Raw genomic sequence first — 57,671 nt, 5'->3', positions numbered from 1 at the left:
GCATCTGTCGCTGGCCAAGGAGTGGTTCCCGCACGAGTACGTGCCGTGGAGCGACGGGCGCACGTTCGACGGTCCGCTCGGCGGCGAGGCGTGGTCGGAGGCCGACTCGACGCTGCCCGAGGCCGCCCGCACCGCGCTGATCGTCAACCTGCTCACCGAGGACAACCTGCCCTCCTACCACCACGAGATCGCCAGCCTGTTCGGGCGGGACGGCGCGTGGGGCACCTGGGTGCACCGGTGGACCGCGGAGGAGGGGCGGCACGGCACCGCGATCCGCGACTACCTCACGGTGAGCCGGGCGGTCGACCCGGTGGCGCTGGAGCGGGCCCGGATGGTGCACATGTCCGCCGGTTACCGCAACGTCCACGACGACGAGGTGCTGCACTCGCTGGCGTACGTGTCGTTCCAGGAACTGGCCACCCGCATCTCGCACCGCAACACCGGCCGGGCCACCGGCGACCCGATCTGCGAGGCGCTGCTGTCCCGGGTGGCGGCGGACGAGAACCTGCACATGGTCTTCTACCGCAACCTGCTCGCGGCGGCGTTCGAGCTGGCGCCGAACCAGGCCATGCGGGCGGTCGCCGACGTGCTGGCCGACTTCCAGATGCCGGGGGTCGGCATCGACGGTTTCGCCCGCAAGTCGGTGGCGATCGCGCTGGCCGGCATCTACGACCTGCGCCAGCACCGCGACGAGGTGGTGGTGCCGGTGCTGCGCCAGTGGAACCTGTTCGAGGTCACCGGCCTGACCGGCGACGGCGAGGCCGCCCGCGAGCAGATCGCCGCCCACCTGGACATGCTGGAGACCCAGGCGGCCCGCTTCGAGGAGCGTCGCGCCGCCCGCGCCGCCCGCCTGACCCCCACCTCCTGACCCACCCCGCCCCCGCCTCCCTCCCCGCCCCCCGCGCGATCTTGCACTTTCTGCCCCGACAAAAGCCCTGATCCGGACATCTCGCGGGCCGAAAGTGCAAGATCGCGGGGAGGGGAGGGGAGGGAGGGGGCGGGGAGGGAGGGGGCGGGTTAGGGGGTTTCGAGGGGGAAGAGGAGGCAGGTGGAGGTGGCGTGGGCGACCAGGCGGTCCGTCGGGTCGGTCAGGCGGGCCTCGGCCAGCGCGGTGCGGCGGCCCCGTTGCAGCACGGTGCCCTCGCAGCGCAGCATGCCGCTGGTCACGGTGACCGGGCGGAGGAACTTCACGTTGAGGTCGAGCGAGGTGTAGCCGACGCCGGCCGGCAGCGTCGTGTGCACGGCGCAGCCGGCGGCGGTGTCGAGCAGGGTGGAGAGGACGCCACCGTGCACCGTGCCGAGCGGGTTGTAGTGGAACTCCTGCGGCAGCAGCTCGACGACGACGCGACCCTCGTCGGCCGTCATCCGCGCCATGTCGATCAGGTGCATGACCGGTGGCGCGGCCAACTCGCCGGCGATCATCGCGCGCAACAGGTCGAGGCCGCTGCGCCGGCCGACGTGGGCCGCCCCGGCGACCGGGTCGGACCAGGTGAACGTGCGGCTGCGCTCCTGCGTCTGGCTCATGGACCCAGCCTCGCAGCACGTTGCTGAGTCTGTCAATCAGACCTAGCCTGGTCGGCATGAGACCTGCGGCACTGGACTGGTCGGTGGAGAACTGCACCATCGCGCGCGCCATGGAGATTCTCGGCGAGCGGTGGACCGTGGTCGTGCTCCGCGAGGTCTTCAACGGCGTACGCCGCTTCGACGACATGCGGGTACGCACCGGCATTCCGCGTCAGGTGCTGACCAACCGGCTGTCCATGCTGGTGGAACGCGGCGTCCTGCGGCGGGAGCCGTACCGCGAGCCGGGCAGCCGGCCGCGGCACGAGTACCGGCTCACCGGGATGGGGCTGGACCTGTGGCCGGTGCTGGTGGCGGTGCTCGGGTGGGGTGACCGGTACCTGGCCGGCCCGGAGGGTCCGCCGCTGACCGTGACGCACCGCGACTGCGGCGCCGAGGTGCGGGTGGCGTTGCGCTGCGCCGAGGGGCACGACGTGGCCGAGCCGCGGGACGTCCTGCCCGCGCCCGGCCCGGGCGCGCGTCGTCGCGGCTGAGCAGGGCCGCGTCGGGTCTGACACCTGGTGACGATCTTGTTGCTCAGGTGTTACATCCGGCGGCGGTGCGAATCCGGTCAAACGCATGTCTTGTTTACGATCTTAAATGTGTGAATACTTTGGTCAGCCCGGACGGTTTCCCCAGGTCGCCCGGGTTGTCCTCGGGCGTTTCCCCATGACAGCGCCCGTTCACCCCCATTCGGAGGTTGTTACATGCGACCCACGAGGTCCACGCTCCGTCGCGCCGCCGCCGTCGCCGTCGCCGGTACCCTGGTCACCGGCTCGCTCCTCGGCGCACCCGCTCAGGCCGCCCCCTCGCCCGCCTCGCCCGACGCCGCCGCCTCCCTCGTCGCCAAGCTCGGCGACCGCGCCGCCGGCACGTACGCCGACGCCAGCGGCAAGATGGTCGTCACCGTGACCGACGCCGCCGCCGCCCGCCAGGTGCACGCCGCCGGCGCCGTGCCGAAGCTCGTCACCCGCGGCGCCAACCAGCTCAAGGCCGCCACCAGCGAGCTGGAGCGCTCCGCCAAGATCCCGGGCACCGCCTGGTGGACCGACGCGGCCACCAACCAGGTCGTCGTCTCCGTCGACAGCACCGTCACCGGCGCCAAGCTGGAGCGGGTCAAGGCCGCCGCCGCCCGCACCGGTGGCGCGGTCCGCATCGAGGCCGAGGCCGGCACGCTGACCACCCGGATCTCCGGCGGCCAGGCCATCTACACCGGTGGCTACCGCTGCTCGCTCGGCTTCAACGTGCGCAGCGGCTCGACGTACTACTTCCTGACCGCCGGGCACTGCACCAACCTGGGCTCGACCTGGTACTCGAACTCCGGCCAGACCAGCGTCCTCGGCACCCGGACCGGCACCAGCTTCCCGGGTAACGACTACGGCATCGTCCGGCACAGCAACTCGGCCAACGCGGCCGGCAACGTCTACCTCTACAACGGCAGCTACCAGGACATCACCTCGGCCGGCAACGCGTACGTCGGCCAGTCCGTCCGCCGTTCCGGCAGCACCACCGGCCTGCGCAGCGGCAGCGTCTCCGCCACCAACGCGACGGTCAACTACGCCGAGGGCAGCGTCTCCGGCCTGATCCGCACCAACGTCTGCGCCGAGGGTGGCGACAGCGGCGGCTCGCTCTTCGCCGGCAGCACCGCGCTCGGCCTCACCTCCGGCGGCAGCGGCAACTGCTCCTCCGGCGGCACCACCTACTTCCAGCCGGTCACCGAGCCGCTCAGCGTCTACGGCGTGAGCGTCTTCTGATCCGTACCGCGCGAACGGGCCGCCGGGTGACCGGCGGCCCGTTCCGTGTGCACCGGGTTCGGCCGTGTGCGCCGGGTTCGGCCGGTCGGCGGGGCGGGGAGTGCCGGGCCCCGCACCGGGTAGGTATCGGCCGGTGAGCGCCTCCCCGACCGACGTGACCGACGTGACCGACCGGCAGCCGTCCGCCTGGGCGCCGCTGCGGTCGGCCGCGTTCCGCAGCCTCTGGCTGGCGGTGCTGGCCAGCAACATCGGCACCTGGATGCAGACCGTGGGCGCGCAGTGGCTGCTGGTCGACGCCCCGGGCGCCGCGACCCTGGTCTCGCTGGTCCAGACCGCCAGCATGCTGCCGGTGCTGATGCTGGCGCTGCCGGCCGGCGCGCTCGCCGACACGTTCGACAGGCGGCGGCTGCTGATCGCCGTGCAGTGCTTCCTGGCCGCCGTCGGCGTGCTGCTCACCGTGCTGACCGCGGCCGGCCGGATGCCGCCGGCGTTGCTGCTCACGCTCACCTTCGGCCTCGGCGTCGGGCAGGCGCTCACGCTGCCCGCCTGGCAGGCGGTGATCCCGGAACTGGTGCCCCGCTCGCAGCTCGTCTCCGCCTCCGCGCTCGGCTCGATCAGCGTCAACCTGGCCCGTTCGGTCGGGCCGGCGGTCGCCGGCGTACTGGTGGCCCAGGCCGGCGTGGCGGTGGTCTTCGCGGTCAACGCGGTCTCGTTCGCGATCTTCGCGGTGACGCTGGTGCGGTGGCGTCCGGCACGCCGGGAGCAGGACGCCGTGCCGGAGCGGTTCACCGCGGCACTGCGCGCCGGCGGTCGGTACGTGCGGCACTCGCCGGTGGTCCGACGGATCCTGCTGCGCGCCGCCCTGTTCGTGGTCCCCGGCAGCGCGTTGTGGGCGCTGCTGCCGCTGGTCGCCAGCCGCCGGCTCGGCCTCGGCGCGGGCGGCTACGGCGTGCTGCTCGGCGCGCTCGGCGTCGGCGCGGTGGCCGGCGCGCTGGTGCTGCCCCGGGTACGCCGGGTGCTCTCCAGCAACCACCTGCTGCTCCTGGCCGGCCTGCTGTACGCGGTGGTGCTGGCGACGCTCGCGCTGGTGCCGGTACCGGCGGTGGCGGTGGTCGCGCTGGTGCCCGCCGGGCTGGCCTGGATGACGGTGCTGTCCAGCGTCAACGCCGCCATGCAGCTCTTCCTGCCCGGCTGGGTACGCGCCCGCGGCCTGTCGGTCTACCAGATGGTGTTCGCCGGCGGTCAGGCGCTCGGGGCGGTCGCCTGGGGCGCGCTCGGCGAGTTCACCGGCCTGGTCGGCGCGCTCACCGTGGCCGCCGCGTTGATGGCGGTCGGCGCGCTGAGCGTGCTGCTCTGGCCGTTGCGGGAGACCCGGGGCGTGGACCGCGACCCGGCCGTGTACTGGCCCGAGCCACACCTGACGCTGGAGCCGCCGGCGCGGGGCGGTCCGGTGCTGGTCACCGTCTCGTACACGGTCCGCCCCGAGCGGCAGGCCGAGTTCGTCGAGGCGATGCGCGCGGTCGGCCGGTCCCGCCGGCGTACCGGCGCGATGCGGTGGGGGCTGTTCCGGGCCGGGGAGCGGGCCGACGGTTTCGTCGAGGTGTACCAGGTGCCGACCTGGGAGGAGCACCTGCGCCAGCACGGCGGCCGGCTCACCGGCGCGGACCGGGTGGTCGAGGAACGGGCCCGGGCGCTGGCCGAGGACGACGTCCGGGTCAACCACCTGCTGCCGGCCGAGCCGGAGTGACAGCCGGGTGCCCGGGAGCCGGCCCGCCCGCCCTGACAGAATGCGGGAAGCAGTCGTGGACCAGATGAGGAGACGCCAGCCGTGATCCGTACCCACAATGCCGGAAGCCTGCGCGCCGCGGACGCCGGCTCGACGGTGACGCTCGCCGGGTGGGTGGCCCGCCGGCGCGACCACGGCGGGGTCATCTTCGTCGACCTGCGCGACGCCACCGGCGTCGTGCAGGTGGTGTTCCGCGAGGAGGACGCGCACGCGCTGCGCAACGAGTTCTGCGTCAAGGTCGTCGGCGAGGTGACCCGCCGTCCCGAGGGCAACGAGAACCCGGACCTGCCGACCGGCGAGGTCGAGGTGACCGCGACCGCGCTGGAGGTGCTCTCCGAGGCCGCGCCGCTGCCGCTGCCGGTGGACGACCAGGTCGAGGCCGGCGACGACATCCGGCTCAAGTACCGCTACCTCGACCTGCGTCGCGGCGGCCCGGCGAAGGCGATGCGGCTGCGCTCGAAGGCCAACCAACTCGCCCGCACGGTGCTGCACGAGCGGGACTTCCTGGAGATCGAGACGCCCACGCTGACCCGCTCCACGCCGGAGGGCGCGCGCGACTTCCTGGTCCCGGTGCGCCTCCAGCCGGGGAGCTGGTACGCGCTGCCGCAGTCGCCGCAGCTGTTCAAGCAGTTGCTCATGGTCGGCGGCATGGAGCGGTACTACCAGATCGCCCGCTGCTACCGCGACGAGGACTTCCGCGCCGACCGGCAGCCGGAGTTCACCCAGCTCGACATCGAGATGTCCTTCGTCACCGAGGACGACGTGATCGACCTCGGCGAGGCGATCGTGGCGAAGCTCTGGTCCGAGCTGGCCGGTCACGAGATCGCCCGGCCGATCCCGCGGATCACCTGGCACGACGCGATGGCCCGCTACGGTTCCGACAAGCCGGACCTGCGCTACGGCGTGGAGCTGACCGAGTTGACCGACTACCTGCGCGGCACCGCGTTCCGGGTGTTCGCCGGCGCGATCGACGCGGGCGGCTACGTCGGCGCGGTGGTCATGCCGGGCGGCGCGAGCCAGACCCGTAAGGAGCTGGACGGCTGGCAGGACTGGGCCAAGGCGCGCGGCGCGCGCGGCCTGGCGTACGTGGTGCTGGACGCGGAGACCGGCGAGGCGCGCGGCCCGGTGGCGAAGAACCTGTCCGAGGCGCACCTGTCCGGCCTGGCCGACGCGGTCGGCGCGAAGCCCGGCGACGCGATCTTCTTCGCCGCGAGCACGGAGACCCGCGAGGCCCAGGAACTGCTCGGCGCCGCCCGGATCGAGATCGCCAAGCGGACCGGCCTGGTCGACGAGAGCGCCTGGGCGTTCTGCTGGGTGGTCGACGCGCCGATGTTCGAGAAGACGGACGACGGCGGCTGGACCGCCGTGCACCACCCGTTCACCTCGCCGAACGCGGAGTGGGTGGACCGCTTCGAGCAGGCGCCGGACCGGGCGCTGGCGTACGCGTACGACATCGTCTGCAACGGCAACGAGATCGGCGGCGGCTCGATCCGTATCCACCGCGGCGACGTGCAGCAGCGGGTGTTCGACCTGCTCGGCATCACCGCCGAGGAGGCACAGGACAAGTTCGGCTTCCTGCTGGAGGCGTTCAAGTACGGCGCCCCGCCGCACGGCGGCATCGCGTTCGGCTGGGACCGGGTCTGCATGCTGCTGGCCGGCGCGGACTCGATCCGTGAGGTGATCGCGTTCCCGAAGACGCGCGGCGGCTTCGACCCGCTGACCGGCGCGCCGACGCCGATCACCGGGCAGCAGCGCACCGAGGCCGGCATCGACGCCAAGCCGAAGGCGCCCGCCGCGCCGCACGCCGGCACCGCCGGTCCCGCCGCCCCGGTCGCCGACCCCACCTGAGCCCGGCCCTTCCGGCCGCCGGCCCGGCGTCCGAGCTGTTGATCACGAGGTTGGCGGGACGCCGTCGCGGCGGGTCGCCCCGCTAACCTCGTGATCGTGGCGCAACGGGGCGGGACGAGGTTGCTGCTGGTGGTGGGCGGCAGCGGATTTCTGGGCGGCGAGGTGTGCCGGCAGGCGGTCGCCGCCGGCTGGCGGGTGGTGGCGACCTGCCACGCGGGCGGCGTCCGGGTGCCGGGCGTCACGGTCCGCCGGCTCGACGTCACCGACCGGGCCGCGGTGCGCGCACTCCTGACCGAGGTACGCCCGGACGCCGTGGTCGGCACCCCGTACCGCGTCGACGACTGGGCGGTCACCGCCGACGGGGCGGCCCACGTGGCGTCCGCCGCCGCCGAGGTGGGCGCGCGGCTGGTGCACCTGTCCAGTGACGCGCTGCACGCCGGGCGTCCCGCGCCGTACGCCGACGACGAGCCGCCCACGCCGGTGTATCCGTACGGGGCGGCCAAGGCGGCGGCCGAGACGGCGGTGCGGGCGGTGGACCCGGGGGCGTTGCTGGTGCGGACCTCGCTGATCCTGGGGGAGGGGAGCAAGCAGCTCCAGCGCTGCCGGGACGCGCTCGCCGGCCGGGCCACGCTGTTCAGCGACGAGGTCCGCTGCCCGATCGACGTCACCGACCTTGCCGCGGCGGTGCTGGAGCTGCTCCCGACCGACCTGGCCGGCCCGCTGAACGTGGCCGGCCCGGACCAGGTCAGCCGCGCCGACGTCGGACGCCTGCTGGCCCGCCGGCTCGGCGTCGACCCGGCCGGGCTGCGGACCATCACCACGGCCGCCGCCGGTCTGCACCGCCCGATCGAGGTACGCCTCGACTCCGCCCGCGCCACCGGCCTGCTCCGGACCCGCCTGCGCGGCGTCGCCGAGCTGTTCGCCTGACCATCTCTTCAGATCCACACTTTCTTTGCATGAGTCTTGTGCACAGAAAGTGTGCACAGATATTGTGCATCTCATGGAGAGCGAACAGACCCGTCCCGAGCCGCGCCGGGTCCGGCTGGACCACCAGCAGGTGCGCGTGCTGGCCCACCCGCTGCGGATGCGCCTGGTCGGCGCGCTGCGGGTGAACGGGCCGGCCACCGCCACCCGGCTGGCCGAGCTGCTCGGCACCAACACCGGCGCGACCAGCTACCACCTGCGCCAGCTCGCCGAGGTGGGCATGGTGGTCGAGGACCCGGAGCTGGGCACCGGGCGGCAACGGTTCTGGCGGGCCGCGCACGACGTCACCCAGTGGGAGGCCAGCGACTACGACGACGACCCGGACGCCCGCGCCGCCATCGAGTGGATCGAGGCGGACTACATCCGCCTCTTCAGCCAGCACGCGGAGCAGTGGGCCGCCCGGCGGCACGAGTGGTCGCCGGCCTGGCGCGACGCGTTCGGCATGGGCGACTTCTTCATGCGTATCCCGGCCACCCGCCTGGAGGCGATCAAGGCGGAGGTGTTCGCCGTCTTCGAACGGCACCGCGACGAGACCGACCCCGACGACCCCGACGGCGAGCTGGTGCAGCTCTACCTCGCCGCGTTCCCGCTGAGCCCGGTCCTGCCACCCACCGAGGAGAAGCCGTGAGCACCCTGTCCGTACGCCAGGTCCGGTTCCGCTACCTCACGTTGTACGGGCTGCGCTGGCTGCCCAGCGGCCTGCTCATGACCGTGATGATCCTGCTGATGCAGGAGCGTGGGCTGTCGCTGTCCCAGATCGGCCTGGTCGCCACCGCGCAGGGCCTGGTGGTGCTGGCGCTGGAGTTGCCCACCGGCGGGTTCGCCGACGCGCTCGGCCGCAGACCGGTGCTGCTGGTCGCCTGGGTGGTCGCGCTGGCCTCCCTGGCGCTGATGGCGGTGGCCGACTCGTTCTGGATGTTCTTCCTGGTCTGGGCGTTGCAGGGCGTCTACCGGGCGCTCGACAGCGGCCCGCTGGAATCCTGGTACGTCGACGCCACGCTGGCCGCCGACCCGGACGCCGAGTACGAACGCGGCCTCGGCTGGGCCGGCACCGTCATCGGCGTCGCCATCGGCGCCGGCGCGCTGCTCGGCGGCGGCCTGGTCGCGCTCGGCCCGTTCGGGCCGGTCAGCGCGTTGACCGGCCCGGTGCTGGTCGCCGCCGCGCTCCAGGCCGTCTCGATCGTGGCGTTGCTGACGCTGATGCGGGAGCAGCGCCCCACGTCCGGCCCGGCCACGTTGCGGGCCTCGGTGGCGCAGGCGCCCCGGATGGTCGGTCAGGCCGTCGGCCTGCTGCGCCGCAACCGGGTGCTGCTGGCCCTGGTCTCCGTCGAGCTGTTCTGGGGCTTCGGCATGGTCACGTTCGAGTCGCTGCTGCCGATCCGGCTGTCCGAGGTGGTCGGTGGCGCCGACCGGGCGGCGGCGCTGCTCGGCCCCGCCGGCTCGGCCGCCTGGCTCGCCAACGCGGCCGGCGCCGCGCTCACCCCGATCCTGCTGCGTCGCCTCGGCGCCGCGCCGGCCGCCGCGCTGATGCGGGTGCTCCAGGGCGGGACCGTGGTCGGCATGGGCCTGCTCGCCGGCCCGGTCGGCGTGCTGATCGCCTACCTGGCCTGCTACACGGTGCACGGCGCGTCGAACCCGCTGCACATGGGGCTGCTGCACCGGCAGGTCGACGGGCCGTACCGGACCAGTGTGCTGTCGCTGAACTCCATGATGGCCCAGCCGGCCGGCGCGCTCGGCGCGGTGGCGCTCACCGCGCTGGCGGACGCCACCAGCGTCCGCGTCGCGATGCTTGTCGGCGCGGTGGTGCTGGCCGTGGCCGCCCCGCTCTACCTGCCGGCCTGGCGCGCCAACCGGGCCGCCGCGCGGTCCGGGGCCGCGCAGCCCCTGGTGGGCCCGGTCCCGGCGACCGGCCCCGACGGAAGTCCCGCCGGCCCCGGGCCGGCGGCCGTGCCGGTGTCGGCACCATCGGCCGATCCTCGACCAGTACGGAGCGGAGGGCGGATCAGGGGAGACCGCCCGAACCCGGGGCCGCGACCGTGGGCCGCTCCTAGCCCAGGTGGACCGTGGTACGCGGCGCGGCGCCGGTGAAGCCCAGCCGGCGGTAGAGTCGGAGCGCGCCGACGTTGACGGTGTAGACCCCGAGCGCCACGTGGTCGTAGCGGGTGAACAGGGCGCACGTCATGCCGGCGGTCAACGCCCCGCCCAGCCCTCGACCGCGATGCCCGGGCGCCACGGTCAGCCCGGCCAGGAAACCGATGTCGCCCCGGCTGCGGTCGGCGCCGCAGGCGATCAGGCGGTCCCCGTCCCGGATGCCGTACCAGTCGACGACGCCCGGGTCGCCCGGCCGGGACGTGGTGCTCGGAAAGGCCTCGTCGACGAGCGCCGCCAGCGCGGGGTGGTCGGCCTCGGTGAGCCGTACCACCCGCTCCTGCTCCGGCTGGTGCGGTGGCGGCCCGGTGGTCCAGAGGAAGTCCCAGTCGCTGGAGCGGGTCACCGGCAGGCACGCGCCCAGCGCGTCCGGCGCGACCCGGGGCAGGTTCACCGACTGGCCAGCCCGGAGCGTCCCGTCCGCCCGCTGGGCGGCGAGCACCTCCAGCGCCGAGCCGGGCGCGCCGATCGCGCCGCCGGCAGACCACTCGCCCGGCGGCAGCAGCCACCCGACCGTGTCCCCGCGTCGCCACCCCCGCGCGGGCTGGTCGCGGCGCAGCGCGTGCCGGGCGTACGGGTGGTGGCCGGTCGCGGCGAGCACCGCCTCCCGCCCGGTCAGCACCTCGTCGACCGTGATCATGTCGCCAGCCTACGAGAGGACCAGCCGTGACCCCCCTCCGCTCCGTCCGTACGGTTCGCCTGCCCGGTTCACGCTGCACGCTGCGCGAGTGGACCGACGCGGACGCGCCCGTCCTGCACGAGTTCCTGACCGAGCCCACCGTGGTCGACGGCGGGCTGGACGAGGAGATACCGACCCCGGAGGTGGTGCGCGAGGCAATACCGGCCTGGCGGGAGACCGCCGGCGGGGAGCCGCGCCCGGAGTACCGGCTCGCGGCGGTCGACGGTGACCTCCTGCTCGGGCTGGGAGTGCTCACGGTGACGTCGGTGGCGCACCGGCGCGGAGAGGTCGGCTACGCGGTGCGGACCGCGCACCGGGGCGCCGGGATCGGCACCGAGATCACCCGGTTGCTGCTGGACCTCGCGTTCGCGGGGGTGGGGCTGCACCGGGTGGAGGCGACCGTCCAGCCGGACCATGTCGCGTCCCGCCGTGTGCTGGAGAAAGCCGGCCTGCACGCGGAGGGGGTGAGCCGCGACCACCTGCTCGTCCGCGGCGTCTGGCGGGACTCCGCACGGTACGCGGTGCTCGCCACCGACCATCTCCACGGTGGAGATTGACGAACAGACCGATCGGGTACATCCGTCGCCGACCTACTGGGAACCCCCACCGGAGGAAACGACATGCTCGCCATTCTCGCGGCCATCGTGTTCGGCTTCGCGCTGCTTCTCGACTTCATGAACACCGACCTCGGCGCCCCCGACCTGTTCAGCACCTCGACGCTCATGCTGATCGGCTTCCTGCTGCTCTCGCTCTACCTGGCCGGGGTCGGCTCCGGCCCGCGCGGTGGCGGGGGCGGCCGGTGGTACCGGGGCCGGCGGCCGGGTCGCGGCTGACCGGAAAAGACCACAGGGTCGGGTCGGCGGCGCGATTCCGGCGCCGTCGGCCCGGCCCGGTACTGTTCTCGTGATGGAATCCGACGCCCTCTTCACCCTCGGCGAGCCTGCCGGAGCGCCCGGCGCACCCGCGGCCTCCGGCGGCGTCGACAGTTTCACCGACACCCGCGCGGATTCGCCGCTGCCGGTCCGGATGCGGCCGGCCGGCCTGGACGAGCTGATCGGGCAGGAGCATCTGCTCGCCCCCGGCGCGCCGCTGCGCCAGCTGGTCGAGGGGGCCGCGCCGATGTCGGTCATCCTCTGGGGTCCTCCCGGCAGCGGCAAGACCACGATCGCCCACCTGGTGGCCCGCACCACCGACCGGCGCTTCGTGGCGATGTCCGCGCTGACCGCCGGCGTGAAGGACGTCCGCGCCGTCATCGAGACCGCCCGCCGGCAACGCCGCTCCGGTGGCCCGCCGACCGTGCTCTTCATCGACGAGGTGCACCGGTTCAGCAAGACCCAGCAGGATTCGCTGCTCGCCGCCGTCGAGGACCGCACGGTCACGCTGCTCGCGGCGACCACGGAGAATCCGTACTTCTCAGTCATCTCGCCGCTGCTGTCCCGCTGCGTGCTGCTCACCCTCCAGGCGCTCGACGACGACGCCGTGCGCGGGCTGCTGCGCCGCGCGGTGGCCGACGAGCGCGGGCTCGGCGGCGCGCTGGTGCTGGCCGAGGACGCGGAGGACCATCTGGTCCGGCTCGCCGGCGGCGACGTGCGCAAGGCGCTCACCGCGCTGGAGGCGGCGGCGGCCACCGCGACCGCCACCGGCGCGGCGCGGATCGACCTCGCCGTCGCCGAGCAGGCGGTCGACGTGGCGGCCGTGCGCTACGACCGGGACGGCGACGCGCACTACGACGTGACAAGCGCCTTCATCAAGAGCATGCGGGGCTCGGACGTGGACGCGGCACTGCACTGGCTGGCCCGGATGCTGGTGGCCGGCGAGGACGCCCGGTTCATCGCCCGCCGGATGGTCATCTTCGCCAGCGAGGACGTCGGCATGGCCGATCCCACCGCGCTGACCGTGGCCACCGCCGCGGCGCACGCCGTGGAGTACGTCGGCCTGCCCGAAGCGCAGCTCAACCTCGCGCAGGCGGTCATCCACCTCGCCACCGCCCCGAAGTCGAACTCGGCCACGACCGCCATCGGGGCAGCCGTCGCCGACGTGCGCGCCGGTCGCGGCGGCTCGGTTCCGCGCGGGCTGCGGGACGCCCACTACTCCGGGGCACGCGGGCTCGGCCACGGGGCCGGCTACCGGTACCCGCACGACGACCACCGGGGGGTGGTCACCCAGCAGTACGCTCCGGACGACCTCGTCGGGACCGACTACTACCGACCCAGCGGGCACGGCGCGGAGCGGGCGGTGGCCACCCGGCTGCCGGTGCTGCGTCGGATCGTCCGCGGGTTGCCCGCACCGGTGACGCGGGGGGAGGCCGGTACGCCGGTCGCCGCGTCCGGGGTCCGGGCAGGTGGCACCGAGCAGGTCGGCGGGGCGAGTGAGGGCGGCGGCGACGCCACCGAGGGGGGTCAACAGTGATGGCGCGTGGTCCGGATCGGCCGGCGGACGGCCCTGACGAGCGGCGCGATCCGAAGGCCAAGGGCCGCCGGTGGGGGCGCGGCCGGTCCGCCGAGGCCGAGCCGGACCAGGCGGTCGCCGGCGAGGAGTTCGGCTGGATCGACGACCTGCGTAGCGCCAAGCAGCAGCGCGGCGAACTCGGCCCGGAGGGGGGGACGCCACCGGGCCCGGGTCCGCGACCCGGTGCCGCCCGCGTCCCCGAGCCGGATCGGCCGCCCCGCCCGGGCGCGGCACCTCCACCCGGTCCCGGCGGCCCCGGCCCCGGTGCGCCGTCGACGCCCGGCGGAGCGGCCCCGCAACCTCCGGCCCCCGGCCGGGCGACTCCACCGACTCCGCCAGCCGGCCGGTCGGCTCCGCCGCCTCCGGCACCCGGTCGGTCGGCTCCGCCGCCTCCGGCACCCGGTCGGTCGGCTCCGCCACCTCCCGTACCGGGACGACCGGGCGCGTACGCCCCGGGACCCGGTGGTCCGGCCGCGCCGCCGTCGGGCACCGGTGGACCCGGCCCGCAGCCCCCGATGCCCGGCCGTCCTGGCGGCCCGCCGCCGGCCCCCGGTCGTGCCGCCGCGCCGGCTCCCGAGCCCGGTCGCTCCGGCCCGCAGCCCCCGACGCCCGGTCGCTCCGGTCCGCCGCCTCCGTCACCCGGCCGGTCCGGTCCGCAGCCTCCGACGTCCGGTCGGCCCGGCCCGTCGCCGGCCGCCGGCCAGCCGGGTCGCGCCCCGCTGGCACCCGCTGCACCCCGCCCGACCGGCGCCGGCGCAGCCGATCGGACCGACGCGACGATGCCGCCGGTGACGAGTCGCTCCGGCGCGGTGGCGCCCCCGGGCCCCGGTGGTCCCGCCCCGGCGCCGCCGGTACCCGGCCGCTCCGGTCCGGACCGCCCCCCGGGCGCCGGCCGGCCGGGTCCGGCCCTGTCTCCGGGCGCCGGCCGGCCGGGGCCGGACTTGTCTCCGGGCGCCGGCCGTCCCGGGTCGGACCTGCCTCCGGGGGCCGTTCGTCCCGGCCCGGCAGCGCCCCCCGGCGGCCCCGGTCCCCGTCCGCAGGCGGCCCGGCGTGGTCCCGACACGACCGGGTCCGGGCCGGCTGCGCCGCCGGTCCGTCCCGCCGGCCCCGAGCCGGTCACGCCGCGCCGTCCGGTGGAGGGGCCCTGGCCCGGTGTGCCCGAGACGCCCCGGCCGGACGGCCCGCCGCACCGTCGCGGCCCGGACGGCCCCACCGGCCGGCAGCCGGCGGTCGCCGGCCGGCCGGCCGGTCCTCCGGTCGCACCCCCGACCGGCCCGCCGACCGGACGAACCGGACCCGACCGTGCCGCGGCCGAGCAAGGTCCGGCATGGCCGTCCCCCGGGGACGGCGGCGCCTCCCGGACGGCGACGCCTCCCACCCCGCTCGGCCGGCACGGCGTCGAGACGCCCGGCTCCCACGCCGCGGGCCCGGACACCGGAACCCGGCCCGCCGCCACCGGTCGCCGCGCGTCGCCCGACGACCCGGGCGCGGTCCGGCCGGTCTCCGGCGCGGGCCGCCGGGGGCGACCCGACGACGAGCCGACCGGCGCGACGCCGGCCCCCGGCGGTGGACGACGCTCCCGCCACGAGGCGAACCCGCCCGCCGGTGGTCACCGCTCGCCGGAGGGCGCGGTCGACCCCGCCGCCCGACCGGTCTCGGGTGCCGGCCGGCGGGCCGCCGCCGAGCCGGACCGGCCGACCGCCGTGCCCCGCAGCGGGAACGCCCCGGAGCTTCCCGGTGCCACCGCGCCCGTCTCCGGCGCCCCGGCGGAGGGGGCGGGCCCGCCCGCTTCCCGCCGTGCCCCCGCCCGTGGCCGGCGGGCCGCTCCCGACGCTCCCGGTGCCGCCAACGCCGCCGGTCCCGCAGGTGCCGCCGCTCCGCCGGGCCGGGCGCCGCGTCCGGCGGCCGACGAGGCGGGTGAGCCGCGCGCGCAGCGCCCGGAGCGGCCCGCCGACTGGCTGCGCCAGGCCGGCCGTGCGTCGCACACCGACCCCGCCATGCCGGCCGCCCGTCGGCCGCCCGGCCCGTCGGTCGACGAACCGGCCGGCGGCCCGGACCGCGCGCCGACCGGCCGCGCCGTGGCCGGGCCGCCCGTTCGACCTGAGCCGGCCGGCCGATCCCAGCCGCCGGGGCCGCCGGTTCGACCCGAGCATCCCGTCCGGTCCGAGCCGGCCGGCCGATCCCAGCCGCCCGGGGCGCCCGCTCGACCCGAACATCCCGTCCGGTCCGAGCCGCCCCGCCCGGCCCGGGGCGCGGCCCGAGCCGGGGTACCGCCGGTGGCCGGAGAGCGCGGCGCGGCCGGTCCGGTCCGCGCGGGCGTACCGCCGACGGGGCCGGGCGGTCCCGGCCCGCAGGGCGACCCCGAGCGCACCGGTGGCCTGACGGCGCGGGGAGGCCGTCCGGACGGGCGCGGTCCGGTCCGCCCCGACGACTCCGTCGCGCCGGGCGGCGCGCCCCGTCCGGCGGGAGCGCCCGAGCCACGACCGGCCGGCGGACCGACGGTGGCCCGGGCCGCCGCCGGGGTGGCCCGACCGGCCGGGCCGGACGAGCGGACCGCTGACCGTCCCGCCGGGCGGGCTGTCCCGCCCACCCCGGAACCGGTCCGGGCCGCTGCCGCCGCGCCCGTCGGCGGGGTCCCGGGAGCGCCGGCGGTGGCGCGGGCCGCTGCGGTCGTACCGCCGGGGGAGGCCGCGGGGCCGCGGCCCGGCGCGGGCGACGAGCCCGTGCCGCGACCGGCCGGCCCCGGTGCGGACGGGGCGGAGGCCGGTGGCCTGCGCGGCGCCCGCTCCGAACTGCGTCGGCAGATGCGCGAACGGCGCCGGCTACGGATGGGCCTCCTCGCGCTGGTCAGCCTCGTGCTGCTGGGCGCGGTCCCGCTCTACTTCGGGATGCGGACGCTCAGCCGGGACCCGGTCTTCGACACGCTCGACGCCCTCGACGTGCCGTCCTGGGCGGCGACGAAGACGGTCGACAACGTCAGCGGCAGCCGCTGGTGCCTCCAGGACTGCCGGCTGCGGGAACGCGCGGTCGAGTCCGACCAGGGGTGGAAGCAGACCGTGGCCGTCTACGAGCAGGCCCTGGCCAAGGACGGTTGGCGGCGTTGGAAGGTCGACCGCTGCCCGGAGGAGCAGGTCGAGGGCAGCTACACCTGCTGGCGGCGGGACGAGCTCACGCTCGACCTGTGGGTCCGCGACCCCGCCTGCACGCCGCCGCCGGTGGACGGGGAGCCGGCGCCGTCCGCGCCGCCCGCGCCCGCAGCGGCGACGTGCACCGGCTCGTTGGTGTCGGTGAAGGTGCGCAACGCGATCGACGACGAGCGCACCGGCCCGACGCCGACCACCGATCCGTCACTCACCGGTGAGGATCCGTTCCCCACCCTCACCGACGACCCGCTCGGCGAGCCGACCCCCTCACCGTCGTGAGCCGACTTCCCTCACGGACGGTAGGGTCTGGGGCTGGCGCGCCCGCCCGCGCCCGGTGACCACCGGGCCGGCGGGGTGCGACGTGGGCAGGTTGGGCAGGTACGGTCGCGCGTTCCGGGGCGTCGGGTCCCGGGGCAATGCTTGAGGAGGACATGCGCGTGAGTGGTGGAGAGATCGCTGCGCTGATCGCGGCCGGTGCGTTCCTGATGCTGGTGCTCGTGCTGGCGGTGCCGATCCTGCGGCTGCGGCACACCGTCGACGCGACGACCCGCATGATCGGCGACCTGAACGAGCGCACCGGGCCGCTGCTGGGGGACGTGAACACCACGGTGAAGAACGTCAACGTGGCGCTGGAGCAGGTGCAGACCTCGCTGGACGGGGTGAACCTCCAGCTCGCCAAGGTGGACACCATGACCAGCCACGCGCAGAACGTCACCGCGAACGTGGCGAACCTGGCCACCGTGGTCTCCGCGGCGGCGGCCAACCCGCTGGTGAAGGTGGCCGCGTTCGGTTACGGCGTGCGCAAGGCCGCCTCCGCCCGCCGGCACGCCGAGACCGAGCGCGAGGTGCGCGACACCATCAAGCAGCAGCGTCGGGCCGCCAAGCGCGGCAACCGCTGACCCCACCGGCGTACGCGGGAAGGATGAGAGCATGAGGCGGTTGTTCTGGCTGGGCATCGGGCTGGCCGTGGGCGTCCTGGTGGTGCGTAAGGCCACCCGGACCGCGCAGGCGTACACCCCGGCGGGCATCGCCAACGGGCTGTCCGAGTCCGCCGGTGGCCTGGTCGAGTCGGTGCGCGCCTTCGTGGACGACGTCCGGGTCTCGATGGCCGAGCGCGAGCAGGAGATCCACGAGGCCTTCGCCCGCGGCGAGGCGTACGACGACGAGTTCGCCGAGCTGCGGGAGGACCCGCGGATCGGCGACCGGCAGATTTTCCCGGAGGAGCACCAGCGATGAAGACGGCGGAGATCAAGCGGCGGTTCCTCGCCCACTTCGAGGCGAACGGGCACGCCGTGGTGCCGTCCGCTCCGCTGCCCGCCATCAGCGACCCGAACCTGCTGTTCATCAACGCGGGCATGGTGCAGTTCGTGCCCTACTTCCTCGGGCAGCAGTCCCCGCCGTTCGACCGGGCGGCCAGCGTGCAGAAGTGCATCCGGACGCCGGACATCGACGAGGTCGGCAAGACCAGCCGGCACGGCACGTTCTTCCAGATGAACGGCAACTTCTCGTTCGGTGACTACTTCAAGGACGGGGCGATCCCGCTCGCCTGGGACCTGGCCACCAAGTCGGTCGAGGCGGGCGGCTTCGGGCTGGACCCGGAGCGGATCTGGGCGACGGTCTACCTCGACGACGACGAGGCGTACGACATCTGGCGCGCCACCGGCGTGCCGGCCGAGCGGATCGTGCGCCGCGGCAAGGCCGACAACTTCTGGTCGATGGGCATCCCCGGCCCGTGCGGCCCGTGCTCGGAGCTCTACTACGACCGTGGCCCGGAGTACGGCCGCGAGGGTGGCCCGGAGGTCGACGAGGACCGCTACCTGGAGTTCTGGAACCTCGTCTTCATGCAGTTCGAGCGCGGTCCGGGTGTCGGCAAGGAGGACTTCCCGATCCTCGGCGACCTGCCGGCGAAGAACATCGACACCGGCATGGGCCTGGAGCGGATGGCCTCGCTGTTGCAGGGCGTGGACAACCTCTACGAGATCGACGAGGTCAAGCCGATCCTGGACCGGGCGGCCGAGCTGACCGGCAAGCGGTACGGCGCGCACTCCGGGCACGCGGCCCACCAGTCGCACCCGGACGACGTGCGACTGCGGGTGATCGCCGACCACGTGCGCACCGCGCTGATGCTGATCGGCGACGGCGTCACCCCGTCGAACGAGGGCCGCGGCTACGTGCTGCGCCGGATCATGCGCCGGGCGATCCGCTCGGTGCGGCTGCTGGGCTACCAGGACCGGGCGCTGCCGGAGCTGCTGCCGGTGGCCCGGGACTGCATGGCCCCGTCGTACCCGGAGCTGGCCGAGGAGTTCGGCCGGATCTCCCAGTACGCGTACGCCGAGGAGGACGCGTTCCTCGCCACGCTGCGCGCCGGCACCACCATCCTGGACACCGCGATCGCGGAGACGAAGTCGGCCGGCAAGCCGGCGCTCTCCGGTGACAAGGCGTTCCAGTTGCACGACACGTACGGCTTCCCGATCGACCTGACCCTGGAGATCGCGGCGGAACAGGGCCTCCAGGTGGACGCCGACGGCTTCCGCCGGCTGATGGCCGACCAGCGCAGCCGCGCCAAGGCGGACGCGCAGGCCCGCAAGACCGGGCACACCGACGTGTCGGCGTATCGGTCGGTGCTCGACGGTGGCGGGCCGGTGGAGTTCACCGGCTACACCGAGCTGAACCGGGAGTCCCGGGTGCGCGCGCTGCTGGCCGGCGGCGCCTCGGTGGCCGCCGCGGCCGAGGGGGACACGATCGAGCTGGTGCTCGACACCACCCCGTTCTACGCCGAGGGCGGCGGGCAGCAGCCCGACCAGGGTCTGATCACGGTCGGCGGCGGGCAGGTCGAGGTCTTCGACGTGCAGCAGCCGGTGCCCGGCCTGATCGTGCACCGGGCCCGGGTGGTGCGCGGCGAGGTCCGCGCCGGGGAGACCGGGTACGCGGAGATCGACGCGTCCCGCCGGCGGGCCATCTCCCGTTCGCACACCGCGACGCACCTGGTGCACCAGACCATGCGGAACTTCCTCGGCGAGTCGGCGACCCAGGCGGGTTCGCTGAACGCGCCGGGCCGGCTGCGGTTCGACTTCAACACCCCGACCGGGGTGGCGCCGAGCGTGCTGAACGACGTGGAGCAGCAGGTCAACGAGGTGCTCCTGGCCGACCTGGAGGTGCACGCGTTCGTCACCAGCCAGGAGGAGGCCCGCCGGATCGGCGCGATGGCGTTGTTCGGCGAGAAGTACGGCGAGCGGGTCCGGGTGGTCGAGGTCGGTGACTACGCCCGGGAGCTGTGCGGTGGCACGCACGTGGCCCGCTCGGCCCAGCTCGGCCTGGTCAAGATCCTCTCCGAGGCGTCGGTCGGTTCCGGTGTGCGCCGGATCGAGGCGCTCGTCGGCATGGACGCGTTCGGCTTCCTGGCCCGCGAGCACCTGCTGGTGTCCCGGCTGGCCGAGCTGTTCCGGGTGCCGGGCGAGCAGGTCGCCGACCGGGTGGAGCAGACCGTCACCCAGTTGCGGGACGCGGAGAAGGAGCTGGAGAAGCTCCGCGCCCAACTCGTGCTCGGTGGGGCGGGCGCGCTCGCGGCGCAGGCGAAGGACGTGCGCGGCGTCGCGTACGTGGGCACCGAGGCGCCCGAGGGCGCGGCGGCCAACGACGTGCGGACCCTCGCGCAGGAGATCCGGGGCAGGATCGACGCGGCCCGCCCGGCGGTGGTCGCGGTGGCGGCCCGGGCGAACGGCAAGGCGTCCCTGGTGGTGGCCGTCAACTCTGCCGCCCGGAGTCGAGGTCTGAGCGCGAAGGACCTGGTCAAGGCCGCGTTCTCCGGTCGGGGCGGCGGCAGCGACGACCTGGCCCAGGGCGGCGGCCTGCCCGCCACGGAGGTGCCGAGCCTGCTGGCCACCGTGGAGAAGGCGATCGCCGACGCCGCATGAGCGAACGCACCGAGCGAAGCGAGGGCCGTGAGCGCATGCCCCGGTGGTACGGCATGAGCGAACGCACCGAGCGAAGCGAGGGCCGTGAGCGTATGCCCGGCCGTGCCGCATGAGCGAACGCACCGATCGATGCCAGGGCGGACCGGATGGTCCGCCCTGGCCCGTACCGGCTGAAGGAGGTGCCCGGCAGATGCCTGAATTCGACCGTGGTGTCCGGTTGGGGGTGGACGTCGGCCAGGTCCGCGTCGGGGTGTCCCGGTCCGACCCGCACGGCATCCTCGCCACCCCGCTTGTCACGCTGGCCCGGGACCTGACCGCCGAACCGGACACGGTGCCCGCCGACATGGCCGCGCTGGTCCGGTTGGCGGCCGAGCACGAGGCGGTCGGGATCGTCGTCGGCCTCCCGGTCAACCTCGCCGGAAAGCACGGGCCGGCGGCGGCGAACGTATCGGCCTATGCCACCCGTTTGGCCGATGTAATGGGGCCGATTCCGGTGACGCTGACGGACGAGAGGATGTCGACCGTCGTCGCGAGTCGTAGGCTGGCCGAGCGGGGCGTCCGGGGAAAGCGTCAACGAGCGGTGGTCGACCAGGCCGCCGCGGTGGAGATTCTGCAGAGCTGGTTGGACGCACAGCGGAGGCGGACGGATGATCGACGATCTTGATCTGGGCTTCGACGAGCAGGACAGGGGGGAGAAGGGCCGGCACCGGCGCGGCGCGGTGCGCCGCCGTCAGGGCAAGTCCGGCGGCAGCCGGGGCAAGACCCTCCTCGCGCTCGCGCTCGCGCTGATCCTGCTCGGCGGCATCGGTGGGGGCGCCTACTACGGCTTCGACCGTATCCAGAACTACTTCGTCACCCCCGACTACGACGGCTCCGGCACGGGCGAGGCGATCGTCGAGATCAAGCAGGGCGCGCTGATCGCCGACATGGCCGACGCGCTGGTGGCCGCCGACGTGGTGAAGAGCACCAAGGCGTTCATCGAGGCCGCCGAGGGGAACGCGCGCAGCAAGAACATCCAGCCCGGCACGTACAAGCTGCGCAAGCAGATGAGCGGCGACGCCGCGGTCACGGCCATGCTGGACCTGAAGAACAAGATCGTCAACGGGCTCACCATCCCCGAGGGGCTGACCGCGAAGACGGTTTACAAGCGGCTCTCCGAGAAGACCGACATCCCGGTCAAGGACTTCGAGACCGCGGCGAAGGACCCGGAGGCGCTGGGCGTGCCGGACTGGTGGTTCAAGCGCTCCGACGGCAAGAAGATCAAGCCCTCGATCGAGGGTTTCCTGTACCCGGACACCTACGAGATCCCGCCGAAGGCCACCGCTGAGACGGTGCTCAAGCTGATGGTGGAGAACTTCCTCACGGTCACCGGCGAGATGAAGTTCGCCGAGAAGGTGCAGGCGGAGCGGGGTGGCATCACTCCGTACGAGGCGCTGACCGTTGCATCGCTGGCCCAGGCTGAGGCGGGCAACAAGGATGATCTGGGCAAGGTCGCCCAGGTGGCCTACAACCGGGTCTACAAGGGCAACTTTGACTGTGGGTGCCTCGAGATGGACGTCACGGTCAACTACTACCTGGAGCTGACCGGGCAGAAGACCAAGACGTCCAAGGAGATGACCGCCGCCGAGCTGGACAACCCGAAGAACCCGTACAACCGCAAGCTGCGCGGCCTTGTGCCGACGCCGATCAACAACCCGGGCAAGGAAGCTCTCCAGGGGGCGATGGATCCCCCGCCGGGCAAGTGGCTCTTCTTCGTGGCGATCGACAGGCAGGGGCACTCGGCCTTCGCCGAGACCTACGCCGAGCACCAGCGCAACGAACAGAAGGCCAGGGAGGCCGGGATCATCTGATGGCCGCCCCACACCGCGCGGCGGTGGTCGGCCGTCCGATCGCCCACTCGCTCTCCCCGGCGATCCACCACGCCGGGTACGCGGCGGCCGGGTTGACCGGCTGGTCGTACACGACGATCGAGGCCGGCGCGGACGAGTTGCCCGGCCTGGTCGCGGGCCTCGGCCCGGAGTGGGCCGGGCTGTCGGTGACCATGCCCGGCAAGGAGGCGGCGCTCGCGCTGGCCGACGAGGTCTCGCCGGTCGCCGCCGCGGTCGGGGCCGCCAACACGCTGGTACGCCGACCCGACGGCACCTGGTACGCGGACAACACCGACGTGACCGGCATGGTCGAGGTGCTCACCGGCGCCGGCTGCGTGACCGGTGCGGTGGTGACCGTGCTCGGCGCCGGCGGCACCGCCCGGGCGGCGATCGCGGCGGCGGCCCGGATCGGTGCGGCCGAGGTGACCGTGGTGGCCCGCCGGCCCGAGGCGGTCGACGAGCTGCGCCCGGTGGCGGCGGCGGTCGGGGTGCCGCTGGCCGGCGCGGAGTGGGACGGCGCGCCCGCGCACGCCCGCGCCGACCTGGTGATCTCCACCGTGCCGAAGGGGGTCGCCGACCCGCTCGCCGACAACTTCGACTGGCGGCCGGAGACGGTGCTGTTCGACGCGTTGTACGACCCGTGGCCGACGCCCCTGGCCGCGGCGGCGCTGGCCGCCGGGTGCCGGGTGATCTCCGGCCTCGATCTGCTGCTGGCCCAGGCGGTCGGCCAGTTCGAGCACTTCACCGGCGTCGCCGCCCCCCGTGCCGCGATGCGCGCCGCTCTGCGGTGAGGCGGGTTCCACCGCACCGCTGGGTGGATAAGGAAGCAGTTGGGTCGTTGTGCCCGGGTGGGTGACGATGAATCGGAAATCAATAGTCGTCGTTTAGCTTCGGCCCTCAGGGCGTTGTTGAAACTTATTTCCGCAGCAATTCCGGCGACTGTCACCAGTGGTGATTATTTCTTCCTGCCGTCCCTGCTTTCGCTGCTCAGGGCCGGGCATCAAGGGCTCGTCGAATCACGCAGAGTTGCTTATTGACGCTCGTCTTCGAAGGACCGTAGCGTTCGGCCCACTATCAGCCCTAAGAACACGGGGGAGGGCCTAGAGTGGCTCCTGCGCGCGCGAAAACAGTCCTGTCACTACGAAGATGGAATCGGTTCGTCGGTTCCCGATCGGGACGGGTCGCCACCGTGGCCCTGGCCATGAGCCTGGCGATGACGCTGTCCGACCTGCCCGTGCGGCGGGCGGAGGCGGCGCCCAAGCCGAAGCCGGCCGGCGCACTGGAACGACCCGACGAGATGGCGGCGCTGGTCACCGCCCGGATGACCGGCCGGGACGTTCGCATCACCGGCATGACGACCGAGTCCGCCGAGTACCTCGCACACCCGAACGGCCAGATCGAGGCGAAGGTCCACGCCGGACCGGTCCGGATGCGCAGGAACGGCGGCTGGACGCCGATCGACCTCACCCTCCAGCCCGCCGCCGACGGCTCCGTGCAAGCCGTGGCGCACCCGCTCGACCTGCGGATCTCCGGTAAGCGTTCCGGCGCGGGCGAACTCGCCGCGGTCGGCGCCGGCGCCGGCCGGTTCGCGCTCGGTTGGCCGGGCGCGTTGCCGACGCCGGTCCTCGCCGAGAACCGTGCGACCTATCCCGAGATCGCCCCGGGGATCGACCTGGTCGTCGAGGCGACCCGGACCGGCTTCTCCCAGTTCCTGACCGTCAAGAGCCGCGATGCGGTCGACCGCCTGCCCTCGCTGGCGCTTCCGCTGACCGGCAAGGGCCTTTCCTCGTTCACGCAGGACCCGGCGGGCGGCCTAACTCTGCTCAACGCCAAGGGCAAGCCGGTCGCCACGGTCCCCGCGCCGCAGATGTGGGACGCCCGGCGTGCCCCCGGTTCTGAGGAGCCGACCCGCCGCGCGATGGTCAGGACGAAGGCGGAGCGCCCCTCGGCGGGTGCCCGCGCCGCCGCTCCGAACGGGCTCACCATGCGGTTGCAGCCCGACCTGGCCTGGTTGAAGGACCCGGCCACGCAGTACCCGGTCACCATCGACCCGCAGATCAACCCGCTCTACACCTCCTTCGACACCTATGTGAAGGAGGGCGACACGGTCGACCGCGGCGGGGCGAACGACCTCCAAGTCGGCCTGCTGGCCGGCTCGCCCAGCGTGAAGTCGCGCGCGTTCGTGAACTGGCCGGTCTCCGCGCTCGCCGGCAAGCAGATCACCGGGGCGACGGTCTACTTCTGGAACTTCTGGTCCAACACCTGCACCGCGAACTCCTGGGAGATCTGGACCACCGGCGCCGCCTCCTCGGCGACCCGGTGGGGCACCCAGCCGAGCTGGATCCAGAAGGAAGCGACCTCCACCCAGACCAAGGGCTTCTCGGCGACCTGCGACGACGGCTGGGTGAGCGTCAGCGGCACCAGCTTCTTCCAGCGGGCCGCCACCGCCGGCCAGTCCACCGCCTACATGGGCGTGCGGGGCACCGACGAGACGAACGCCAACAGCTTCAAGCAGTTCCGCTCCCGGAACGCGGTCGACAGCAGTCAGGTCCCGTACGCGGTGGTGACCTACAACTCGTACCCGACGGTCGGCACCCGCTCGACGGTGCCGTCGACGGCCTGCGTCACCGGCGCCTCCCGACCGACCGTCAACACCGCCACGCCGCAGCTCAAGTCGATCATCTCGGACGCTGAGGGTTCGACGGTGAAGGCCGAGGTCGAGTGGTGGACGCTGACCGGCACCACCAAGCTGGGCAGCACGATCACGGCTACCGCCGCCTCCGGCAGCACCTTCAGCGCCACGGTGCCGGCCGGCGTCATGACCAACGGCTCGTCCTACAAGTGGCGGGTACGCGGCAACGACGGCTCGGTGGACGGCGCGTGGTCGCCGTTCTGTGAGTTCACCGTGGACACGTCGATCGGCGCCCCGCCGATCGTCAGCTCCTCGACCTACCCGGAGAACCAGTGGGGTGGCGACGCGAACGTCGCCGGCAACTTCACGTTTGACCCGAACGGCATCGCCGACGCCGCCGCGTACGAGTACAGCCTCGACGTGCAGCCGCCGAACAAGGTGGTCAACGCGCCGTCGCCGGGCGCCGCTGCCACGGTGAGCATCACGCCGCTCACCCCGGGCTGGCACAACGTCTGGGCGCGTACCCGGGACTCGGCCGGCAACGTCACCGCGCTGCGCAGCTACCCGTTCAAGGTCGGCTCTGGGGCCCAGGACTCCCCGAAGGATGGTGACGTCTCCGGCGCCAAGGTGGCGCTCGCCGCCACGGCCGCACCGTCCTTCGTCGACGTCACCTACCAGTGGCGCCGCGCCGGCTCGGACGCCTGGGTCACCATCCCGGCGGGGCACGTCAGCTACGCCGTCGGCGGAGGGCCGGTCACCTGGCCGGTCGCCCTGACCAGCGGCACCGCGCCGAAGCTGAACTGGGACGTCGCCGCCACGCTCGCCGCGGTCGACGCCAACGGCATCCCGCGCGACGGACCGGTGCAGGTCCGGCCCTACTTCAACCTGAGCAACTACGGGGCGCCGGCCGACCAGGTCAAGTTCCGCTTCGACCGGAACCTCGCCTCGGCCGACACCGTCCAGGTGGGGCCCGGCTCGGTCAACCTGATCACCGGCAACTACCAGATCTCCGCTCCGGACGTCTCGGCTGCCGGGTTGTCCATCTCCCGCACCGTCAACAGCCGGCAGCCGCTCGGCCTCGATCCGCTCTTCGGTCCGGGCTGGGTCTCCGGTCTGGTGGTGTCCGACGCGGAGGCGCCCTACACCAGGCTGACCACCTACGGCAGCCTGGTCCAGGTGAAGCTCCCGGACGACTCGTCGATCGGGTTCACCAAGGTCGACAGCGCCGGGGTCAACTACGAGCCGCAGGTCGGCGCGGAGTCCTACAAGCTGACCTTCAGCTCGGCCGCCAACACCTTCACCCTCGCCGACGAGAAGGGGAACGTGGTCACGTTCACCCGGACCTCGACGGACCCGGCGAACGTCTGGACCCCCACCTCGGTGACGCCGCCGGGGTTGGGGAGCGCCACCACCTACTCCTGGGAGAAAGTGACGCTGGGGACCAACGACGTCATGCGGCCGACCCGTCTGCTGTCCCCGGTGCCGGCCGGCGTCAGCTGCACCACGCTGGTCCGTGGCTGCCGTGCCCTGACCTTCACCTACGCCACCACCACCACGGCCATCGGCCTCGGTGACGGTCAGTGGGGCGACTACGTCGGCCGGGTGAAGCAGATCTCCTACACCGCCTGGGACCCGGACCTGTCCACCCCGGCGATGCGGACCGTCGTGCTGGCCCGCTACACCTACGACAACAGCGGCCGGCTGCGGAGCGTGCACGACCCCCGGCTGGACTACACCGACGGGAGCGGGCCGCACTCGCTGCGGACCGTCTACTACTACGACTCGAACGGCATCATCGTCTCGCTGACCCCGCCGGCCCAGCAGCCGTGGCAGTTCTCGTACACCACCACGCCGAGCGACCCCGGCAAGGGCCGGCTCCACAAGGTGACCCGGTCGGCGTTGACCGCGGGAACCTCCGTGCAGACGGTCGTCTACCAGGTGCCGACCTCCGGCAGCGGCGCGCCGTACGACCTGTCCGGCGCGCAGACCGCACGGTGGGCGCAGGCGGAGCCACCGACCGACGCCACGGCCGTCTTCCCGGCCACCGAGGTGCCGACCGGCGACCCGAGCACCGGTACGCTGCCCAGCTCCTACCAGCGTGCGACGGTCACCTACCTGGACGCCAACGCCCGTGTGGTCAACATGGCCGAACCGGGTGGGCGCGTCACCGCCACCTCCTACGACCGGTACGGCAACGTCGTGCAGGAGTTGACCGCCGGCAACCGCCAGCGGGCCCTGGACGCGTCACCAGGCGACACCGCCAGCGCCGAGGCGCAGCTCGCGGCGAAGCTGGCCACCTTCAACGTCTACTCCACCGACGGCCAGTTGCTGCTGGAGACGTTCGGCTCGGAGCATGACGTGATGCTCGACTCCGGCACGGTCGTGCGCGGTCGACAGCACGCCCGGCTCACCTACGACCAGGGGGCGCCGAGCAGCGGCGGGCCCTACAAGCTGGCGACCACCGAACGGTCATCGGTCAGCTATGTCAGCGCCGGACAGACCCTGGACGCGGACACCCGCACCACCACCACCGACTACGACTGGACGCTGCGCCAGCCGGTCAGGGTCACCGTCGATCCGGGCGACCTGGACCTGGTCACCCGAACGGGCTACGACAGCGAGGGGCGCGTGGTCAGCACCACGGCCCCGGCCGGTGGCAGCGTGGACACCACACCGGCGACCCGGGTCACGGTCTACTACCGGGCGGCGGCCAACGCCACCTACCCGGAGTGCGGCAACCGGCCGGAGTGGGACGGCCTGGTCTGCCGCACGCAGACCGGCGGTCAGCCCGAGTCCGGGCCGGAACTACCGGTCACGGCCGTCACCTACGACATGTTCGGGCAGCCGCGCCGACAGACGGTGAAGACCGGATCGGGTGAGCTGCGGCGGACCGACCTCACCTACGACGCCGCCGGGCGTCAGTCGGAGATGTCGGTGACCGCGGCCGGTCTGGGCACGGCGCTGGAGAAGCGGCGCACCATCTACGACCAGGCCAGCGGGCAGGCGGTCCGGAGCCAGACGGTCAACGGCTCCGGGACGGTGACGGCGGAGATCATCCGCGAGTACGACAGCCTGGGCCGGATGGCCTCGTACACCGACGCCGACGGCACGGTCACCGCCAGCACCTTCGACATCGCGGGCCGGCCGGCCACCGTCAATGACGGCAAGGGCACCCGGACCTTCACCTTCGACGGCGGCAGCGAGCGACGCGGCCTGCCGACGTCGGTGGCGGACACCCAGACGGGCACGTTCACCGCCAGCTACGACAACGATGGGATCCCGGTCAGCCAGACCTGGCCCAACGGACTCGTGGTGAACCTGACCACCGACGAGAGCGGCGCGGCCCGCGGCATCACCTACACCAAGCCGGGCTGCGGCCAGAGCAACTGCACCCTCTACAGCGAGACGGTCACCGCCAGCGCCCACGACCAGTGGCGCAGCCGCTCGTCGACCCTGTCCTCGCAGGTCTTCAGCTACGACCAGGCCGCCCGGCTCACCGGCGTGGCGGACACCGTGGCCGGCCAGTGCAGCACCCGCGGGTACGGCTTCGACGAGGCCACCAACGGCACCAGTCAGGTGGCGTACGGCCCGGCGACGGGCGGCGCCTGTCAGACGACCACGGCCGGTGCCAGCCGGGAGTGGAGCTATGACAGCGCCGACCGCACCACCGGGACCGGCTACACCTACGACGCGCTCGGCCGGACGCTGACCCAGCCGGCCGTCGACCTCGCGGTCTCCGGTGCCGCGGAGAGCACCATGACCTACCACGTCAACGACATGGTGCGCAGTATCACCCGAGGCACCCGCACCACCACCTACAACCTGGATGTCGTGCCCAACCGGATCCGTTCCTGGACCGACACCGCAGACAGCCTCACCCGGATCAACCACTACAGCGCCGACGGTGACAGCCCGAGCTGGACCGACGAGGGCGGCGGCCGGCACTCCCGGGCCATCAGTGGGCTCGCCGGCATCGCCGGCCTGTTCACCAGCACCGTCGGTGTCGTCTGGCAGATCACCAATCTGCACGGCGATCTCGTCGCTGGGATGACCGAAACCGGCGTCGGGCTGGCCTACACCAGCGAGTACGACGAGCACGGCAACGCGCGCAATCCCGCGGACGCCGGCACCCGACGCTACGGCTGGCTCGGCACCCACCAACGCGCCGCCGACACCCCAGACGGCTCGATCCTCATGGGCTCCCGCCTCTACAACCCCAGCACCAGCCGATTCCTCTCCACCGACCCGATCTACGGGGGCAACTCCAATCCGTACGAATACGGCACCGGCGACTCGGTCAACAAGGAAGACACCACCGGCAATCTGTCGTGCTGGCGTACCAGCCTCAGCTCCCGCAAGTGGTACTACTGGTGGGGCGGCTGGGGCGGCTACCGCGTCGACTGGAACTTCCAGTGCTACATCTCCCACAGTGACGTGAGGTTCCTGACCAGATGGGGCTTCGCGTACGCCATCATCGGCGCGATCGCGGCCGTCTTCTCCGGGCCGGCCGGGGCCGCGTTCGCCGTCGCGGCCGGTGCCATCGCCTGGTTCGTCTGGGAGTACAGCGAACGGTGCACCCGGAAGCGGGGAGCGTACGTCAACGGGTACTTCCGCTGGTGGACGAACCGCAACCGGCAGTACCAGTGGGGATATGGCTGGACCACCAGCAAGTTCTGTGCCTAGGCCGACAGTGGAGTTTGGAGAGGCGGGCGGATGAAACCACGGGTCGACGTCTGGTTGGCCGGCCGAACGGCCGGTGAGCTGACGCCCGCGCCGAGATCGATCATCGACGGCAGTGAGGCGGCCACCGTGGCGCGCGTCTGCTGCCTGGGCCGGTACGGGTCGAGTCGGTCCGTGGTCAGCCTCCCGGTGGGTGTGGCTGCGGCCGAGCGGCTCACCCGGACCTGCCGGACGGAGACCATCTGGCGGCGCAGGGTGTTCCCGGCGGTGCTCGTCGCGGCGGTTCTGCTCGTCGTCGCGTTCGTCGTCGACTCGGTGCGCGACGACGCGCGGCACACGGTGGTGACACTGCTGGTGGCGCTCGTGCTGGCGGTCGTGGTGCTGGCCGGAAGGCTCGCGCTGAACCTGCGGCGTTCACCGCATCATCCGAGGGAGGTGAAGGGCGACGTCTATCTCCGGGACGTCGACCGGGAGGCGGTCGAGATCTGGATCGGCCTGAATCCCGCGGGGGCCATCAAGATCATTGATGGCTGACGGATCCGCGGTACACGGATAGGTGACACCAGATCCTGGGTGGGCGTCGGTCGACGCCCACCCAGGATCGGTGCGGCGCTCGACGTCGAAACGCGGGTGTCCGTAGAGCGGGACGTGGTGGGCAGCGCATCGGCGGGGCCCCGGCGCGTGACACACTGGCCGCTGTGTTGCGCTGGCTGACTGCAGGTGAATCGCACGGACCCGCCCTCGTCGCGCTGATGGAGGGGGTGCCCGCCGGCATCGAGGTGACCACCACCGAGATCGGCGACGAGCTGGCCCGCCGCCGGCTCGGCTACGGCCGGGGTGCCCGGATGGCGTTCGAGCAGGACGAGATCGAGATCATCGGCGGGCTCCGGCACGGCGTGACGCTGGGCAGCCCGGTGGCGATCCGGGTGGGCAACTCCGAGTGGCCCAAGTGGCAGACGGTGATGGCCGCCGACCCGGTCGACCCGGAGGAGCTGGCCGCGCAGGCCCGCAACGCGCCGCTGACCCGCCCCCGGCCCGGCCACGCAGACCTGGCCGGCATGCAGAAGTACGGCCACACCGACGCCCGGCCGATCCTGGAGCGGGCCAGCGCCCGGGAGACCGCCGCCCGGGTCGCCGTGGGCACGGTCGCCAAGGCCCTCGTCCGGCAGGCGCTCGGCGTCGAGATCGTGTCGCACGTGGTGGAGCTGGGGCCGGTGGCGGCGAAGCCGGGCCTGCGCCCGACTCCGGAGGACGCGGCGCGGATCGACGCGGACCCGCTGCGCTGCCTCGACGCCGAGGCGAGCGCCCGGATGGTCGCCGAGGTCGACGCCGCGAAGAAGGACGCCGACACGCTCGGCGGCGTGGTCGAGGTGCTCGCGTACGGCGTGCCGCCGGGCCTGGGCAGTCACGTGCAGTGGGACCGCAAGCTCGACGCCCGGCTGGCCACCGCGCTGATGTCGATCCAGGCGATCAAGGGCGTCGAGATCGGCGACGGGTGGCAGCAGGCGCGTTCCCGTGGCTCGGAGGCGCACGACGAGATCATCCCCAGCGCCACCGGCGTGCGTCGGGTCACCGACCGGGCCGGCGGCCTGGAAGGCGGCATCACCACCGGCGAGCCGCTGCGGGTGAAGGCGGCGATGAAGCCGATCTCGTCGCTGAACCGCGCGCTCGCGACGATCGACGTGACCACCGGCGAGCCGGCCACCGCGATCAACCAGCGCTCCGACGTGTGCGCGGTGCCGGCGGCGGCGGTGGTCGCCGAGACCATGGTGGCGCTCGTGCTGGCCGAGGCCGCGGTGGAGAAGTTCGGCGGCGACTCGGTCGCCGAGATGCGCCGCAACCTGGCGAGCTACCTCGACAGCCTGGTGGTCAAATGAGCACGAGGCCGGTCTGCGTGCTGGTCGGGGCACCCGGCTCCGGCAAGACCACGGTGGGCACGGCGCTCGCCGCCGCGCTCGGCGTCGACTTCCGGGACACCGACACGGACATCGAGCGCCTGGCCGGCAAGCCGATCCCGGAGATCTTCGTCGACGAGGGCGAGGACCACTTCCGTACGCTGGAGCGGGCCGCCGTGGCGGCGGCGCTGGCCTCGCACGCCGGTGTGCTCGCGCTCGGCGGCGGCGCGGTCCTGGCCGAGGAGAACCGGGCCGCGCTGATCGGCCACACGGTGGTGCACCTGTCGGTGGAGTTGTCGGACGCGATCCGGCGGGTCGGGCTGGGCGCCGGCCGGCCACTGTTGGCGTTGAACCCCCGGGCCACCCTCAAGTACCTGCTGGACCAGCGCCGCCCGCTGTACGCCGAGGTGGCGACCGCGACCGTGGTGACCGACGGCCGCGCGCCGGAGGAACTGGCCGCCGAGATCGCCGCCCTGCTCAAGCCCTGACCGGCGCGGCGCCGGGCCGGGTGGCCGGGTGGCGGGCGGGGCGTTCCGGCCGCCAGGTGGCGAGCAACGCGAGCGCGAGGGCGATCTCGGCCAGGTCACCGAGGTAGTACATGAGCGTGGCGCCGGCCCGCAGCTCGGCGCCGGTGGCCGGCACGTCGAGCACGCCGGCGTAGAGCAGTTGGGCGAGCGTGGCGTGGGCGGCGACGCCGGCGCCGAGCACCACGAGGCGTACCGGCACCCGGGGGCGGTGCGGCCCGGGGTCCGGCCCGGCGACGGACCAGGCGAACAGGAAGCCGCTGAGCAGGAAGTGCGCCTGCACCAGCGTGTGCAGCAGCGGGTTGTCCAGCGTCGCCCGGTAGAGCGGGGTGAGGTAGAGCAGCCACAGCCCGCCGGCGGTGAGCAGCAGGCCGGTCACCGGGTGGCCGAGCACCCGCGCGGCCGGGTGCCGCAGCAGGTGGACCAGCCGGCGTGCGGTGCGCCGGTCCAGGGTGCGCAGCAGCAGGGTGACCGGCGCGCCGAGCACCAGCGCCAGCGGCGCCAGCATGCCGATCAGCAGGTGCTGCCACATGTGCCCGACGAGGTCGTCGCCGGGCGCGAGCAGCCCCGCCGCCACGAGCAGCGTGCCCAGCCCGAAGCTGACGGTCCGCCGGTGCGCCCAGCCGGGGCCGCCCGGGTCGCGCAGCCGCAGCGCGGCGGCCAGGTAGGCCCAGAACATGACCGCCGGGAGCAACGCGGTCGCCGGGAAGCCGCCGGCGTGCCCGGCGTGGCTCACCGCGTCCGCGGCGCGCACAGGTCGATCGCGTCGGCCCGCCGCTGGATCGCCCAGCCGACCGCGACCAGGAGTACGCCGAGCGCCAGGAAACCGAGATCCCACCAGGTCTGGTACGGGCCGGTGCGGACGTGGTGGATGCCGAGCAGGTGGTGGTCGACGACGCCCTCCACCAGGTTGAACAGGCCCCAGCCGACGAGCACCCAGCCCCAGAGCATTCCGGAGCGCCAGAGCCGGCCCCGGGAACGGGTCACCCGGGCGTAGAGCAGGGCCAGCCCGGTCAGCACCGCCACCCAGGTGACGACGTGGAACAGGCCGTCCCACAGCGTGTTCATCTGCAGGCCGGGCACGGTGTCGACCGGGTAGTCCCGGATCCCCACCCGGTCGGTCGCGGTGCTGCTGAGCATGTGGTGCCACTGGAGGACCTGGTGCAACGCGATGCCGTCAACGAAGCCACCGAGGCCGACGCCGAGGATCGTGGCGGGAAGACGGATGCTCATTCCGCCGCCCTACCCGGGGCGGGGCCGGACAAACGCCCCACGGAGTGGACAGTCGCCGCGCCGGGGGCGGGCGCTGGACTAGGCTGCCGGCGATGGACGAGGTGACCCGGATCCCGGTCGGCGGCGAACGGCCGTACGACGTGCTGGTGGGACGCGACCTGCTCGACCCGCCGCCCGAGCTGCTGCCCGGCGCGGAGCGGGTGGCCTACCTGTACGCTCCGCCGCTCAAGGCGCTGGCCGAGCGGCTCGCCGAGCGGGCCCGCGCCGACGGTGTCACGCCGCTGCTGGTGGAGGTGCCGGACGCCGAGGCGGGCAAGCACGTCGACGTGGCCGCCGCCTGCTGGGACCGGCTCGGCGCGGCCGGTTTCACCCGGACCGACGCGGTGGTCGGGGTGGGCGGCGGCGCGGTGACCGACCTGGCCGGCTTCGTCGCGGCCAGTTGGCTGCGCGGGGTGCGCTGGGTGCCGGTGGCGACCTCGCTGCTCGGCATGGTCGACGCGGCGGTCGGCGGCAAGACCGGGATCAACACGGCCGCCGGCAAGAACCTGGTCGGCGCGTTCCACCCGCCGGCCGGCGTGCTCTGCGACCTGGCGACGCTGGACGCCCTGCCCCCGGCCGACCTGGCCGCCGGGATGGCCGAGGTGGTCAAGTGCGGCTTCATCGCCGACCCGGTGATCCTCGACCTGGTCGAGCGGGACCCGACGGCAGCGCTGGACCCGGCCGGCCCGGTGGTCCGTGAGCTGGTCGAGCGGGCGGTGCGGGTCAAGGCCGACGTGGTCGGCGGTGACCTGCGCGAGTCCGGGGTCCGCGAGGTGCTCAACTACGGGCACACGCTCGCCCACGCGATCGAGAAGGTGGAAGGGTACCGCTGGCGGCACGGTCACGCGGTCGCCGTCGGGCTGGTCTACGCCGCCACCCTCGCGCGGCTCGCCGGCCGGCTCGACGACGCCACCGCGCGCCGGCACCGGGACGTGCTGACCGCGCTCGACCTGCCCACCGGCTACCGGGCGGACGCCTGGCCGGAGCTGCTCGCCGCGATGCGGGTGGACAAGAAGGCCCGGGGGAGCCGGCTGCGGTTCGTGGTGCTGGACGGCCTGGCCCGCCCGGCCATGCTGGAGGCCCCGCCGGACGAGCTGCTGGCCGCGGCCTACCGGGAGATCAGCTCGTGAGGGCGTACGTGCTCAACGGGCCGAACCTGGGCCGCCTCGGCACCCGCCAGGTCGACGTGTACGGCGTGACCAGCTACGCCGACCTGGTCGCCCTGTGCGAGCGGACCGGGCGGGAGCTGGGGCTGGACGTGGTGGTCCGGCAGACCGACGCCGAGCACGAGCTGCTGGGCTGGCTGCACCAGGCGGCGGACGAGGAGGCGGCGGTGGTGTTGAACCCGGCCGCCTGGTCGCACTATTCGATAGCGGTCCGGGACGCCTGCGCCATGCTGCGTGGCCCGCTGGTCGAGGTGCACATCTCCAACATCCACGCCCGGGAGGAGTTCCGGCACCACTCGGTGGTCTCGGCGGTGGCCACCGGCGTGATCTGCGGCCTGGGCGTGGACGGCTACCGCCTGGCCCTGCACCACCTCGCGCAGCGCGCGAGTCCGATTCGACACAGCTAGTAGACTTGGTGGGTCTGTCCGCCAATTGATGATCAAGGCAGGAAATGGCCACCACCAACGACCTGAAGAACGGCCTGGTACTCAACCTGGACGGCGAGCTGTGGGCCGTCGTCGAGTTCCAGCACGTCAAGCCCGGTAAGGGTGGTGCGTTCGTGCGTACCACGCTGAAGAACGTGCTGTCCGGCAAGGTGGTCGACAAGACCTTCAACGCGGGCACCAAGGTCGAGACCGCCACCGTCGACAAGCGCACCATGCAGTACCTGTACGCCGACGGCGAGGACTACGTCTTCATGGATCTGGAGACGTTCGACCAGATCACCGTGATGGGCGGCACCGTCGGCGAGGCCGCCAACTACCTCCTCCCGGAGGCCGAGGCGACCGTCGCCACCCACGAGGGCGTCCCGCTCTACATCGAGCTGCCGACCTCGGTCGTGCTCGAGGTCACCTACACCGAGCCGGGCCTGCAGGGTGACCGGTCCACCGGCGGCAACAAGCCGGCCACGGTCGAGACCGGCGCCACCGTCCAGGTGCCGCTGTTCATCACCACCGGCGAGAAGATCAAGGTCGACACCCGCGACGGCCGTTACCTCGGCCGAGCCTGATGGCTGAGGGTCCGAAGCAGCAGATGCCGGCGCGCCGCAAGGCGCGCAAGCGGGCGCTGGACGTGCTCTTCGAGGCCGACCTGCGGGACCGGCCGCCGGTCGAGGTGCTCGCCGGCTACCTGGAGCGGATCGAGCAGCCCCGCCCCGACCACCTCGGCTACGCGGTCGGGCTGGTCGAGGGCGTCGCGGCGCACCTCGACCGGATCGACGAGATCATCGCCAGCTACGCCGAGGGGTGGACGCTGGACCGGATGCCGGTGGTCGACCGCAACCTGGCCCGGATCGCCGTGTACGAGTTGCTCTACGTCGACGAGATCGACGACGCGGTGGCGATCAGCGAGGCCGTCGAGCTGGCCCGGCAGATGTCGACCGACGACTCGCCCCGCTTCCTCAACGGCATTCTCGGCCGGATCGCCGAGTACGCCAGCCGCTGAGGCTCCGCACCTGGTGACCACGAAGGGCCCGTGCCGGACGGCACGGGCCCTTCGTGGCGCGTGGCTCAGGAGGCGAAGAACGCCCGCGGGTCGGCGACCAGCACACCGTGCTCGGTGAGCCGCTCGATCAGGCCCGACGGTGAGGCGTCGTAGACGATCGCGAGGGCCCGCAGGTCGTCGGCGCGGATGGAGAGCACCCGGCCGTTGTAGTCGCCGCGCTGCTGCTGAATGGCGCGGGCGTACCGGGCGACGTAGGCCAGGTCCTCGGAGGCCTCGTCGTAGAGCCGCTCCAGGTCCAGCACGATCTTGCTGGTGGGCTCGTGACGCACCCCGCTGCCGTCGGGCAGCAGCTCCGAGACGGGAACGCGGTAGAAGTCGGCCAGCTCCGCCAGGCGGGACACGGTGACGGCGCGGTCGCCGCGCTCGTACGAGCCGACCACCACGGCCTTCCACCGCCCGTTCGACTTCTCCTCCACCCCCTGCAGGGACAGGCCCTGCTGCTGGCGGATGGAGCGCAGGCGGGCGCCCAGCGACTTGGCGTATTCAGAGGGCATTCGGACACTCCCAGTGCTGCTCGGGGTTCTCCCAGCTATCGCTACGGAGCGTGACGGTACGGGGATTGCGACAACTGGTCAAGTGGTGGTGTCGGGGACGTTCGACAGGCCGGTGTGGCTTGTCCGCATTTCGCCGGGCTGACCGGCAGGTCAGGACCGGCGGCAGCGGGGCCGGTGACCGCTGGTAACGTGGCGTGGAGCCCCGGTCCGGGCCCCGCGCGGGCCCGCCGGAGTCGATAGACGTCCTTTAACGACCCGTCCCGTGAGGCGGGGAAGGAGGTCCGCCGTGGCCTACCCACCGGCTGCCCATTCGTCGCCGCCGCGACAACCCTCGGTGAAGGTGATCCTCGCCGCCGCCGACGTCTCGCGGGTGGTCGACCGCATCGCCCACCAGATCCTGGAGAAGACCCAGGGCGCCGCCGACACCGTGCTGCTCGGCATCCCCACCCGGGGTGTGCCCCTGGCCCGCCGCCTCGCGGCCCGGATCAGCACGTTCGAGGACGTGACCGTTCCGGTGGGCGTGCTCGACATCACGCTCTACCGCGACGACCTGCGCCGGCACGCCACCCGCGCGGTCGGCCCGACCGACCTGCCGCCGGGCGGGATCGACGGCCGGCGGGTCGTGCTCGTCGACGACGTGCTCTTCTCCGGCCGTACCGTGCGGGCCGCGCTGGACGCGCTCAGCGACGTCGGCCGCCCGGCCTCCGTGCAACTCGCCGTCCTGGTCGACCGCGGCCACCGCCAACTGCCGATCCGCGCCGACTACGTGGGCAAGAACATCCCCACCGCGTTGGCCGAGAACGTCAAGGTCACCCTCGCCGAGACCGACGGCGCCGACGAGGTACGGCTGTACGGAGGGGATTCCCGGTGAGCGCGAGGAGTGCAGCGAAGCGGAGCCCCGCAGTCGCGAACGAAGGGCCAGTTCGATGATCCGGCACCTGCTCTCCGGCGCCGACCTGGACGCCGACACCGCCACCCTGGTCCTGGACACCGCCGCCGAGATGGCGACCGTGGCCGGCCGGGAGGTCAAGAAGCTGCCCGCGCTGCGCGGGCGCACCGTGGTCAACCTGTTCTACGAGGACTCCACCCGGACCCGGATCTCGTTCGAGGCCGCCGCCAAGCGGCTCAGCGCCGACGTGATCAACTTTTCCGCCAAGGGCTCCAGCGTGGCCAAGGGCGAGAGCCTGAAGGACACCGCGCTCACCCTCCAGGCGATGGGCGCCGACGCGGTGGTGGTCCGGCACCCCGCCTCCGGCGCGCCGCACCGGCTGGCCGACTGGGTGGACGGGTCGGTGGTCAACGCCGGCGACGGCACCCACGAGCACCCCACCCAGGCGCTGCTGGACGCGTACACCATGCGGTCCCGGCTGGGCCGGCTCGCCGGCCTGCACGTGGCGATCGTCGGCGACGTGCTGCACTCCCGGGTGGCCCGCTCCAACGTGCTGCTGCTCACCACGCTCGGCGCCAAGGTCACGCTGGTCGGCCCGCCGACGCTCATCCCGGTCGACATCGCGACCGCGCTCGCCCCCGGCATCGACGTCTCCTACGACCTCGACAGCGTTGCACCCGGTGTGGACGTGGTGATGATGCTGCGGGTGCAGCGGGAGCGGATGAGCGACTCCTACTTCCCGTCGGCCCGCGAGTACGCCCGGCGCTACGGGCTGGACGGGCCGCGCATGCGCCGACTGCCCGAGCACGCGATCGTCATGCACCCCGGCCCGATGAACCGGGGGATGGAGATCACGCCCGAGGTCGCCGACTCACCCCGCTCCACCATCGTCGAACAGGTCGCCAACGGGGTCTCCGTGCGGATGGCCGTCCTCTACCTGCTGCTCGGAGGGAACAACCGGTGACCGCGTACCTCATCACCAACGTCAGCGTCGTCGGCGGCGAGCCGACCGACCTGCTCATCCGCGACGGCGTGGTGGCCGAGACGGGCCACGGGCTCGCCGCGGACGACGCCACCGTCATCGACGCGACCGGCCTGGTCGCGCTGCCCGGCCTGGTCGACCTGCACACCCACCTGCGCGAACCCGGCCGGGAGGACGCCGAGACGGTCGAGTCCGGCTCCCGGGCGGCGGCGCTCGGCGGCTACACGGCGGTCTGCGCGATGGCCAACACCTCGCCGGTCGCGGACACCGCCGGCGTGGTCGAGCAGGTCTGGCGGCTGGGCCGGGAGGCCGGCCTGGTCGACGTGCAGCCGATCGGCGCGGTCACCGTCGGGCTGGCCGGCGAGCGCCTGGCCGAGCTGGGCGCGATGGCCGACTCCGCGGCCCGGGTGCGGATCTTCTCCGACGACGGGCACTGCGTCGCCGACCCGCGGCTGATGCGTCGCGCGCTGGAGTACGTCAAGGCGTTCGACGGGGTGATCGCCCAGCACGCCGAGGAGCCCCGGCTCACCGAGGGCGCGCAGATGCACGAGGGTGAGGTCTCCACCCGCCTCGGCCTGACCGGATGGCCGGCCGTGGCCGAGGAGGCGATCATCGCCCGGGACGTGCTGCTCGCCGAGCACGTGGGCAGCCGGCTGCACGTCTGCCACGTCTCCACCGCCGGCAGCGTCGAGGTGCTGCGCCAGGCCAAGGCGCGCGGCGTGCGGGTGACCGCCGAGGTGACGCCGCACCACCTGCTGCTGACCGACGAACGTGCGGAGAGCTACGACCCGGTCTTCAAGGTCAACCCGCCGCTGCGCACCGCCGCCGACGTCGCCGCGCTGCGCACCGCGCTGGCCGAGGGCGTGATCGACATCATCGCCACCGACCACGCGCCGCACGCCGTGGAGGACAAGGAGTGCGAGTGGGCGTACGCCCGGCCGGGCATGCTCGGCCTGGAGACCGCGCTCTCCATCGCGCTGGACGTGCTCGGCCCGCGGTGGGACCTGATCGCCGAGCGCATGTCGCGGGTCCCGGCCCGGATCGCCGGGCTGGCCGGACACGGCCTCGACCCGGCCCCCGGCGTGCCGGCCAACCTGACCCTTGTCGACCCGGCGGCCCGGCGCGTGATCGAGCCGGCCGAGCTGGCCAGTCGCAGTCGCAACACCCCGTACGCCCGCATGACGCTGCCGGGTCGCATCGTGGCGACCTTCCTGCGCGGCGAGCCGACGGTCCTGGACGGAAAGGCTGTCAAGTAGATGGTGAAGCGTAGATCGGCGATTCTCGTCCTGGAGGACGGGCGCACGTTCCACGGCGAGGCGTACGGCAGCGTCGGGGAGACGTTCGGCGAGGCGGTCTTCAACACCGGCATGACCGGCTACCAGGAGACGCTCACCGACCCCTCCTACCACCGTCAGGTGGTGGTGCAGACCGCGCCGCACATCGGCAACACCGGCGTCAACGGCTCCGACGACGAGTCCGGCCGGATCTGGGTGGCCGGATACGTGGTGCGCGACCCGGCCCGGATCGGCTCGAACTGGCGCGCCACCGGCGGGCTGGAGGACCGGCTCGCCGCCGAGGGCGTGGTCGGCATCAGCGGGATCGACACCCGGGCGCTCACCCGGCACCTGCGCGAACGCGGCGCGATGCGGGTCGGTGTCTCAAGCGTCGACGACGATCCGGCAGCCCTGCTCGACCGGGTCCGCCACGCGCCGTCGATGGTCGGCGCGGACCTGTCCGCCGAGGTGACCACCGCCAAGCCGTACGTGGTGGAGGCCGTCGGCGAGCACCGGTTCACGGTGGCCGCGCTGGACCTGGGCATCAAGCGCAACGTGCCGCGCCGGCTCGCCGCCCGCGGCGTCACCACCCACGTGCTGCCGGCCGGCTCGACGATCGAGGACCTGCTCGCCACCGGCGCGGACGCGGTGTTCCTCTCACCCGGCCCGGGTGACCCGGCGACCGCCGACGGGCCGGTGGCGCTGGCCCGCGAGGTGCTCACCCGCCGGATCCCGCTGTTCGGCATCTGCTTCGGCAGCCAGATCCTCGGCCGGGCGCTCGGCTTCGGCACCTACAAGCTGGGGTACGGCCACCGCGGCATCAACCAGCCGGTGCTGGACCGGGCCACCGGCAAGGTCGAGGTGACCAGCCACAACCACGGCTTCGCGGTCCAGGTGCCCGGGGTCTCCTCCGGCGCGGTGGTCCCCGACCAGGTGGTCGACACCGCGTTCGGTGGCGTCCGGGTCTCCCATGTCTGCCTCAATGACAACGTGGTCGAGGGGCTGCGGGCCGAGGACGTGCCCGCCTTCACCGTCCAGTACCACCCGGAGGCGGCGGCCGGCCCGCACGACGCGGACTACCTGTTCGACCGCTTCGCGGAACTCATCGAAGGCGGCAAGCATGCCTAAGCGGACCGACCTGAAGCACATCCTGGTGATCGGCTCCGGGCCGATCGTGATCGGACAGGCCTGCGAGTTCGACTACTCCGGCACCCAGGCCTGCCGGGTGCTGCGCAGCGAGGGGATCCGGGTCAGCCTGGTCAACTCCAACCCGGCCACGATCATGACGGACCCGGAGTTCGCCGACGCCACGTACGTCGAGCCGATCACCCCGGAGTTCGTCGAGCTGGTCATCGCCAAGGAGCGCCCGGACGCGCTGCTGCCCACGCTGGGCGGGCAGACCGCGCTGAACACCGCGGTCGCGCTGCACGAGGCGGGTGTGCTGGAGAAGTACGGCGTCGAGCTGATCGGCGCCAACATCGACGCCATCAACCGGGGCGAGGACCGCCAGCTGTTCAAGGACATCGTGGCCAAGGCCGGCGTCCGCCTGGGTCTGGACGACCCGTCCACGCTGACCCCGCGCTCGCGGGTCTGCCACTCCATGGACGAGGTCCGCGACACCGTCGCCGACCTGGGCCTGCCGGTGGTCATCCGGCCGTCGTTCACCATGGGCGGTCTCGGCTCCGGGATGGCGCACACCGACGAGGACCTGGCGCGCATCGCCGGGGCGGGCCTGGCGGCCAGCCCGGTGCACGAGGTGCTCATCGAGGAGAGCGTGCTCGGCTGGAAGGAGTACGAGCTCGAACTGATGCGGGACCGGCACGACAACGTGGTGGTGGTCTGCTCGATCGAGAACGTCGACCCGATGGGCGTGCACACCGGCGACAGCGTCACCGTCGCCCCGTCGATGACGCTCACCGACCGGGAGTACCAGCGACTGCGCGACCTCGGCATCGCGGTGCTGCGCGAGGTCGGGGTGGACACCGGCGGCTGCAACATCCAGTTCGCGGTGAACCCGGCAGACGGCCGGATCGTCGTGATCGAGATGAACCCGCGGGTGTCCCGCTCCTCGGCGCTGGCGTCCAAGGCGACCGGCTTCCCGATCGCGAAGATCGCCGCGAAGCTCGCCATCGGCTACACGCTCGACGAGATCCCCAACGACATCACGCTCAAGACGCCGGCCGCGTTCGAGCCGACGCTCGACTACGTGGTGGTGAAGATCCCCCGGTTCGCGTTCGAGAAGTTCCCCGGCGCCGACCCGGAGCTGACCACCACCATGAAGTCGGTGGGCGAGGCGATGAGCCTGGGCCGCAACTTCACCGAGGCGCTGAACAAGGCGATGCGCTCGATGGAAACGAAGGCGGCCGGCTTCTGGACCGTCCCCGACCCGGTGGGCGCCACGAAGGAGAACACCCTCACGGCGCTGCGGATGCCGCACGACGGCCGGCTCTACACCGTCGAGCGGGCGCTGCGCCTCGGCGCGTCGATCGCCGAGGTGGCCGAGGCGTCCGGCGGCATGGACCCGTGGTTCCTGGACCAGATCGCCGCGCTTGTCGAACTGCGCGCCGAGATCGTCGACGCCCCGGTGCTCGACGCCGCGCTGCTGCGTCGCGCCAAGCGCGCCGGCCTGTCCGACCGGCAGCTCGCCGCGCTCCGCCCCGAGCTGGCCGCCGAGGACGGCGTCCGGACGCTGCGCCACCGGCTCGGGATCCGGCCGGTCTACAAGACGGTGGACACCTGCGCGGCCGAGTTCGAGGCGACCACGCCCTACCATTACTCGACGTACGACTCGGAGACCGAGGTGACGCCCTCGGCCCGGCCCAAGGTGCTCATCCTCGGCTCCGGGCCGAACCGGATCGGGCAGGGCATCGAGTTCGACTACTCGTGCGTGCACGCGGTCCAGGCGCTCCGGGGGGTGGACTACGAGACGGTCATGGTCAACTGCAACCCGGAGACCGTGTCCACCGACTACGACACCGCCGACCGGCTCTACTTCGAGCCGTTGACGTTCGAGGACGTGCTGGAGGCGTGGCACGCCGAGGACTCGTCCGGCAAGGCGGCCGGCGGCCCCGGCGTGGTCGGGGTGATCGTGCAGCTCGGCGGCCAGACCCCGCTCGGCCTCGCCCAGCGGCTCAAGGACGCCGGGGTGCCGATCGTGGGCACCTCGCCCGAGTCGATCCACCTGGCCGAGGAGCGGGGCGCGTTCGGCGCGGTGCTGGACCGGGCCGGGCTGCGCGCGCCCGCGCACGGCATGGCCACCTCGTACGACGAGGCGAAGGCGATCGCGGACGAGATCGGGTACCCGGTGCTGGTCCGCCCGTCGTACGTGCTCGGCGGCCGGGGCATGGAGATCGTCTACGACGACGCCACGCTGCGCGACTACATCGGCCGGGCCACCGACATCTCGCCGGACCACCCGGTGCTGGTGGACCGTTTCCTCGACGACGCCATCGAGATCGACGTGGACGCGCTCGTCGACGCGGACGGCGACGTCTACCTGGGCGGCGTGATGGAGCACATCGAGGAGGCCGGCATCCACTCCGGCGACTCGTCCTGCGCGCTGCCGCCGATCACGTTGGCCGGCTCGCACCTGACCCAGGTGCGCCGCTACACCGAGGAGATCGCCCGCGGGGTGGGGGTGCGCGGCCTGCTCAACGTCCAGTACGCGTTGCAGGGCGACACGCTCTACGTGCTGGAGGCCAACCCGCGCGCCTCCCGGACCGTGCCGTTCGTGTCGAAGGCGACGGCGGTGCCGCTGGCCAAGGCGGCGGCCCGGATCGCGCTGGGCGCCACGATCGCGCAGTTGCGGGCCGAGGGGATGCTGCCGCCGACCGGGGACGGCGGCACCATGCCGCCGAACGCGCCGATCGCGGTGAAGGAGGCGGTGCTGCCGTTCAAGCGGTTCCGCACGCCGTCCGGCAAGGGCATCGACGTGCTGCTCGGCCCGGAGATGCGGTCCACCGGCGAGGTGATGGGCATCGACACCGGCTTCGGTCAGGCGTTCGCCAAGTCGCAGGCCGCCGCGTACGGGTCGCTGCCCACCGCCGGGAAGATCTTCGTCTCGGTGGCCAACCGGGACAAGCGCGGCATGATCTTCCCGATCAAGCGCCTGGCCGACCTGGGCTTCGAGATCGTCGCCACCACCGGGACGGCCGAGGTGCTGCGCCGGCATGGCATCGCCTGCGAGCAGATCCGCAAGCACTACGAGTCGGGTGAGGGGGAGGACGCGGTCTCGCTGATCCTCGGCGGCGACGTCGCGCTGGTGGTGAACACGCCGCAGGGCTCGGGCGCGAGCGCCCGCTCGGACGGCTACGAGATCCGCAGCGCCGCCGTGACGGCGGACATCCCGTGCGTCACCACGGTTCCGGGCGCGGCGGCGGCGGTGATGGGCATCGAGGCGCGCATCAACGGCGACCTCCAGGTCCGCCCGCTCCAGGACCTGCACGCCGCGCTCCGGGCCGACGAGTGACCACCCCGACACCCGCGTCGATCATGAGGGTGGCGGCGGTGGAGATCCCCATCGCCGCCAACCTCCTGGTCACCGATTCGGAGGGCGAGCGGTGATCTTCGAGAAGGTGGTGCGGCCCCGGCTGTTCGCGCTCGGGGGCGGGGACGCGGAGGCGGCGCACGAGTGGACGCTGGCGCGGCTCGCCGCGCTGTCGCGGCGGCCGGCGGCGCTGGCGGCGCTGCGTCGGACGTACTTCCGGGCCGCGCCGCGCACCGTGTTCGGCGTGCGGTTCCCGAACCCGGTCGGGCTGGCGGCCGGGATGGACAAGAACGGCGTCGCGTTGCCGGCCTGGCCGGCGCTGGGCTTCGGCTTCGTCGAGGTCGGCACCGTGACCGCGCACGCCCAACCGGGCAATCCCCGGCCGCGACTGTTCCGGCTGCGCGACAGCGAGGCCGTGGTCAACCGGATGGGCTTCAACAACGCCGGCGCCGAGGCCCTCGCCGCCCGGCTGGCGGCGTTGCCGCGCCCGCTCGGCGTCCCGTTGGGCATCTCGCTGGGCAAGTCCAAGGTGACCCCGCTGGACGGGGCGGTCGAGGACTACCTCGCCTCCTACCGGGCGCTCAGGGGCCACGGCGACTACTTCGCGGTCAACGTGTCCTCGCCGAACACCCCGGGCCTGCGGTCGTTGCAGGACCGGTCCCACCTGGACGCGCTGCTCGCCGCGCTGGTCGGCGAGAAACCGGTGCTGGTGAAGATGGCCCCGGACCTGACCGAGCCGGCCGTGGCGGAGTTGCTGGAGGTGTGCCTCGACCGGGGCGCGGCCGGCGTCATCGCCACCAACACCACGCTCGGCCGGGACGGGCTCGCCCCGACCGACCGGGCGCGCGGCGCCGAGACCGGCGGCCTGTCCGGTCGCCCGCTGACCGCCCGCGCCCGCGAGGTGGTCGCCTTCGTGCACCGGGAGACCGGTGGACGGCTGCCGGTGATCGGCGTCGGCGGCATCCTCGACCCGGACGACGCGACCCGCATGTTCGACGCCGGAGCCGCCCTGGTGCAGCTCTACACCGGCTTCATCTACCGCGGCCCCGCCCTCACCCGAGCCATCACCACCCGCACCCCCTCCGCGTGATCTTGCATCTTCTGCCCCGGCATAACGCTCAATTCCGGCGCGCCGCGGGCCGAAAGCGCAAGATCGCGGGATGGGGACGAAGGAGGAGAATCCGTGACGCCCGAGGAGATCCTCGCCCTTGACCGGCGGCACGTGTGGCACCCGTACGCGGCGCTGCCGCCGGCCGGCCCGCCGCTCGTGGTGGAGAGCGCGTCGGGGGTGCGGCTGCGGCTGGCCGACGGCCGGGAGCTGGTCGACGGGATGTCGTCGTGGTGGGCGGCCATCCACGGCTACCGCCACCCGGTGCTGGACGCGGCCGTGACCGACCAGCTCGGCCGGATGAGCCACGTGATGTTCGGCGGGCTCACCCACGAGCCCGCGGCACGCCTGGCGCACACCCTGGTCGAGCTGGCCCCGGACGGCCTGGAGCACGTCTTCCTGGCCGACTCCGGCTCGGTGAGCGTCGAGGTCGCGGTGAAGATGGCCCTCCAGTACCAGCGCGCGGTGGGGCGCCCGGAGCGCCGCCGGCTGGGCACCTGGCGGGGCGGCTACCACGGCGACACGTTCCATCCGATGAGCGTCTGCGACCCGGAGGGCGGCATGCACCACCTCTGGGGCGACGTGCTGCCCCGGCAGGTGTTCGCGCCGCTGCCGCCGGCCGGCTTCGACGCCCCGCCCGACCCGGCGTACGAGGCGGCGCTGGTGGACGCCGTCGAGCGGCACGCCGCCGAGCTGGCCGCGGTGATCGTGGAGCCGGTGGTCCAGGGCGCCGGCGGGATGCGGTTCCACCACCCGCACTACCTGCGGGTGCTGCGCGAGGTGACCCGGGTACACGGCATTCTGCTGATCTTCGACGAGATCGCCACCGGCTTCGGCCGGACCGGGCGGATGTTCGCCGCCGAGCACGCCGGCGTCACGCCGGACGTGCTCTGCGTCGGCAAGGCGCTCACCGGCGGCTACCTGACGCTGGCGGCGGCGCTCTGCACCCCGGCGGTGGCCGGCGCGATCTCGGCCGGCGGCGTGCTGGCGCACGGGCCGACGTTCATGGGCAACCCGCTCGCCTGCGCGGTCGCGAACGCCTCACTGGGCCTGCTGCGCGCCGGCGACTGGGCCGGGCGGGTGGCGGGGATCGCCGCCGGGCTGCGCGACGGCCTGGCGCCGTTGCGCGGCACGCCCGGGGTGGCCGACGTGCGGGTGCTCGGCGCGATCGGGGTGGTGCAACTGGACCACGAGGTGGACCTGCCCCGGGCCACCGCCGCGGCGGTCGCCGAGGGGGTGTGGCTGCGCCCGTTCCGCGACCTGGTCTACACCATGCCCCCGTACGTCTGCGACGCCGCGGACGTGGCGAGGATCGCCGCCGGCGTGGCGGCGGCGGTCAAGGCCGGTTGAGCCCCGACCGGGGCTGACAGGGCCGGTTGAGCCCCGACCGGGGCGGTCAGAGGCCGATTGAGCCGTGACCGGAGGGGTCGGCCGGCCCCGACCGACCGAGCGACCGGTCGGGGCCGGCCGGAGCGAGCTGCCGCGGCGGGAGGGCCGTCGCGGGACACCGAGGCGGCCCGGAGCCGTCGGGAGAGGGAGAGACGCGATGGAGACGTTCGGCGCGCGACTGCACCGGGCCGTGGCGGAGCGGGGACCGCTCTGCGTGGGAATCGATCCGCACCCGGGTCTGCTGGCCGACTGGGGGCTGCCCGACGACGTCGACGGGCTGGAGCGGTTCTGCCGGACCGTGGTGGAGGCGATCGGCGACCGGGTCGCGGTGGTCAAGCCGCAGTCGGCGTTCTTCGAGCGCTTCGGCTCGCGCGGCGTGGCGGTGCTTGAGTCAACTATCCGACAGTTGCGTAATGTGGGCGCGCTCGTTCTCCTCGACGTCAAGCGCGGAGACATCGGCTCGACGGTCCGCGCGTACGCCTCGGCGTACCTCGATCCATCCAGCTCGCTGTATGTCGACGCGATCACCGCGAGCCCCTACCTGGGAGTAGGTTCGCTCGCGCCGATGGTCGAGACGGCCGCCGCGCACGGGGGCGGGGTCTTCGTCCTGGCGCTCACCTCCAATCCGGAGGGGGCTGCCGTGCAGCGCGCGGTGGGGGCCGACGGACGCACCGTCGCGCAGGCAGTCATCGACGAGATTTCCCAGCTCAACCGGGGTGCGGAGCCGCTCGGCAGCTTCGGTCTGGTGGTCGGCGCGACGATCGGCGAGACCGGTCACGACCTCGGCGGGGTGAACGGTCCGCTGCTCGCGCCGGGGCTGGGCGCGCAGGGCGGTACGCCCGCCGGGCTGCGCGCCGTCTTCGGCGCCGCGCTGCCGTCGGTGCTGCCGTCGTACTCCCGGGAGGTGTTGGGCGCGGGGCCGGACCAGGCCGCCCTGCGGGCCGCCGCGGAGCGGGTGCTGGCCGAGTGCCGGGCCGCCCTGACCACCGCCGGACTGACTGACGGCTCGGTCACTTTACGTTGATCATCGCGCGTCCACGTTGCCGAAAGCTCCGTCGACCGCTAGTTTTCCCCGCGCTGGGAACCACGGACCCCTTTGGTTGCCAGCGACACCACGTTTCACAGCTGCGGTGGGGCTCCGCCCGCCGTACTAGGGACCTGAGGAGAACTGGTGCCGCTCCCGTCACTGACCCCCGAGCAGCGCGCTGCCGCGCTGGAGAAGGCTGCGGAGATCCGCAAGGCCCGCGCTGAGCTGAAGGAGCAGCTCAAGCAGGGCAAGACCACCCTCGCCACCGTCCTCGAGCGGGCCGAGTCCGACGACGTCGTGGGCAAGCTGAAGGTTTCGGCCGTGCTCCAGGCGATGCCGGGCATCGGCAAGATCCGGGCCACCCAGATCATGGAGAAGCTCAAGATCGCCGACAGCCGTCGCCTTCGCGGCCTCGGCGAGCAGCAGCGCAAGGCGCTGCTGGGAGAGTTCGCCGCCAACTGAACGGACCACCGTGTAGAAACAAGCGGTGAGCACGGATGACGAGGCGCGCTCGGCGGCTCGGCTCACTGTCCTGTCCGGTCCCTCCGGGGCCGGTCGGGGCAGTGTCGTCGAGCAGGTCCGGGCGCGCCTTGCGTCCGTGCGGGTGCCGGTGGTCGCCACCACCCGGCCCCCGCGACCGGGCGAGCGGGACGGCGTGGACCGGCTCTTCCTCGACCCGGTCGGCTTCGACCGGCTGATCGCCGCCGACGAGCTGCTGGAGTGGTGCCGGATCGGGCCGTACCGCCGGGGGGTGCCCCGGGCACACGTGCGGTCCCCCCTGGCGCAGGGCCGGCCGGTGCTGCTGCCGCTGGACCTGGCCGGCGCGCTCGCCGTCCGCGCCGTCGTGCCGGAGGCCCGGCTGGTGCTGCTCACGCCGCCGGCGTACCGGGCCGACCCGGTCGTGGCGGCCGCGTTCGCACACGCCGTGGCGCACGACCGGACCGAGCGTGCCGCGGCCGAGCTGGTAGGATTGCTCGGTTCGTCATTCCTGGCACCGGCCCGACCGCCACCGCGCGGTTGAGCGACGGCCGCCGCCGAGCGAGACGCAGAGGTCAAATTCGTGGGATCCATCGCCACCAACCCCGAGGGCATCACCAACCCGCCGATCGACGAGCTGCTCGAGAAGACCACCTCGAAGTACGCGCTGGTCATCTTCGCCGCCAAGCGCGCGCGTCAGGTCAACGCCTACTACAGCCAGCTCGGTGAGGGCCTCCTGGAGTACGTCGGCCCGCTGGTGGAGACCACTCCGCAGGAGAAGCCGCTCTCCATCGCCATGCGTGAGATCAACTCGGGCCTGCTCACCGCCGAGCCGACCGACCAGCCGTAACTCCGCCCGCGCCGATGCCCGCCGAGATCGTCCTCGGGGTCGGCGGCGGCATCGCCGCCTACAAGGCGTGTGAGCTGCTCCGGCTCTTCACCGAGTCGGGTCACCGGGTCCGGGTCGTGCCGACCGCGTCGGCGCTCCGCTTCGTCGGGGCGCCGACCTGGGCGGCGCTCTCCGGCCAGCCGGTCGCCGACGACGTCTGGTCCGACGTGCACGAGGTGCCGCACGTGCGCCTCGGGCAGCGCGCCGACCTGGTCGTGGTCGCGCCCGCCACCGCCGACCTGCTCGCCAAGGCCGCCCACGGCCTCGCCGACGACCTGCTCACCAACACGCTGCTGACCGCGCGGTGCCCGGTGCTGCTGGCGCCGGCCATGCACACCGAGATGTGGGAGCACCCGGCCACCGTGGCCAACGTGGCCACGCTGCGGTCCCGGGGCGTGCGGGTGATCGAGCCGGCGGTCGGCCGGCTCACCGGTCGGGACACCGGCAAGGGCCGGCTGCCCGACCCGGCGGAGATCTTCGCGGTCGCCCGCCGGGCGCTGGCCCGCGGCGTCGCCGCCCCGGCCGACCTGGCCGGCCGGCACGTGGTGGTCACCGCCGGCGGCACCCGCGAGCCGCTCGACCCGGTCCGGTTCCTGGGCAACCGGTCCTCCGGCAAGCAGGGGTACGCGTTCGCCCGCGCCGCGGTCGCCCGGGGCGCCCGGGTGACGCTGGTCTCGGCCAACGTGGCGCTCGCCGACCCGGCCGGGGTGGACCTGGTGCGGGTCGGCACCACCGAGGAGCTGCGGGCGGCGACGCTGGCCGCCGCCGCCGACGCGGATGCCGTGGTGATGGCCGCCGCGCCGGCCGACTTCCGCCCGGCCAGCTACGCCACCGGCAAGATCAAGAAGTCCGAGGGCGACCCCGCGCCGACCATCGAACTGGTCACCAATCCGGACATCGCCGCCGAGTTGGGCCGGAACCGGCGACCCGGCCAGGTGCTGGTGGTGTTCGCCGCGGAGACCCACGACGCGGAGGCCAACGGCCGGGCCAAGCTGGCCCGCAAGCGCGCCGACCTGATCGTGGTCAATGAGGTCGGCGTCGACAAGGTGTTCGGCGCGGAGACCAACGCCGCCGTCGTGATCGGCGCCGACGGGGCCGTGCACCGGTTCCCCGAGCAGCCCAAGGAGGCCCTGGCCGACGCCGTCTGGGACCTCGTGGCGGTACGCCTGGACGGGCCGTCCTGACCCTTGGGCTCCGCACGTTTGCGAATGACGCCGGACACCCGGCGACTAAACTGTCGCGAGCGACCTTCAAACGTTTTTACATGCTTAGGAGTGCCGTGACACGTCTCTTCACGTCCGAATCGGTCACGGAAGGCCACCCGGACAAGATCGCCGACCAGATCAGCGACGGCATCCTCGACGCGTTGCTCGCACAGGACCCGCACAGCCGGGTCGCGGTGGAGACGCTGATCACCACTGGCCAGGTGCACGTCGCCGGCGAGGTGACCACCAAGGCGTACGCCGACATCCCGACCATCGTGCGGGAAACCATCCTCGGCATCGGCTACGACTCGTCGAAGAAGGGCTTCGACGGCGCGTCCTGCGGCGTGAGCGTCTCCATCGGCGCCCAGTCGCCGGACATCGCCCAGGGCGTGGACAACGCGTTCGAGCTGCGTACCGGCGGCTCGGAGAGCGCGCTCGACGCGCAGGGCGCGGGCGACCAGGGCATGATGTTCGGCTTCGCCTGCTCCGAGACGCCCGAGCTGATGCCGCTGCCGATCGCGCTGGCGCACCGGCTGGCCCGCCGGCTGGCGCAGGTCCGCAAGGACGGCACGATCCCCTACCTGCGGCCGGACGGCAAGACCCAGGTGACCATCGAGTACGACGGGCTGCGGCCGGTCCGCCTGAACACGGTGGTGGTGTCCAGCCAGCACGCGGCGGACATCTCGCTGGAGTCGCTGCTCACGCCGGACGTGCGCGAGCACGTCATCACCCCGGAGCTGGAGGGCCTCGAGCTGGACACCGAGGGGTACCGCCTCCTGGTGAACCCGACCGGGCGGTTCGAGATCGGTGGCCCGATGGGCGACGCCGGGCTGACCGGCCGGAAGATCATCGTGGACACCTACGGCGGCTACGCCCGCCACGGTGGCGGCGCGTTCTCCGGCAAGGACCCGTCGAAGGTCGACCGGTCGGCCGCGTACGCGATGCGGTGGGTGGCCAAGAACGTGGTCGCCGCCGGGCTGGCCGAGCGGTGCGAGGCGCAGGTCGCGTACGCGATCGGCAAGGCGCACCCGGTGAGCCTGTTCGTCGAGACCTTCGGCACCGAGACCGTGCCGGTGGCCGCGATCGAGAAGGCCGTCGCCGAGGTGTTCGACCTGCGCCCGGCCGCCATCATCCGGGACCTTAACCTGCTGCGCCCGATCTACCGGCAGACCGCCGCGTACGGCCACTTCGGCCGGGATCTGGCGGACCTGACCTGGGAGGGCACCGACCGGGCCGCCGACCTCAAGTCGGCCGCGGGAGCCTGACCGCCGACACGCGCCGCGACCGGCGACCCGCTGCGGGGTCGCCGGTCGCTCGCGTCTGCGTGGACGTGCCGCTGCCGCACCTCGACCGCCCGTTCGACTACCTGGTCCCGGAGTCGCTGGACGCCGACGCCCGGCCCGGGGTGCGGGTGAAGGTCCGCTTCGCCGGCCAGCTCGTCGACGGCTGGCTGCTGGAGCGCGTCGCCGAGTCCGACCACCCGAAGCTGGCGTACCTGGAGAAGGTCGTCTCCCCGGTGCCGGTGCTCTCCCCGGAGGTGGCCCGGCTGGCGCGGGCGGTCGCCGACCGGTACGCCGGCAGCCTGGCGGACGTGCTCCGGCTCGCCGTGCCGCCCCGACACGCCCGCGCCGAGAAGACCGCGACCGCCGCCGAGGTCGCCGCAGCGCCCGCGACCGGCTCCGCGCCCGAGCCCGCCGCCGGGCCCGTGAGCGGGCCGCCGGTCACCGCCGGGCCCGTGAGCGGGCCGCCGTTCGGGACCGTCGGCGAGGGCGCCGACGCGGCCGTCGGCGAGGGCGCCGACGCGGCCGTCGCCGGGGGCGCCGGCCTGTCGGTCGACCCGCGCGGCTGGCGGGACTACCCGGCCGGACCGGCGCTGCTGCGCGCGCTCGCCGAGGGCCGGCCGGCCCGCGCGGTCTGGTCGGCGCTGCCGGGGGAGGACTGGGCCGACCGGTACGCGGACGCGGTGGCCGCCACCGTGGCCGGCGGCCGGGGCGCCGTGGTGGTGGTCGCGGACGGCCGGGACCTGGACCGGCTCGACGCCGCCCTGACCGCCGTGCTGGGCCCGGGCCGGCACGTCCGCCTCACCGCCGCCGACGGGCCGGCGCGTCGCTACCGCGCGTTCCTGGCCGCCCGCCGGGGCGAGGCGCCGGTGGTGATCGGCACCCGCGCCGCCATGTTCGCCCCGGTGGAACGGCTCGGCCTGGTGGCGGTCTGGGACGACGGCGACGACCTGCACGCCGAGCCCCGGGCGCCCTACCCGCACGCCCGGGAGGTGCTGCTCACCCGGGCGCACCTCACCGACGCGGGCGCGCTGGTCGGCGGGTACGCGCGGACCGCCGAGGCGCAGTTGCTGGTGGAGACCGGCTGGGCGCGGGAGGTGGTCGCCGACCGGGCCACGGTGCGGGCGCGGATGCCGGCGATGGCGCCCACCGGCGACGACCCGCAGTTGGCCCGGGACCCGGGCGCGGCCTCCGCCCGGCTGCCCAGCCTGGCCTGGACCACCGCCCGGGACGCGCTCCGCGCCGACCTGCCGGTGCTGGTGCAGGTGCCCCGCCGCGGTTACCTGCCCTCGGTCGCCTGCGCCGAGTGCCGGGCCCCGGCCCGCTGCCCGCACTGCGCCGGCCCGCTCGCCCTGCCGTCGGCGCAGGGCACGCCCGCCTGTCGCTGGTGCGGCCGGGTCGCCGCCGCGTACGCCTGCCCGGAGTGCGGTGGGCGGCGGCTGCGCGCCTCGGTCACCGGCGCCCGGCGGACCGCCGAGGAGCTGGGCCGGGCGTTCCCGGGCGTGCCGGTGCGGACCTCCGGACGGGAGGAGGTGCTGGCCACGGTGCCCGGCGGCGCCGGCCTGGTGATCGCCACGCCGGGCGCCGAGCCGGTCGCCGAGGGCGGCTACGGCGCGGTGCTGCTGCTCGACTCGTGGGCGCTGCTCACCCGGGCCGACCTGCGGGCCGGGGAGGAGGCGCTGCGGCGCTGGCTGGCCGGCGCCGCGCTGGCCCGGGCCGGCGCGGCGGGCGGTCGGGTGGTGGTGGTCGCGGACGGCGCGCTGGCGCCGGTGCAGGCGTTGCTGCGGTGGGACGCGGCCTGGTTCGCCGCCCGCGAGCTGGCCGAGCGCCGGGAGTTGGGCTTCCCGCCGGCGGTGCGGATGGCCAGCGTCACCGGCGTGGCCGAGGCGGTGGCCGACCTGCTGGCCGGCGCCCGGCTGCCGGACGGCGCCGAGGTGCTCGGCCCGGTGCCGGCCGAGGAGGGCCGGGAGCGGATGCTGGTCCGTGTCCCGCGGTCCCGGGCGGGCGCGCTGGCCGGCGCGTTGCACGCCGCGGCCGGGCAGCGCAGTGCCCGCAAGGCCGCCGAACCGGTCCGGCTCCAGGTCGACCCGCTGAGCCTGTTCTGAGCGGGCCGCCGGGCGTGACGGAGCGCACCCGGCCCCTCGCGTACGGTCGTGACCTGGGGTTTGTCGCACACCTGGTCCGGCAATTGGATAGCGGGCGGTGATAGCATCGCCCGTCATGCCCAGGCGCGCGGGATTTCCGCGCGGTACGCGGCGCGGCGGCTGCTCCGAGCACGTCGGGCCATACGGATTCGATGTCGTCAGTCAGCCGGTGAGCAGGGGTGGACCAGTCGTGACCGTTCGTCAGTCGATCGTCTTCAACGGTGATCTCGGCAGCGGCAAGAGCACCGTTTCCGTCGAGATCGCCAAGCGGCTGGGGCTGCGCCGGGTCAGCGTCGGCGACCTCTACCGGCAGATGGCGCAGGAGCGACAGATGACCGCGCTCCAGCTCAACCTGCACGCCGAGCTGGACCAGGCGGTCGACGGCTACGTCGACCAGCTCCAGCGGGACATCGCCGCCTCCGGCGAGTCGCTGGTCATGGACTCCCGCCTGGCCTGGCACTTCTTCACCGACGCGCTCAAGGTGCACATGATCACCGAGCCGACCGAGGCGGCCCGGCGGGTGCTGGCCCGCCCGTCCGGCCCGGCGGAGAGCTACACCTCGCTGGAGGAGGCGCGGGCCAAGCTGCGGGAACGCAGCGAGAGCGAGCGCAACCGCTTCATCGTCCGGTACGGCGTCGACAAGGCCCGGCTACGCAACTACGACCTGGTCTGCGACACCACCCGGGCCACGCCGGAGCAGGTGATCGCGCACGTCGTCGACGTGTACGAGGGCCGGCTCGGCGCCGACGTGCTGCGCGCCGGCCAGCCGCTGCTGCTGCTCGACCCGACCCGGGTCTACCCGACCGAGGACGTCGCCACGCTGCGCGGTCTCTGGGACGCGGAGCCGGCCGGCGAGGCGGGCCGGGCCGGCGACGAGGCGGTGGAGCCACTGAGCATCGGCTACACCGGTGAGTACTTCTTCGTGGTCGACGGGCACCGGCGGCTCAGCGCCGCGGTGCGCGGCGGCCTCCCGATGGTCCCGGCCCGGCTGGTCGCCGAGGTCGACGAGCCGGTGGTCGGCGGGCTGAGCGCGGTCGACTTCTTCGCCGCCCAGGCCCGGCCGGCCCTGATCCACGACTGGGAGGACGCGCACGGCATCGCGCTGCCGCTGCCCGAGCACGCGCTGCTGGGCGGCGGCCCGGTGCTGGCCGGGGAGCCGGGCGCCGGCGCCTGACCGGCGGGGTCGCCCGAACCGGGCGAACCGGGGGATGATGGGGTCCTTCGATACCTGGGAGGCCGCCCGTGGATCCTGCCGACGCCCTCGCGCTGCTGATGTCCCCCGCGGGCCGGGTCGATCCCTACCCGACGTACGAACGGCTGCGGGCGCACGGCCCGGTGGTCCAGGCCGGCCCGGTCTTCTACGTGGTGACCGGGTACGCGGAGGCCGACGCGATCCTGCGGGACGCCCGGTTCGGGGTGATGGACGACGCCCTGCGGGACCAGTTCATGCCCGGCTGGCGGGAGAGCCCGGCGGTGCTGTCGATCTCCCGGTCGATGCTGCGCACCAACCCGCCCGACCACAGCCGGATGCGGCGGCTGGCCGCCGGCGCGTTCACCCCGCGGCGGATCGCCGCCATGCGCGGTGTGGTCGAGGCGCAGGCCGACGCGCTGGTCGACGCCATGCTGGCCGCCGGCCGGGGCGGGGCGCCCGTCGACTTCATGGCCGCGTTCGCGTACCCGCTGCCGGTGGGGGTGATCTGCGCGCTGCTCGGCGTGCCGGCGGCGGACCGGCCGCTGTTCCGGCGTTGGGCCACCGACCTGACCGGCGTGCTGGAGCCGGAGATCACCCCGGACGAGTTGGCCGTGGCCGACCGGGGCGCGGCGGAACTGCGCGCCTACTTCACCGACCTGGTCGCGGCCCGCCGCCGGGTCCCCACCGACGACCTGACCACGGCGCTGGTGCAGGCGCACGACGCCGACGGCGAGCGGCTGTCGGGCGACGAGCTGCTGGCCAACCTGATCGTGCTGCTGGTGGCCGGCTTCGAGACCACCACCAACCTGCTCGGCAACGGCCTGGTGGCGCTGCTGGGCCACCCGGCCGCGGCGGCGGCGCTGCGCGAGCACCCGGAGTTCGCCCCCGGTTACGTCGACGAGCTGCTGCGCTACGACTCGCCGGTGCAGCTCACCTCCCGGATGAGCACCGCGTCCTCCCGGCACGGCGGCGTCGACCTGCCGCCGGAGAGCTGGATCATCGTGATGCTCGGCGCGGCGAACCGGGACCCCGGCCGGTTCCCCGAGCCGGCCCGCTTCGACCCGTGGCGCCCGCAGGTCCATCCGCTGTCCTTCGGCGCCGGGCCGCACTACTGCCTCGGCGCGGCGCTGGCCCGGCTGGAGGCGCAGGTGGCGTTCCCGCTGCTGCTGCGCCGGCTGCCCGAGCTGGCGTTGGCCGGCCGGCCCGAACGGCGGGTCCGGCTCACCCTGCGCGGCTTCGCCACGCTGCCGGTCGCGTCGGGGCGGGAGGCGGCCCCGGTCACCGTTGCCGGTCCGCCGCCGGGGGCGGCCGGGCCGACTCCGTAGACTGGGGGCGCACCACCCGTCCCAGACAAGGAGCCCCGCCGCGTGACCGTTCAGCCCATCCGTCTGTTCGGCGATCCGGTGCTGCGCACGCCGGCCGACCCGGTGGTCGACTTCGACGCCGAGCTGCGCAAGCTGGTCGCCGACCTGACCGACACGATGCGTGAGCAGAACGGCGCCGGCCTGGCCGCGCCGCAGCTCGGAGTGAGCCTGCGGGTGTTCACCTTCGACGTCGACGACATGCTCGGCCACCTGGTCAATCCGGTGCTGGAGTTCCCCGACGAGGAGGAGCAGGACGGCCCGGAGGGCTGCCTCTCCATCCCCGGGCTCTACTTCGACACGAAGCGTCGGCAGAACGTGATCGCCAAGGGCTTCAGCGCCCACGGCGACCCGATGCAGATCGTCGGCACCGGCCTGATGGCCCGCTGCGTGCAGCACGAGACCGACCACCTCGACGGGGTGCTCTTCGTCGACCGGCTCGACGCGGCCGGCCGCAAGGAGGCCATGAAGGCGATCCGTCAGGCCGACTGGTACGACCAGGGCGCCCCGCCCACGGTCAAGCTCAGCCCGCACCCCGTCAGCAACCCGTTCGGCCTGGGACGGTGACCGGGATGCGCCTGGTCTTCGCCGGCACGCCGGCGGTCGCCGTACCGGCCCTGGACGCGATCGCCGCCTCCGGCCACGAGTTGCTCGCGGTGGTCACCCGCCCCGACGCCCCGGCCGGCCGGGGTCGAGGGCTGCACCGCTCGCCGGTCGGCGCGTGGGCCGACGCGCACGGCGTGGAGGTGCTTACCCCGGCCCGGCCGCGCGAGCCGGAGTTCCTCGACCGGCTGCGCGCGCTCGCGCCGGACTGCGTGCCCGTGGTCGCCTACGGCGCGCTGGTGCCGCCGGTGGCGCTGGAGATCCCCCGGCACGGCTGGATCAACCTGCACTTCTCGCTGCTGCCCGCCTGGCGGGGCGCGGCTCCGGTGCAGCACGCCGTGCTGCACGGCGACGAGCTGACCGGGGCCAGCGTGTTCCAACTGGAGGCGGGGCTGGACACCGGGCCGGTCTTCGGCACGGTCACCGACGAGATCCGGCCCGTCGACACGTCCGGCGACCTGCTGGAGCGGCTGGCCCGCTCCGGAGCGGGGCTGCTGGTCGCGGTGCTGGACGCGATCGGCGCCGGCACCGCCCGGGCCGAGCCGCAGCCCGCCGACGGGGTGTCGCTGGCGCCGAAGCTGACCGTGGACGACGCCCGGGTCCGCTGGACCGACCCGGCGTTCGCGGTGGACCGGCGGGTGCGGGCCTGCACGCCGGCGCCCGGCCCCTGGACCACGTTCCGCGACGACCGGGTCAAGCTCGGTCCGGTCACCCCGCTGGCGAACGGCCCCGAGCTGAAGCCGGGTGAGCTGCTGGTGGAGAAGTCCCAGGTGCTGGTGGGCACCGCGACCGGGCCGGTGCGGCTCGGCGAGGTGCGCGCGGCCGGCAAGAAGGCCATGTCGGCCGGCGACTGGGCGCGCGGCGCCCGGGTCGCCACGGGTGAGGTTTTCGCGTGAGCGCGAGGAGCGAGCCGGTGTTGCGAGCCCCGCAGTCGCGAACGAAGGGTGGCTTCGCGTGAGCGCGAGGAGTGAGCCGGTGTTGCGAGCCCCGCAGTCGCGAACGAAGGGTGGCTTCGCGTGAGCGCGAGGAGTGAGCCGGTGTTGCGAGCCCCGCAGTCGCGAACGAAG

Annotated in this window: 50 protein-coding genes (1 of these 50 only partly in view); 45 read left to right on the top strand and 5 right to left on the bottom strand. The window is 73.7% G+C overall.

Annotated features, from left to right (window positions below):
* On the top strand, positions 1 to 868 hold the 3' portion of the coding sequence (locus tag AB0B02_RS14045; protein ID WP_281939672.1) for an acyl-ACP desaturase. It extends 68 nt beyond the left edge of the window; 868 of the gene's 936 nt are visible here — the last part of the coding sequence; its start codon lies beyond the left edge, outside the window; its stop codon occupies positions 866 to 868.
* 149 nt (positions 869 to 1,017) lie between these two features.
* Here the strand turns inward: AB0B02_RS14045 and AB0B02_RS14040 are convergent, their stop codons facing one another.
* Positions 1,018 to 1,524 (bottom strand): PaaI family thioesterase, encoded by a 507-nt coding sequence (locus AB0B02_RS14040; RefSeq protein ID WP_281939674.1) that lies wholly within the window; start codon positions 1,522 to 1,524, stop codon positions 1,018 to 1,020.
* A 56-nt stretch (positions 1,525 to 1,580) separates the two neighbouring features.
* On the opposite strand from AB0B02_RS14040, the gene AB0B02_RS14035 reads away from it, so the two are divergent.
* From AB0B02_RS14035 to AB0B02_RS14005, 7 genes are all read left to right on the top strand, one after another.
* Positions 1,581 to 2,054: a helix-turn-helix domain-containing protein gene (locus AB0B02_RS14035; protein WP_281939676.1), complete on the top strand. Its 474-nt coding sequence runs from the start codon at positions 1,581 to 1,583 to the stop codon at positions 2,052 to 2,054.
* Positions 2,055 to 2,267: 213 nt separating this feature from the next.
* Positions 2,268 to 3,314, top strand: coding sequence for a S1 family peptidase (locus tag AB0B02_RS14030; RefSeq protein WP_357300375.1), 1,047 nt, complete (start codon positions 2,268 to 2,270; stop codon positions 3,312 to 3,314).
* Between the two features lie 133 nt (positions 3,315 to 3,447).
* Positions 3,448 to 5,061, top strand: coding sequence for an MFS transporter (locus tag AB0B02_RS14025; protein ID WP_357300373.1), 1,614 nt, complete (start codon positions 3,448 to 3,450; stop codon positions 5,059 to 5,061).
* A gap of 81 nt (positions 5,062 to 5,142) precedes the next feature.
* Entirely contained in the window at positions 5,143 to 6,948 is a 1,806-nt protein-coding gene (gene aspS, locus AB0B02_RS14020; protein ID WP_281939683.1) for an aspartate--tRNA ligase, read from the top strand.
* A gap of 96 nt (positions 6,949 to 7,044) precedes the next feature.
* Positions 7,045 to 7,875, top strand: coding sequence for a sugar nucleotide-binding protein (locus tag AB0B02_RS14015; protein ID WP_281939685.1), 831 nt, complete (start codon positions 7,045 to 7,047; stop codon positions 7,873 to 7,875).
* A 73-nt stretch (positions 7,876 to 7,948) separates the two neighbouring features.
* Complete coding sequence (locus tag AB0B02_RS14010; protein WP_357300370.1) at positions 7,949 to 8,560, top strand: helix-turn-helix domain-containing protein; 612 nt, start codon at positions 7,949 to 7,951, stop codon at positions 8,558 to 8,560.
* Positions 8,557 to 10,020: an MFS transporter gene (locus tag AB0B02_RS14005; RefSeq protein ID WP_357300368.1), complete on the top strand. Its 1,464-nt coding sequence runs from the start codon at positions 8,557 to 8,559 to the stop codon at positions 10,018 to 10,020. The genes AB0B02_RS14010 and AB0B02_RS14005 overlap by 4 nt, the downstream gene beginning before the upstream one ends.
* Here the strand turns inward: AB0B02_RS14005 and AB0B02_RS14000 are convergent.
* Entirely contained in the window at positions 9,980 to 10,720 is a 741-nt protein-coding gene (locus AB0B02_RS14000) for a GNAT family N-acetyltransferase (RefSeq protein ID WP_357300366.1), read from the bottom strand. The genes AB0B02_RS14005 and AB0B02_RS14000 overlap by 41 nt on opposite strands.
* A 26-nt stretch (positions 10,721 to 10,746) precedes the next feature.
* On the opposite strand from AB0B02_RS14000, the gene AB0B02_RS13995 reads away from it, so the two are divergent.
* From AB0B02_RS13995 to AB0B02_RS13925, 15 genes are all read left to right on the top strand, one after another.
* Positions 10,747 to 11,316, top strand: coding sequence for a GNAT family protein (locus AB0B02_RS13995; protein WP_357300364.1), 570 nt, complete (start codon positions 10,747 to 10,749; stop codon positions 11,314 to 11,316).
* Between the two features lie 63 nt (positions 11,317 to 11,379).
* The gene (locus AB0B02_RS13990; protein ID WP_018785054.1) at positions 11,380 to 11,592 is read left to right on the top strand and encodes a hypothetical protein; all 213 of its coding nucleotides are present in this window, start codon (positions 11,380 to 11,382) and stop codon (positions 11,590 to 11,592) included.
* Positions 11,593 to 11,665: 73 nt separating this feature from the next.
* Positions 11,666 to 13,168 carry a replication-associated recombination protein A gene (locus AB0B02_RS13985; RefSeq protein ID WP_281939696.1) on the top strand — a complete coding sequence of 501 codons (1,503 nt, stop codon included), beginning with the start codon at positions 11,666 to 11,668 and terminating at the stop codon, positions 13,166 to 13,168.
* 2,561 nt (positions 13,169 to 15,729) lie between these two features.
* On the top strand, positions 15,730 to 16,629 hold the full coding sequence (locus AB0B02_RS13980; protein WP_357300600.1) for a hypothetical protein: 900 nt from the start codon (positions 15,730 to 15,732) through the stop codon (positions 16,627 to 16,629).
* A gap of 158 nt (positions 16,630 to 16,787) precedes the next feature.
* The gene (locus AB0B02_RS13975; protein WP_107160180.1) at positions 16,788 to 17,249 is read left to right on the top strand and encodes a DUF948 domain-containing protein; all 462 of its coding nucleotides are present in this window, start codon (positions 16,788 to 16,790) and stop codon (positions 17,247 to 17,249) included.
* 31 nt (positions 17,250 to 17,280) lie between these two features.
* On the top strand, positions 17,281 to 17,586 hold the full coding sequence (locus AB0B02_RS13970) for a hypothetical protein (protein WP_107160014.1): 306 nt from the start codon (positions 17,281 to 17,283) through the stop codon (positions 17,584 to 17,586).
* Positions 17,583 to 20,264, top strand: a complete 2,682-nt coding sequence (alaS, locus tag AB0B02_RS13965; protein ID WP_357300360.1) for an alanine--tRNA ligase — start codon at positions 17,583 to 17,585, stop codon at positions 20,262 to 20,264. The genes AB0B02_RS13970 and alaS overlap by 4 nt, the downstream gene beginning before the upstream one ends.
* Positions 20,265 to 20,454: 190 nt before the next feature.
* Positions 20,455 to 20,928, top strand: a complete 474-nt coding sequence (gene ruvX / locus AB0B02_RS13960) for a Holliday junction resolvase RuvX (protein WP_281939704.1) — start codon at positions 20,455 to 20,457, stop codon at positions 20,926 to 20,928.
* Positions 20,912 to 22,114, top strand: a complete 1,203-nt coding sequence (gene mltG, locus AB0B02_RS13955; protein WP_357300358.1) for an endolytic transglycosylase MltG — start codon at positions 20,912 to 20,914, stop codon at positions 22,112 to 22,114. Before ruvX ends, mltG begins: the two co-directional genes overlap by 17 nt.
* On the top strand, positions 22,114 to 22,923 hold the full coding sequence (locus AB0B02_RS13950) for a shikimate dehydrogenase (RefSeq protein ID WP_357300356.1): 810 nt from the start codon (positions 22,114 to 22,116) through the stop codon (positions 22,921 to 22,923). The genes mltG and AB0B02_RS13950 overlap by 1 nt, the downstream gene beginning before the upstream one ends.
* Positions 22,924 to 22,980: 57 nt before the next feature.
* A complete protein-coding gene (locus AB0B02_RS13945) occupies positions 22,981 to 23,169 on the top strand; it encodes a hypothetical protein (protein ID WP_357300354.1) in 189 nt (62 codons plus the stop codon).
* A gap of 164 nt (positions 23,170 to 23,333) precedes the next feature.
* The gene (locus tag AB0B02_RS13940) at positions 23,334 to 29,447 is read left to right on the top strand and encodes an RHS repeat-associated core domain-containing protein (protein WP_357300352.1); all 6,114 of its coding nucleotides are present in this window, start codon (positions 23,334 to 23,336) and stop codon (positions 29,445 to 29,447) included.
* A 171-nt stretch (positions 29,448 to 29,618) separates the two neighbouring features.
* Positions 29,619 to 29,978, top strand: a complete 360-nt coding sequence (locus tag AB0B02_RS13935; protein WP_357300349.1) for a hypothetical protein — start codon at positions 29,619 to 29,621, stop codon at positions 29,976 to 29,978.
* Positions 29,979 to 30,142: 164 nt separating this feature from the next.
* On the top strand, positions 30,143 to 31,321 hold the full coding sequence (gene aroC / locus AB0B02_RS13930) for a chorismate synthase (RefSeq protein ID WP_357300347.1): 1,179 nt from the start codon (positions 30,143 to 30,145) through the stop codon (positions 31,319 to 31,321).
* Entirely contained in the window at positions 31,318 to 31,827 is a 510-nt protein-coding gene (locus tag AB0B02_RS13925; protein WP_281939713.1) for a shikimate kinase, read from the top strand. The genes aroC and AB0B02_RS13925 overlap by 4 nt, the downstream gene beginning before the upstream one ends.
* Here AB0B02_RS13925 and AB0B02_RS13920 read toward each other — a convergent pair.
* Together AB0B02_RS13920 and AB0B02_RS13915 are read right to left on the bottom strand one after the other, a co-directional pair.
* Positions 31,817 to 32,617, bottom strand: coding sequence for a cytochrome c oxidase assembly protein (locus AB0B02_RS13920; protein ID WP_281939715.1), 801 nt, complete (start codon positions 32,615 to 32,617; stop codon positions 31,817 to 31,819). The genes AB0B02_RS13925 and AB0B02_RS13920 overlap by 11 nt on opposite strands.
* Positions 32,596 to 33,096 (bottom strand): DUF2243 domain-containing protein, encoded by a 501-nt coding sequence (locus AB0B02_RS13915; RefSeq protein WP_281939717.1) that lies wholly within the window; start codon positions 33,094 to 33,096, stop codon positions 32,596 to 32,598. The genes AB0B02_RS13920 and AB0B02_RS13915 overlap by 22 nt, the downstream gene beginning before the upstream one ends.
* A 92-nt stretch (positions 33,097 to 33,188) precedes the next feature.
* Between AB0B02_RS13915 and aroB the strand changes: the two genes are divergently transcribed.
* From aroB to nusB, 4 genes are read left to right on the top strand one after another with little or no spacing between them, the layout of a single operon-like run.
* Positions 33,189 to 34,265, top strand: a complete 1,077-nt coding sequence (gene aroB / locus AB0B02_RS13910) for a 3-dehydroquinate synthase (RefSeq protein ID WP_281939718.1) — start codon at positions 33,189 to 33,191, stop codon at positions 34,263 to 34,265.
* Positions 34,262 to 34,708, top strand: coding sequence for a type II 3-dehydroquinate dehydratase (aroQ, locus tag AB0B02_RS13905; RefSeq protein ID WP_281939720.1), 447 nt, complete (start codon positions 34,262 to 34,264; stop codon positions 34,706 to 34,708). Before aroB ends, aroQ begins: the two co-directional genes overlap by 4 nt.
* A gap of 44 nt (positions 34,709 to 34,752) precedes the next feature.
* The gene (gene efp / locus AB0B02_RS13900; RefSeq protein WP_281939722.1) at positions 34,753 to 35,310 is read left to right on the top strand and encodes an elongation factor P; all 558 of its coding nucleotides are present in this window, start codon (positions 34,753 to 34,755) and stop codon (positions 35,308 to 35,310) included.
* A 23-nt stretch (positions 35,311 to 35,333) separates the two neighbouring features.
* Positions 35,334 to 35,744: a transcription antitermination factor NusB gene (nusB, locus tag AB0B02_RS13895; RefSeq protein ID WP_199199890.1), complete on the top strand. Its 411-nt coding sequence runs from the start codon at positions 35,334 to 35,336 to the stop codon at positions 35,742 to 35,744.
* Between the two features lie 65 nt (positions 35,745 to 35,809).
* Here nusB and AB0B02_RS13890 read toward each other — a convergent pair whose 3' ends face one another.
* Positions 35,810 to 36,298 (bottom strand): helix-turn-helix domain-containing protein, encoded by a 489-nt coding sequence (locus AB0B02_RS13890; RefSeq protein WP_013285505.1) that lies wholly within the window; start codon positions 36,296 to 36,298, stop codon positions 35,810 to 35,812.
* A gap of 286 nt (positions 36,299 to 36,584) precedes the next feature.
* On the opposite strand from AB0B02_RS13890, the gene pyrR reads away from it, so the two are divergent.
* The 18 genes from pyrR to fmt all read left to right on the top strand — a co-directional run bounded on the left by pyrR (position 36,585) and on the right by fmt (position 57,500).
* Entirely contained in the window at positions 36,585 to 37,169 is a 585-nt protein-coding gene (pyrR, locus tag AB0B02_RS13885; protein WP_281939725.1) for a bifunctional pyr operon transcriptional regulator/uracil phosphoribosyltransferase PyrR, read from the top strand.
* A gap of 55 nt (positions 37,170 to 37,224) precedes the next feature.
* The gene (locus AB0B02_RS13880; protein WP_281939726.1) at positions 37,225 to 38,151 is read left to right on the top strand and encodes an aspartate carbamoyltransferase catalytic subunit; all 927 of its coding nucleotides are present in this window, start codon (positions 37,225 to 37,227) and stop codon (positions 38,149 to 38,151) included.
* Complete coding sequence (locus AB0B02_RS13875; RefSeq protein WP_281939727.1) at positions 38,148 to 39,425, top strand: dihydroorotase; 1,278 nt, start codon at positions 38,148 to 38,150, stop codon at positions 39,423 to 39,425. The genes AB0B02_RS13880 and AB0B02_RS13875 overlap by 4 nt, the downstream gene beginning before the upstream one ends.
* A 3-nt stretch (positions 39,426 to 39,428) precedes the next feature.
* Positions 39,429 to 40,571 (top strand): glutamine-hydrolyzing carbamoyl-phosphate synthase small subunit, encoded by a 1,143-nt coding sequence (gene carA / locus AB0B02_RS13870; protein ID WP_357300597.1) that lies wholly within the window; start codon positions 39,429 to 39,431, stop codon positions 40,569 to 40,571.
* Entirely contained in the window at positions 40,564 to 43,911 is a 3,348-nt protein-coding gene (gene carB / locus AB0B02_RS13865; protein ID WP_357300341.1) for a carbamoyl-phosphate synthase large subunit, read from the top strand. The genes carA and carB overlap by 8 nt, the downstream gene beginning before the upstream one ends.
* Positions 43,912 to 44,002: 91 nt before the next feature.
* Positions 44,003 to 45,019: a quinone-dependent dihydroorotate dehydrogenase gene (locus AB0B02_RS13860; RefSeq protein WP_357300339.1), complete on the top strand. Its 1,017-nt coding sequence runs from the start codon at positions 44,003 to 44,005 to the stop codon at positions 45,017 to 45,019.
* Positions 45,020 to 45,112: 93 nt separating this feature from the next.
* Positions 45,113 to 46,387 carry an adenosylmethionine--8-amino-7-oxononanoate transaminase gene (locus AB0B02_RS13855; protein ID WP_357300337.1) on the top strand — a complete coding sequence of 425 codons (1,275 nt, stop codon included), beginning with the start codon at positions 45,113 to 45,115 and terminating at the stop codon, positions 46,385 to 46,387.
* 196 nt (positions 46,388 to 46,583) lie between these two features.
* A complete protein-coding gene (pyrF, locus tag AB0B02_RS13850) occupies positions 46,584 to 47,450 on the top strand; it encodes an orotidine-5'-phosphate decarboxylase (protein WP_357300335.1) in 867 nt (288 codons plus the stop codon).
* A gap of 147 nt (positions 47,451 to 47,597) precedes the next feature.
* A complete protein-coding gene (mihF, locus tag AB0B02_RS13845; protein ID WP_013285515.1) occupies positions 47,598 to 47,915 on the top strand; it encodes an integration host factor, actinobacterial type in 318 nt (105 codons plus the stop codon).
* Positions 47,916 to 47,940: 25 nt separating this feature from the next.
* Positions 47,941 to 48,474, top strand: a complete 534-nt coding sequence (locus AB0B02_RS13840) for a guanylate kinase (RefSeq protein ID WP_281939738.1) — start codon at positions 47,941 to 47,943, stop codon at positions 48,472 to 48,474.
* A 39-nt stretch (positions 48,475 to 48,513) separates the two neighbouring features.
* Positions 48,514 to 48,780: a DNA-directed RNA polymerase subunit omega gene (rpoZ, locus tag AB0B02_RS13835; protein ID WP_025617742.1), complete on the top strand. Its 267-nt coding sequence runs from the start codon at positions 48,514 to 48,516 to the stop codon at positions 48,778 to 48,780.
* Positions 48,781 to 48,794: 14 nt separating this feature from the next.
* The gene (gene coaBC, locus AB0B02_RS13830) at positions 48,795 to 50,003 is read left to right on the top strand and encodes a bifunctional phosphopantothenoylcysteine decarboxylase/phosphopantothenate--cysteine ligase CoaBC (RefSeq protein ID WP_281939742.1); all 1,209 of its coding nucleotides are present in this window, start codon (positions 48,795 to 48,797) and stop codon (positions 50,001 to 50,003) included.
* 95 nt (positions 50,004 to 50,098) lie between these two features.
* A complete protein-coding gene (gene metK / locus AB0B02_RS13825) occupies positions 50,099 to 51,289 on the top strand; it encodes a methionine adenosyltransferase (RefSeq protein WP_357300331.1) in 1,191 nt (396 codons plus the stop codon).
* A 59-nt stretch (positions 51,290 to 51,348) separates the two neighbouring features.
* On the top strand, positions 51,349 to 53,409 hold the full coding sequence (locus AB0B02_RS13820) for a primosomal protein N' (protein WP_357300329.1): 2,061 nt from the start codon (positions 51,349 to 51,351) through the stop codon (positions 53,407 to 53,409).
* Between the two features lie 229 nt (positions 53,410 to 53,638).
* The gene (locus AB0B02_RS13815; protein WP_281939748.1) at positions 53,639 to 54,622 is read left to right on the top strand and encodes an AAA family ATPase; all 984 of its coding nucleotides are present in this window, start codon (positions 53,639 to 53,641) and stop codon (positions 54,620 to 54,622) included.
* A 68-nt stretch (positions 54,623 to 54,690) separates the two neighbouring features.
* Positions 54,691 to 55,965, top strand: a complete 1,275-nt coding sequence (locus tag AB0B02_RS13810) for a cytochrome P450 (protein WP_357300326.1) — start codon at positions 54,691 to 54,693, stop codon at positions 55,963 to 55,965.
* A 42-nt stretch (positions 55,966 to 56,007) separates the two neighbouring features.
* A complete protein-coding gene (gene def, locus AB0B02_RS13805; RefSeq protein ID WP_107160071.1) occupies positions 56,008 to 56,568 on the top strand; it encodes a peptide deformylase in 561 nt (186 codons plus the stop codon).
* 5 nt (positions 56,569 to 56,573) lie between these two features.
* The gene (fmt, locus tag AB0B02_RS13800) at positions 56,574 to 57,500 is read left to right on the top strand and encodes a methionyl-tRNA formyltransferase (protein WP_281942614.1); all 927 of its coding nucleotides are present in this window, start codon (positions 56,574 to 56,576) and stop codon (positions 57,498 to 57,500) included.
* The last annotated feature ends 171 nt before the right edge of the window (positions 57,501 to 57,671 follow it).

The organism is Micromonospora sp. NPDC049240 (assembly GCF_040647835.1).
GTDB lineage: Bacteria > Actinomycetota > Actinomycetes > Mycobacteriales > Micromonosporaceae > Micromonospora.
Note: the sequence above shows the minus strand (reverse complement) of the source record. Positions and strands in the feature narration are given on the sequence as shown.

Coding starts and splice junctions, on each gene's coding strand:
- coaBC (WP_281939742.1), top strand. CDS start 48,795: ATGCCCGCCGAGATCGTCCTCGGGGTCGGCGGCGGCATCGCCGCCTAC.
- AB0B02_RS14030 (WP_357300375.1), top strand. CDS start 2,268: ATGCGACCCACGAGGTCCACGCTCCGTCGCGCCGCCGCCGTCGCCGTC.
- AB0B02_RS13985 (WP_281939696.1), top strand. CDS start 11,666: ATGGAATCCGACGCCCTCTTCACCCTCGGCGAGCCTGCCGGAGCGCCC.
- AB0B02_RS13925 (WP_281939713.1), top strand. CDS start 31,318: ATGAGCACGAGGCCGGTCTGCGTGCTGGTCGGGGCACCCGGCTCCGGC.
- AB0B02_RS14000 (WP_357300366.1), bottom strand. CDS start 10,720: ATGATCACGGTCGACGAGGTGCTGACCGGGCGGGAGGCGGTGCTCGCC.
- mltG (WP_357300358.1), top strand. CDS start 20,912: ATGATCGACGATCTTGATCTGGGCTTCGACGAGCAGGACAGGGGGGAG.
- AB0B02_RS13970 (WP_107160014.1), top strand. CDS start 17,281: ATGAGGCGGTTGTTCTGGCTGGGCATCGGGCTGGCCGTGGGCGTCCTG.
- AB0B02_RS13915 (WP_281939717.1), bottom strand. CDS start 33,096: ATGAGCATCCGTCTTCCCGCCACGATCCTCGGCGTCGGCCTCGGTGGC.
- AB0B02_RS13880 (WP_281939726.1), top strand. CDS start 37,225: ATGATCCGGCACCTGCTCTCCGGCGCCGACCTGGACGCCGACACCGCC.
- AB0B02_RS13990 (WP_018785054.1), top strand. CDS start 11,380: ATGCTCGCCATTCTCGCGGCCATCGTGTTCGGCTTCGCGCTGCTTCTC.
- ruvX (WP_281939704.1), top strand. CDS start 20,455: ATGCCTGAATTCGACCGTGGTGTCCGGTTGGGGGTGGACGTCGGCCAG.
- carB (WP_357300341.1), top strand. CDS start 40,564: ATGCCTAAGCGGACCGACCTGAAGCACATCCTGGTGATCGGCTCCGGG.
- nusB (WP_199199890.1), top strand. CDS start 35,334: ATGCCGGCGCGCCGCAAGGCGCGCAAGCGGGCGCTGGACGTGCTCTTC.
- AB0B02_RS13950 (WP_357300356.1), top strand. CDS start 22,114: ATGGCCGCCCCACACCGCGCGGCGGTGGTCGGCCGTCCGATCGCCCAC.
- AB0B02_RS14035 (WP_281939676.1), top strand. CDS start 1,581: ATGAGACCTGCGGCACTGGACTGGTCGGTGGAGAACTGCACCATCGCG.
- AB0B02_RS13890 (WP_013285505.1), bottom strand. CDS start 36,298: ATGCCCTCTGAATACGCCAAGTCGCTGGGCGCCCGCCTGCGCTCCATC.
- AB0B02_RS14040 (WP_281939674.1), bottom strand. CDS start 1,524: ATGAGCCAGACGCAGGAGCGCAGCCGCACGTTCACCTGGTCCGACCCG.
- aroB (WP_281939718.1), top strand. CDS start 33,189: ATGGACGAGGTGACCCGGATCCCGGTCGGCGGCGAACGGCCGTACGAC.
- efp (WP_281939722.1), top strand. CDS start 34,753: ATGGCCACCACCAACGACCTGAAGAACGGCCTGGTACTCAACCTGGAC.
- fmt (WP_281942614.1), top strand. CDS start 56,574: ATGCGCCTGGTCTTCGCCGGCACGCCGGCGGTCGCCGTACCGGCCCTG.
- alaS (WP_357300360.1), top strand. CDS start 17,583: ATGAAGACGGCGGAGATCAAGCGGCGGTTCCTCGCCCACTTCGAGGCG.
- pyrF (WP_357300335.1), top strand. CDS start 46,584: ATGGAGACGTTCGGCGCGCGACTGCACCGGGCCGTGGCGGAGCGGGGA.
- AB0B02_RS14010 (WP_357300370.1), top strand. CDS start 7,949: ATGGAGAGCGAACAGACCCGTCCCGAGCCGCGCCGGGTCCGGCTGGAC.
- AB0B02_RS13940 (WP_357300352.1), top strand. CDS start 23,334: ATGAGCCTGGCGATGACGCTGTCCGACCTGCCCGTGCGGCGGGCGGAG.